General features: G+C 54.0%; 59 protein-coding genes and 1 tRNA gene (1 of these 60 running past the window's edge). 35 read left to right on the forward strand and 25 right to left on the reverse strand.

Annotated elements, in window-relative coordinates; genetic code table 11:
* Both ACLJNW_RS07495 and ACLJNW_RS07500 read left to right on the forward strand, forming a co-directional pair.
* Positions 1-231, forward strand: a 231-nt coding sequence (locus tag ACLJNW_RS07495) for a sodium ion-translocating decarboxylase subunit beta (protein ID WP_139654397.1), incomplete at its 5' end; no start/stop codon positions are given.
* A 19-nt stretch (positions 232-250) separates the two neighbouring features.
* Positions 251-982 (forward strand): triphosphoribosyl-dephospho-CoA synthase, encoded by a 732-nt coding sequence (locus ACLJNW_RS07500; protein ID WP_024154679.1) that lies wholly within the window; start codon positions 251-253, stop codon positions 980-982.
* A 33-nt stretch (positions 983-1,015) separates the two neighbouring features.
* Here ACLJNW_RS07500 and degS read toward each other — a convergent pair whose 3' ends face one another.
* The 3 genes from degS to zapG form a co-directional block, all read right to left on the reverse strand.
* Positions 1,016-2,086, reverse strand: a complete 1,071-nt coding sequence (degS, locus tag ACLJNW_RS07505) for an outer membrane-stress sensor serine endopeptidase DegS (protein ID WP_023204565.1) — start codon at positions 2,084-2,086, stop codon at positions 1,016-1,018.
* Positions 2,087-2,178: 92 nt separating this feature from the next.
* Positions 2,179-3,546: a serine endoprotease DegQ gene (degQ, locus tag ACLJNW_RS07510; protein ID WP_000716690.1), complete on the reverse strand. Its 1,368-nt coding sequence runs from the start codon at positions 3,544-3,546 to the stop codon at positions 2,179-2,181.
* 156 nt (positions 3,547-3,702) lie between these two features.
* Complete coding sequence (zapG, locus tag ACLJNW_RS07515) at positions 3,703-4,101, reverse strand: Z-ring associated protein ZapG (protein ID WP_001519074.1); 399 nt, start codon at positions 4,099-4,101, stop codon at positions 3,703-3,705.
* A gap of 192 nt (positions 4,102-4,293) precedes the next feature.
* Here zapG and zapE point away from each other — a divergent pair, with 192 nt between their 5' ends.
* The 11 genes from zapE (at position 4,294) to nanQ (ending at position 13,619) form a co-directional block, all read left to right on the forward strand.
* Complete coding sequence (zapE, locus tag ACLJNW_RS07520; RefSeq protein WP_023204564.1) at positions 4,294-5,418, forward strand: cell division protein ZapE; 1,125 nt, start codon at positions 4,294-4,296, stop codon at positions 5,416-5,418.
* 301 nt (positions 5,419-5,719) lie between these two features.
* Positions 5,720-6,148, forward strand: coding sequence for a 50S ribosomal protein L13 (gene rplM, locus ACLJNW_RS07525; protein WP_000847559.1), 429 nt, complete (start codon positions 5,720-5,722; stop codon positions 6,146-6,148).
* Positions 6,149-6,163: 15 nt separating this feature from the next.
* Positions 6,164-6,556, forward strand: a complete 393-nt coding sequence (rpsI, locus tag ACLJNW_RS07530) for a 30S ribosomal protein S9 (RefSeq protein WP_000829815.1) — start codon at positions 6,164-6,166, stop codon at positions 6,554-6,556.
* 312 nt (positions 6,557-6,868) lie between these two features.
* On the forward strand, positions 6,869-7,507 hold the full coding sequence (gene sspA, locus ACLJNW_RS07535) for a stringent starvation protein SspA (RefSeq protein ID WP_000257298.1): 639 nt from the start codon (positions 6,869-6,871) through the stop codon (positions 7,505-7,507).
* A 5-nt stretch (positions 7,508-7,512) separates the two neighbouring features.
* Positions 7,513-8,013 carry a ClpXP protease specificity-enhancing factor gene (sspB, locus tag ACLJNW_RS07540; RefSeq protein WP_000366112.1) on the forward strand — a complete coding sequence of 167 codons (501 nt, stop codon included), beginning with the start codon at positions 7,513-7,515 and terminating at the stop codon, positions 8,011-8,013.
* 108 nt (positions 8,014-8,121) lie between these two features.
* Positions 8,122-8,913, forward strand: coding sequence for a transcriptional regulator NanR (nanR, locus tag ACLJNW_RS07545; protein ID WP_024154680.1), 792 nt, complete (start codon positions 8,122-8,124; stop codon positions 8,911-8,913).
* Between the two features lie 134 nt (positions 8,914-9,047).
* Positions 9,048-9,941 carry an N-acetylneuraminate lyase gene (gene nanA, locus ACLJNW_RS07550; protein WP_001029667.1) on the forward strand — a complete coding sequence of 298 codons (894 nt, stop codon included), beginning with the start codon at positions 9,048-9,050 and terminating at the stop codon, positions 9,939-9,941.
* A gap of 115 nt (positions 9,942-10,056) precedes the next feature.
* Positions 10,057-11,547, forward strand: a complete 1,491-nt coding sequence (nanT, locus tag ACLJNW_RS07555) for a sialic acid transporter NanT (protein ID WP_000108071.1) — start codon at positions 10,057-10,059, stop codon at positions 11,545-11,547.
* 46 nt (positions 11,548-11,593) lie between these two features.
* Positions 11,594-12,283: an N-acetylmannosamine-6-phosphate 2-epimerase gene (locus tag ACLJNW_RS07560; RefSeq protein WP_000054444.1), complete on the forward strand. Its 690-nt coding sequence runs from the start codon at positions 11,594-11,596 to the stop codon at positions 12,281-12,283.
* Entirely contained in the window at positions 12,280-13,155 is an 876-nt protein-coding gene (gene nanK / locus ACLJNW_RS07565) for an N-acetylmannosamine kinase (protein ID WP_024154681.1), read from the forward strand. The genes ACLJNW_RS07560 and nanK overlap by 4 nt, the downstream gene beginning before the upstream one ends.
* Entirely contained in the window at positions 13,152-13,619 is a 468-nt protein-coding gene (gene nanQ / locus ACLJNW_RS07570; RefSeq protein WP_000979900.1) for an N-acetylneuraminate anomerase, read from the forward strand. The genes nanK and nanQ overlap by 4 nt, the downstream gene beginning before the upstream one ends.
* Positions 13,620-13,701: 82 nt before the next feature.
* On the opposite strand, the gene ACLJNW_RS07575 is transcribed toward nanQ, so the two are convergent.
* The 5 genes from ACLJNW_RS07575 to gltB all read right to left on the reverse strand — a co-directional run bounded on the left by ACLJNW_RS07575 (position 13,702) and on the right by gltB (position 23,538).
* The gene (locus ACLJNW_RS07575; protein ID WP_023204562.1) at positions 13,702-14,982 is read right to left on the reverse strand and encodes a cytosine deaminase; all 1,281 of its coding nucleotides are present in this window, start codon (positions 14,980-14,982) and stop codon (positions 13,702-13,704) included.
* A complete protein-coding gene (codB, locus tag ACLJNW_RS07580) occupies positions 14,969-16,222 on the reverse strand; it encodes a cytosine permease (protein ID WP_023204561.1) in 1,254 nt (417 codons plus the stop codon). Before codB ends, ACLJNW_RS07575 begins: the two co-directional genes overlap by 14 nt.
* A gap of 116 nt (positions 16,223-16,338) precedes the next feature.
* A complete protein-coding gene (locus ACLJNW_RS07585) occupies positions 16,339-17,442 on the reverse strand; it encodes a YhcG family protein (protein WP_024154682.1) in 1,104 nt (367 codons plus the stop codon).
* Between the two features lie 207 nt (positions 17,443-17,649).
* Complete coding sequence (gene gltD, locus ACLJNW_RS07590; RefSeq protein WP_023204559.1) at positions 17,650-19,068, reverse strand: glutamate synthase subunit GltD; 1,419 nt, start codon at positions 19,066-19,068, stop codon at positions 17,650-17,652.
* 9 nt (positions 19,069-19,077) lie between these two features.
* A complete protein-coding gene (gene gltB / locus ACLJNW_RS07595) occupies positions 19,078-23,538 on the reverse strand; it encodes a glutamate synthase large subunit (RefSeq protein WP_023204558.1) in 4,461 nt (1,486 codons plus the stop codon).
* Between the two features lie 671 nt (positions 23,539-24,209).
* Here gltB and ACLJNW_RS07600 point away from each other — a divergent pair.
* The 4 genes from ACLJNW_RS07600 to mtgA all read left to right on the forward strand — a co-directional run bounded on the left by ACLJNW_RS07600 (position 24,210) and on the right by mtgA (position 29,174).
* Positions 24,210-25,139 carry a TIGR01212 family radical SAM protein gene (locus tag ACLJNW_RS07600; protein ID WP_001176887.1) on the forward strand — a complete coding sequence of 310 codons (930 nt, stop codon included), beginning with the start codon at positions 24,210-24,212 and terminating at the stop codon, positions 25,137-25,139.
* A 93-nt stretch (positions 25,140-25,232) separates the two neighbouring features.
* Positions 25,233-27,569: an aerobic respiration two-component sensor histidine kinase ArcB gene (arcB, locus tag ACLJNW_RS07605; protein ID WP_000809813.1), complete on the forward strand. Its 2,337-nt coding sequence runs from the start codon at positions 25,233-25,235 to the stop codon at positions 27,567-27,569.
* A 226-nt stretch (positions 27,570-27,795) separates the two neighbouring features.
* A complete protein-coding gene (gene elbB / locus ACLJNW_RS07610; RefSeq protein ID WP_001626852.1) occupies positions 27,796-28,449 on the forward strand; it encodes an isoprenoid biosynthesis glyoxalase ElbB in 654 nt (217 codons plus the stop codon).
* Entirely contained in the window at positions 28,446-29,174 is a 729-nt protein-coding gene (mtgA, locus tag ACLJNW_RS07615; protein WP_000044653.1) for a monofunctional biosynthetic peptidoglycan transglycosylase, read from the forward strand. The genes elbB and mtgA overlap by 4 nt, the downstream gene beginning before the upstream one ends.
* 74 nt (positions 29,175-29,248) lie before the next feature.
* Here the strand turns inward: mtgA and yrbL are convergent, their stop codons facing one another.
* The 12 genes from yrbL to ACLJNW_RS07675 all read right to left on the reverse strand — a co-directional run bounded on the left by yrbL (position 29,249) and on the right by ACLJNW_RS07675 (position 38,090).
* On the reverse strand, positions 29,249-29,881 hold the full coding sequence (gene yrbL / locus ACLJNW_RS07620) for a PhoP regulatory network protein YrbL (RefSeq protein WP_000602196.1): 633 nt from the start codon (positions 29,879-29,881) through the stop codon (positions 29,249-29,251).
* Positions 29,882-30,129: 248 nt separating this feature from the next.
* Positions 30,130-30,402, reverse strand: a complete 273-nt coding sequence (gene npr, locus ACLJNW_RS07625; RefSeq protein ID WP_000216797.1) for a PTS phosphocarrier protein NPr — start codon at positions 30,400-30,402, stop codon at positions 30,130-30,132.
* Positions 30,399-31,253, reverse strand: coding sequence for an RNase adapter RapZ (gene rapZ / locus ACLJNW_RS07630; RefSeq protein ID WP_000243749.1), 855 nt, complete (start codon positions 31,251-31,253; stop codon positions 30,399-30,401). Before rapZ ends, npr begins: the two co-directional genes overlap by 4 nt.
* A gap of 45 nt (positions 31,254-31,298) precedes the next feature.
* Positions 31,299-31,790 (reverse strand): PTS IIA-like nitrogen regulatory protein PtsN, encoded by a 492-nt coding sequence (gene ptsN, locus ACLJNW_RS07635; protein WP_000609332.1) that lies wholly within the window; start codon positions 31,788-31,790, stop codon positions 31,299-31,301.
* A 117-nt stretch (positions 31,791-31,907) separates the two neighbouring features.
* Positions 31,908-32,195, reverse strand: a complete 288-nt coding sequence (gene hpf, locus ACLJNW_RS07640) for a ribosome hibernation promoting factor (RefSeq protein ID WP_001176589.1) — start codon at positions 32,193-32,195, stop codon at positions 31,908-31,910.
* 22 nt (positions 32,196-32,217) lie between these two features.
* On the reverse strand, positions 32,218-33,651 hold the full coding sequence (gene rpoN, locus ACLJNW_RS07645) for an RNA polymerase factor sigma-54 (RefSeq protein ID WP_024154683.1): 1,434 nt from the start codon (positions 33,649-33,651) through the stop codon (positions 32,218-32,220).
* A gap of 47 nt (positions 33,652-33,698) precedes the next feature.
* A complete protein-coding gene (lptB, locus tag ACLJNW_RS07650; RefSeq protein WP_000224104.1) occupies positions 33,699-34,424 on the reverse strand; it encodes an LPS export ABC transporter ATP-binding protein in 726 nt (241 codons plus the stop codon).
* Between the two features lie 6 nt (positions 34,425-34,430).
* The gene (gene lptA / locus ACLJNW_RS07655; protein WP_000669770.1) at positions 34,431-34,985 is read right to left on the reverse strand and encodes a lipopolysaccharide ABC transporter substrate-binding protein LptA; all 555 of its coding nucleotides are present in this window, start codon (positions 34,983-34,985) and stop codon (positions 34,431-34,433) included.
* A complete protein-coding gene (lptC, locus tag ACLJNW_RS07660) occupies positions 34,954-35,529 on the reverse strand; it encodes an LPS export ABC transporter periplasmic protein LptC (RefSeq protein WP_000047845.1) in 576 nt (191 codons plus the stop codon). The genes lptA and lptC overlap by 32 nt, the downstream gene beginning before the upstream one ends.
* Positions 35,526-36,092, reverse strand: a complete 567-nt coding sequence (kdsC, locus tag ACLJNW_RS07665) for a 3-deoxy-manno-octulosonate-8-phosphatase KdsC (RefSeq protein WP_000030029.1) — start codon at positions 36,090-36,092, stop codon at positions 35,526-35,528. The genes lptC and kdsC overlap by 4 nt, the downstream gene beginning before the upstream one ends.
* Before the next feature lie 20 nt (positions 36,093-36,112).
* Complete coding sequence (gene kdsD, locus ACLJNW_RS07670; RefSeq protein WP_000018617.1) at positions 36,113-37,099, reverse strand: arabinose-5-phosphate isomerase KdsD; 987 nt, start codon at positions 37,097-37,099, stop codon at positions 36,113-36,115.
* Between the two features lie 13 nt (positions 37,100-37,112).
* Entirely contained in the window at positions 37,113-38,090 is a 978-nt protein-coding gene (locus tag ACLJNW_RS07675) for a calcium/sodium antiporter (RefSeq protein WP_000922742.1), read from the reverse strand.
* Between the two features lie 212 nt (positions 38,091-38,302).
* Here ACLJNW_RS07675 and mlaF point away from each other — a divergent pair, with 212 nt between their 5' ends.
* The 7 genes from mlaF (at position 38,303) to murA (ending at position 43,166) form a co-directional block, all read left to right on the forward strand.
* A complete protein-coding gene (gene mlaF, locus ACLJNW_RS07680) occupies positions 38,303-39,115 on the forward strand; it encodes a phospholipid ABC transporter ATP-binding protein MlaF (protein WP_000531566.1) in 813 nt (270 codons plus the stop codon).
* 7 nt (positions 39,116-39,122) lie between these two features.
* Complete coding sequence (mlaE, locus tag ACLJNW_RS07685) at positions 39,123-39,905, forward strand: lipid asymmetry maintenance ABC transporter permease subunit MlaE (RefSeq protein WP_023204555.1); 783 nt, start codon at positions 39,123-39,125, stop codon at positions 39,903-39,905.
* Between the two features lie 4 nt (positions 39,906-39,909).
* A complete protein-coding gene (gene mlaD / locus ACLJNW_RS07690) occupies positions 39,910-40,461 on the forward strand; it encodes an outer membrane lipid asymmetry maintenance protein MlaD (protein ID WP_001193589.1) in 552 nt (183 codons plus the stop codon).
* Positions 40,462-40,479: 18 nt separating this feature from the next.
* Entirely contained in the window at positions 40,480-41,115 is a 636-nt protein-coding gene (mlaC, locus tag ACLJNW_RS07695) for a phospholipid-binding protein MlaC (protein ID WP_000476467.1), read from the forward strand.
* Positions 41,115-41,411, forward strand: a complete 297-nt coding sequence (gene mlaB, locus ACLJNW_RS07700; protein WP_000188843.1) for a lipid asymmetry maintenance protein MlaB — start codon at positions 41,115-41,117, stop codon at positions 41,409-41,411. Before mlaC ends, mlaB begins: the two co-directional genes overlap by 1 nt.
* A 187-nt stretch (positions 41,412-41,598) precedes the next feature.
* Entirely contained in the window at positions 41,599-41,853 is a 255-nt protein-coding gene (gene ibaG / locus ACLJNW_RS07705) for a BolA family iron metabolism protein IbaG (protein ID WP_001518349.1), read from the forward strand.
* A 53-nt stretch (positions 41,854-41,906) separates the two neighbouring features.
* Complete coding sequence (murA, locus tag ACLJNW_RS07710; protein ID WP_000357288.1) at positions 41,907-43,166, forward strand: UDP-N-acetylglucosamine 1-carboxyvinyltransferase; 1,260 nt, start codon at positions 41,907-41,909, stop codon at positions 43,164-43,166.
* 57 nt (positions 43,167-43,223) lie between these two features.
* On the opposite strand, the gene sfsB is transcribed toward murA, so the two are convergent.
* Together sfsB and ispB are read right to left on the reverse strand one after the other, a co-directional pair.
* Entirely contained in the window at positions 43,224-43,511 is a 288-nt protein-coding gene (gene sfsB / locus ACLJNW_RS07715; RefSeq protein ID WP_000444168.1) for a DNA-binding transcriptional regulator SfsB, read from the reverse strand.
* Between the two features lie 231 nt (positions 43,512-43,742).
* A complete protein-coding gene (gene ispB, locus ACLJNW_RS07720; RefSeq protein WP_001047354.1) occupies positions 43,743-44,714 on the reverse strand; it encodes an octaprenyl diphosphate synthase in 972 nt (323 codons plus the stop codon).
* 257 nt (positions 44,715-44,971) lie between these two features.
* Here ispB and rplU point away from each other — a divergent pair, with 257 nt between their 5' ends.
* The 4 genes from rplU (at position 44,972) to cgtA (ending at position 47,843) form a co-directional block, all read left to right on the forward strand.
* Positions 44,972-45,283, forward strand: coding sequence for a 50S ribosomal protein L21 (rplU, locus tag ACLJNW_RS07725; protein ID WP_000271396.1), 312 nt, complete (start codon positions 44,972-44,974; stop codon positions 45,281-45,283).
* 19 nt (positions 45,284-45,302) lie between these two features.
* The gene (rpmA, locus tag ACLJNW_RS07730) at positions 45,303-45,560 is read left to right on the forward strand and encodes a 50S ribosomal protein L27 (RefSeq protein WP_000940593.1); all 258 of its coding nucleotides are present in this window, start codon (positions 45,303-45,305) and stop codon (positions 45,558-45,560) included.
* 129 nt (positions 45,561-45,689) lie between these two features.
* On the forward strand, positions 45,690-46,655 hold the full coding sequence (locus tag ACLJNW_RS07735) for a DMT family transporter (RefSeq protein ID WP_000813052.1): 966 nt from the start codon (positions 45,690-45,692) through the stop codon (positions 46,653-46,655).
* 15 nt (positions 46,656-46,670) lie between these two features.
* Entirely contained in the window at positions 46,671-47,843 is a 1,173-nt protein-coding gene (cgtA, locus tag ACLJNW_RS07740) for an Obg family GTPase CgtA (protein WP_000673556.1), read from the forward strand.
* Positions 47,844-47,973: 130 nt separating this feature from the next.
* On the opposite strand, the gene dacB is transcribed toward cgtA, so the two are convergent.
* Positions 47,974-49,407: a serine-type D-Ala-D-Ala carboxypeptidase gene (gene dacB, locus ACLJNW_RS07745; protein WP_001212674.1), complete on the reverse strand. Its 1,434-nt coding sequence runs from the start codon at positions 49,405-49,407 to the stop codon at positions 47,974-47,976.
* A 247-nt stretch (positions 49,408-49,654) separates the two neighbouring features.
* Here dacB and greA point away from each other — a divergent pair, with 247 nt between their 5' ends.
* Positions 49,655-50,131 (forward strand): transcription elongation factor GreA, encoded by a 477-nt coding sequence (gene greA / locus ACLJNW_RS07750; RefSeq protein WP_001148008.1) that lies wholly within the window; start codon positions 49,655-49,657, stop codon positions 50,129-50,131.
* Positions 50,132-50,286: 155 nt separating this feature from the next.
* Here greA and yhbY read toward each other — a convergent pair whose 3' ends face one another.
* Positions 50,287-50,580: a ribosome assembly RNA-binding protein YhbY gene (gene yhbY / locus ACLJNW_RS07755; RefSeq protein ID WP_001592995.1), complete on the reverse strand. Its 294-nt coding sequence runs from the start codon at positions 50,578-50,580 to the stop codon at positions 50,287-50,289.
* A gap of 126 nt (positions 50,581-50,706) precedes the next feature.
* On the opposite strand from yhbY, the gene rlmE reads away from it, so the two are divergent.
* The 6 genes from rlmE (at position 50,707) to ACLJNW_RS07785 (ending at position 56,301) form a co-directional block, all read left to right on the forward strand.
* Positions 50,707-51,333 carry a 23S rRNA (uridine(2552)-2'-O)-methyltransferase RlmE gene (gene rlmE / locus ACLJNW_RS07760; RefSeq protein WP_000145974.1) on the forward strand — a complete coding sequence of 209 codons (627 nt, stop codon included), beginning with the start codon at positions 50,707-50,709 and terminating at the stop codon, positions 51,331-51,333.
* Positions 51,334-51,436: 103 nt separating this feature from the next.
* Complete coding sequence (gene ftsH / locus ACLJNW_RS07765; protein WP_001107481.1) at positions 51,437-53,371, forward strand: ATP-dependent zinc metalloprotease FtsH; 1,935 nt, start codon at positions 51,437-51,439, stop codon at positions 53,369-53,371.
* Between the two features lie 104 nt (positions 53,372-53,475).
* On the forward strand, positions 53,476-54,324 hold the full coding sequence (gene folP, locus ACLJNW_RS07770) for a dihydropteroate synthase (RefSeq protein WP_000764711.1): 849 nt from the start codon (positions 53,476-53,478) through the stop codon (positions 54,322-54,324).
* Complete coding sequence (gene glmM / locus ACLJNW_RS07775) at positions 54,317-55,654, forward strand: phosphoglucosamine mutase (protein ID WP_000071169.1); 1,338 nt, start codon at positions 54,317-54,319, stop codon at positions 55,652-55,654. The genes folP and glmM overlap by 8 nt, the downstream gene beginning before the upstream one ends.
* Before the next feature lie 214 nt (positions 55,655-55,868).
* Positions 55,869-56,201, forward strand: a complete 333-nt coding sequence (gene secG / locus ACLJNW_RS07780) for a preprotein translocase subunit SecG (protein ID WP_000272680.1) — start codon at positions 55,869-55,871, stop codon at positions 56,199-56,201.
* A 13-nt stretch (positions 56,202-56,214) separates the two neighbouring features.
* Positions 56,215-56,301: transfer RNA gene (locus tag ACLJNW_RS07785), tRNA-Leu, on the forward strand.
* Between the two features lie 197 nt (positions 56,302-56,498).
* On the opposite strand, the gene argG is transcribed toward ACLJNW_RS07785, so the two are convergent.
* A protein-coding gene (gene argG / locus ACLJNW_RS07790) for an argininosuccinate synthase (RefSeq protein ID WP_000207645.1) crosses the window boundary here: on the reverse strand, positions 56,499-56,543 show its 3' end. 1,299 nt of this gene lie beyond the right edge of the window; 45 of the gene's 1,344 nt are visible here — the last part of the coding sequence; its start codon lies beyond the right edge, outside the window — the gene reads right to left on this strand; it ends in the stop codon at positions 56,499-56,501.

A 56,543-nucleotide genomic window follows, 5' to 3' on the forward strand; every position in this document is an offset into this window, starting at 1 on the left:
GTGCTGATGGCGAAGCTGCTGAACCTGTGCAGTAAGAACAAAATCAACCCGCTTATCGGTTCGGCGGGGGTGTCGGCGGTGCCGATGGCGGCCCGCGTATCGAACAAAGTGGGCCTGGAGTCGGACGCACAGAACTTCCTGCTGATGCACGCGATGGGCCCGAACGTGGCGGGGGTTATCGGTTCGGCCATTGCCGCGGGCGTGATGCTCAAGTACGTGCTGGCAATGTAATCCAATCTAATCGGGAGCAGTGATTCTGTTCCCGCAAAATGAGGACACAGTAATGAGTGAAATGGTTGCGTTTCGGCAAGGTACATCCATGCCATCCAGAGAAACCATCTTGCGCTATGTTGTTGAGACGGTGAATCAGATAACTGAGCTTGAGCCAGCGCTGCATTTGCTGCCGTGGTCCGGCGTCAACTCAGCAATACATGAGCAACGTTTTGCACAGTGTTACGACGAGGGGCTTTGTGCCGCACAGACGTCGGCACCGAATGTTCCGCAGGGGATTCTGCCATCAACCGATTGGGCTCAGGGTATCGGGTTACTCTGTTTTGCCGCAGGGTATATGAGCGCAGGCGAGCGGCCATTAACACACAATCAGTTATGCGATTTCGTCAAACAGGCGGCTGTTGGTTTATCGCCGATTGAGGGGGAGGCGGCGAGCGGTTTCTCGACGGTACGTAGTATTGCATTACCCGTATTCAGGCGATTGCAACGCGATGGTCACGCGTCTCGGGTCCTGCTGTTACAAACGTTGCTGCATCTGGTCGCCTGGAAAAGCGCATCGCAGTATGCGCGTCAACAGGCGCAACGACTGCTCTGGATGGGCGGCATTTTGGGGGAAGGGGGGGAGCATAGCCTGCTTGTACTGGATAAGGCGCTGCGTGAAGAAGCCGTCGGGGAGAAAAGTCTCCCCGCTCTGCTGATCTTCACGAGTTTCCTGGCACATTTTCCGGCAGGGCCAGTCTTTATTGACTAGTCGTCGAACGACGCGGGCAAAAGCCGCGTCGTTTTAGTCCGACGCCGGGTATTCCTGCACCGTCACCTGGAACGTGAGTTGCTTATCATCCCGCATTACCACGACCGGAATGACGGAGCCCGGGCGGATTTCCGCCACCTGATCCATCGTCTCCAGCGCGGACACGGCGGGTTTATTATTGACCGAAATAATCAAATCATTAACCTGAATACCGGCAAGCGCGGCGGGGCCGTTTGGCGTCACTTCATTAACGACAATGCCCTGAATCGGGTCCATGCCGCTACCCTGCTGCGCGTGCAGCGGCGCGATTTCTCGTCCGCCAATACCGATATAGCCGCGAATCACGCGACCGTCGCGGATAAGCTTATCCATAATTTTCGTGGCTAGCTGGAAGGGAATCGCAAAACCAAGGCCTTCCGGCGTTTCGCCATCGTTACTCTTATCAAAAGAGAGGGTGTTGATCCCCATCAGTTCGCCTAACGAGTTGACCAGCGCGCCGCCGGAATTACCGTGGTTAATCGAGGCGTCGGTCTGGAGAAAATTCTGTCGCCCCGTCGGGTTCAGGCCGATACGACCCGTTGCGCTGATGATCCCCTGGGTGATGGTCTGTCCCAGATTATATGGGTTGCCGATAGCCAGTACGACGTCGCCAATATGCGGTGTACGCTTTGTATTAATCGGGATGGTAGGCAGCCCGCCAGTGGCGTTGATCTTCAGCACCGCCAGATCGGTAAGCGAATCGGAGCCAACCAGTAGCGCTTCAAAGACGCGGCCATCCTGTAGCGCGACGATAATCTGATCGGCATCGTTAATCACGTGTTTGTTGGTAATAATATAACCGCGTTGATCCATGATCACGCCGGAACCCAGCGTGCGGATCTCCAGTTGATTATGCGCGGTACTGTTCATACTGCGGTTATAGACGTTGACGACGGCAGGCGCGGCGCGGCGAACCGCAAAATTATAACTGGCTGGCGTCTCATCGGTACTGTCGAATTGCGGGACGGCGATAGGATTAATTTTGCGCAAAGAAGGCATGACGGCCAACAGAATAGCGCCGACAATTAAACCTATTGCGACCGAACGTAAGAGCTTCACAAACATGATGGAGGCGTCGTTAAAAAAGGGAACGGCAGCAGCATACCATGAGTTAACCGGACATCACATCGCAGGCTGATGCCCGGTTTAAGACAGGATTAGCGCAGCAATAGATAAATGTTCTCGTTGCCGCGTACTACCTGAAGAGCAATGATGGACGGTTTTGCCGCCATCACTTTGCGCATTTCGGCGATAGAACTGATGCGATCGCGATTAACGCCGATGATAACATCATCTTTTTGCAAACCGGCCTGCGCGGCAGGACTGCTTTTTTCGACGCTATCAACCTTAACGCCTTTCGTCCCGTCTTTCAGTTGGCCGTCGCTCAACGTCGCGCCTTGCAACGCCGGGGCGATCATTTCGGCGCTGGCGGAAGAAGAGGTATTGGAATCCAGCGTGACTTCCACCTCCAGCGGCTTACCATCGCGCAGCAGGCCCAGCTTCACTTTCGTGCCCGGTTCGGTGGTGGCGATACGTGAACGCAGTTCGGCAAAGCTATTCAGCGGCTTACCGTTAAGACTGATAATCACGTCTCCGGATTTCACCCCGGCCTTCGCCGAACCTGAATTGGGTAAAACCTCGCTGACAAAAGCGCCACGCTGAACGTTCAGTTTGAATGCCTTAGCGATATCAGCGGTCATTTCAGTGCCTTTAATTCCCAGCAATCCGCGTTTGATTTCGCCGAACTGAATCAACTGCTGCGCCAGCGTCTGCGCCATATTGGAAGGAATAGCAAAGCCAATGCCGATGCTCCCGCCCCCTGGCGCGAGGATCGCGGTATTAATCCCGATAAGCTCGCCGTTCAGGTTAAGCAGCGCGCCGCCGGAGTTGCCGCGGTTAATAGAGGCATCGGTTTGAATAAAGTTCTCAAGCCCTTCCAGATTAAGCCCGCTGCGTCCCAGCGCTGAAATAATCCCGGAGGTGGCGGTTTGCCCAAGGCCAAACGGATTACCGACCGCCACGGCGAAATCGCCGACGCGGAGTTTGTCGGAATCGGCGATGGCAATTTGCGTTAACTTGCTGGGATTCTGAATTTGTAACAGAGCGATATCGCTCTGGTCGTCGCCGCCGATCAGCTTCGCGTCGAATTCGCGTCCGTCATTCAGTTGAATGCTGATCTTCTGTGCCTGATTAATCACATGATTATTGGTTAATACATAGCCTTTCGCGGCATCGATAATCACCCCCGAACCGAGTCCTTCAAACGGCTGGGACGGCTGGTCTGGCAGATCCTCGCCAAAGAATTTTTTAAACTCCTCCGGCACTTTTTGGCTCTGGGCGGCGGTTCCCTCGACTTTTACGCTGACGACAGCAGGCAGCACTTTCTCCAGCATAGGGGCAAGGCTTGGCAGCGTCGCCTGGCCTGGCACCTGGCCTGGTATCGATGCAAGGGCTGGAAACGGCGCCGAAAGAGTTAACCCGACACTTAACGCTAATGCACTTAACAGCTGGGTGTGTTTTTTCATGGATGCTGCTCTCGTACCTTGAATGAACGGATAGACAATTCAAAACAGATTGATGTTATTGAATTTTCAGCCTGGTAACAATGATAATAGCTGGGACAGGAAAGATAGAGAGAGGGCGCAAGCGATGCGCCCGATAAATTTCTTAACGGCGTGCGATTAATCGCGCTTTGCGCCGCTACGTAACAGGCCAGACGCGCCTTCAGAATAATCACGTGGCATTTGTACTGGCGCCTGATCGTTGCTCGCCTCAGACTCCGCCAGACGGTTACGGAACGGATTCGACTCCGCAGACATTTCCGGCAGCAGGCTGCTGGAGCTTTTCGCCATATGCTGGTACAGCTGGCGGTAATCATGCGCCATGGTATCCAGCAGTTCCGCGCTGCGAGCAAAGTGGCTAACCAGCTCTTCACGGTACTCTTCCAGCTCAGCTTTGTTTTTTTCCAGTTCGTACTGCAATGCCTGCTGTTGACGTAACTTACGATTACCAAAACGCATGGCCACGGCACCAATGATGATACCGACGACTAATCCAATTAGCGCATATTCCCAGGTCATGAACATCTCCCGTTGTCTTATGTTTCCGTAGGGTGTTGGCTCCAGGCTCCATGCCCGCGCCTGATTATGCCACTATAACCGCTAATTCCGTAGAAGTGGAATCCCGACAGCATATCGCGTAGTGTAGAACGGCCTTTTTTTCGTCAGCCGTGAACGACGGCACATCGATTTTCAAGGAATAACAATAACATTATGCAAAGCCTTTCCCCTACATCGCGTTATCTCCAGGCACTCAACGAAGGCACCCATCAGCCTGACGACGTACAGAAAGAGGCGGTCGACCGTCTGGAAACCCTTTATCAGGCGCTCACCGCGAAAAAATCGTCGGCTACGCCACCCGGCGGACTGATAGCGCGACTGGGGAAATTATTAGGCAAAAACGAACCGGACGCGCAAATACCGGTTCGCGGGCTGTATATGTGGGGGGGCGTGGGTCGCGGCAAAACCTGGCTCATGGATCTCTTCTACCACAGCCTGCCGGGTGAGCGAAAATTACGCCTGCATTTTCATCGGTTTATGCTGCGCGTGCATGAAGAACTTACCGCGCTACAGGGACAGATCGATCCGTTAGACATTATTGCCGATCGGTTTAAAACCGAGACGGACGTACTGTGTTTCGATGAGTTTTTCGTCACCGATATTACCGACGCCATGCTGCTGGGCGGTTTAATGAAAGCGCTGTTTGCACGCGGCATTACGCTGGTCGCGACCTCCAATATTCCGCCGGATGAACTCTACCGCAACGGTTTGCAACGCGCCCGCTTCCTGCCGGCTATCGATGCCATTAAACAGCACTGCGACATTATGAATGTGGACGCCGGCGTCGATTACCGGCTGCGGACGCTGACGCAGGCCCATTTATGGCTAACGCCGCTTAATAATGAAACCCGGCGGCAAATGGATAAACTGTGGCTGGCGTTAGCGGGGGCCGCACGAGAACACGCTCCGACGCTGGAAATCAATCATCGCCCTTTATCCACCCTGGGCGTTGAAAACCAAACGTTAGCGGTCTCTTTCGCTACGCTGTGCGTCGAGGCCCGCAGCCAGCATGATTACATTGCGCTCTCAAGGTTATTTCACTCGGTTCTGCTGTTTGACGTGCCGGTCATGACGCCGCTGATGGAGAACGAAGCGCGCCGCTTTATTGCGCTGGTGGATGAGTTTTACGAGCGCCACGTTAAGCTGGTGGTCAGCGCCGCCGCACCGTTATATGAAATTTATCAGGGGGAACGGCTCAAGTTTGAATTTCAGCGCTGTCTGTCACGCCTGCAAGAGATGCAGAGTGCGGAGTACCTCAAGCGGGAGCATATGCCGTAAGCCGGACAAGCGCAGCGCCCCGGCATTATGCGGTATTATATCTGTGCAACTTCCCCGACCGAGGGTGAACCAGGCCTGAACAAAACCCGCGGCAAATCGCAAAAAGGGGTCGATCTTTGACCTAGACTTCTCTATAATCCTGCGACCCCACGTTACAAGAGAGTTTTTTCCCAAACTTTCTCTGTGCCGGCCAAACATATCCGAGGGGGTAGGTTTACCGGACTTTGTCGTGTGAACCTCAACTATTTAAAACGTTTGGGTGTTCACCAACGTGTAACTTATTTATTTGGGTAAGCTTTTAATGAAAACTTTTACAGCTAAACCAGAAACCGTAAAACGCGACTGGTATGTTGTTGACGCGACCGGTAAAACTCTGGGCCGTCTGGCTACTGAACTGGCTCGTCGCCTGCGCGGTAAGCACAAAGCGGAATACACTCCGCACGTAGATACTGGTGATTACATCATCGTTCTGAACGCTGACAAAGTTGCTGTAACCGGCAACAAGCGTACTGACAAAGTGTACTATCACCACACCGGCCACATCGGTGGTATCAAACAAGCGACCTTTGAAGAGATGATTGCCCGCCGTCCTGAGCGTGTGATTGAAATCGCGGTTAAAGGCATGCTGCCAAAAGGCCCGCTGGGTCGTGCTATGTTCCGTAAACTGAAAGTTTACGCGGGCAACGAGCACAACCACGCGGCACAGCAACCGCAAGTTCTTGACATCTAATCGGGATTATAGGCAATGGCTGAAAATCAATACTACGGCACTGGTCGCCGCAAAAGTTCCGCAGCTCGCGTTTTCATCAAACCGGGCAACGGTAAAATCGTTATCAACCAACGTTCTCTGGAACAGTACTTCGGTCGTGAAACTGCCCGCATGGTAGTTCGTCAGCCGCTGGAACTGGTCGACATGGTTGAGAAACTGGATCTGTACATCACTGTTAAAGGTGGTGGTATCTCTGGTCAGGCTGGTGCGATCCGTCACGGTATCACCCGCGCTCTGATGGAGTACGACGAGTCCCTGCGTGGCGAACTGCGTAAAGCTGGCTTCGTTACTCGTGACGCTCGTCAGGTTGAACGTAAGAAAGTCGGCCTGCGTAAAGCACGTCGTCGTCCGCAGTTCTCCAAACGTTAATGGGGTTCTGCTTCGGCAGACAACTGTTAGCGAAAAAACCCGCTTCGGCGGGTTTTTTTATGGGCAATGCATTTCTGTCACGATGAAATGCGGATTGTTGTCTCTTTTTCCCCATTTCCAGAATCGACTCACCACAAAGGTCACAAAATCTGGTAAACTATCATCCAATTTTCTGCCCAAATAGCGGGGAATGTTCATTTTTTGTCTCGTTTCTGAGCAATGATGGCTTTTTTCGCCCTGGGTGACATAACATCTGGCTGGTCACATTGTGGCTGGTAGCAGTAAAAATTCTGAATATACCTGGAGGTTTTCATGGCTGTCGCTGCCAACAAACGTTCGGTAATGACGCTGTTTTCTGGTCCTACTGACATCTATAGCCATCAGGTCCGCATTGTGTTGGCTGAAAAGGGTGTTAGTTTTGAGATCGAACATGTGGAAAAGGACAATCCACCTCAGGATCTGATTGACCTCAACCCGAATCAAAGCGTTCCGACACTGGTGGATCGTGAGCTGACCCTGTGGGAATCTCGCATCATTATGGAATATCTGGATGAGCGTTTCCCTCATCCGCCGCTGATGCCGGTTTATCCGGTCGCGCGCGGTGAAAGCCGTCTGTACATGCACCGTATTGAAAAAGACTGGTATACGCTGATGAACGTCATCGTAAACGGGTCTGCTTCCGAGGCCGACTCTGCGCGTAAACAACTGCGTGAAGAGCTGCTGGCGATTGCGCCGGTATTTGGTCAGAAACCGTATTTCCTGAGCGACGAATTCAGCCTGGTTGATTGCTACCTGGCGCCTCTCCTGTGGCGTTTACCGCAGTTGGGTATTGAATTCAGCGGCGCAGGGGCGAAAGAGCTGAAAGGCTATATGACCCGCGTCTTTGAACGTGATTCTTTCCTGGCTTCTTTAACCGAAGCTGAACGTGAAATGCGCCTCGGTCGGGGTTAACCTGTATGGATTTGTCACAGTTGACGCCGCGTCGTCCTTATCTGTTGCGTGCTTTCTACGAGTGGTTGCTGGATAACCAGTTGACCCCGCATCTGGTGGTGGATGTGATGCTGCCTGGCGTGCATGTCCCTATGGAATATGCGCGCGATGGGCAAATCGTCCTCAATATTGCGCCGCGGGCGGTAGGTAATCTGGAGCTGTCTAATGATGAAGTGCGTTTTAATGCGCGCTTCGGCGGCGTTCCCCGTCAGGTTTCTGTGCCTTTGGCTGCGGTGCTGGCGATTTACGCCCGTGAAAACGGCGCAGGCACCATGTTTGAGCCTGAAGCCGCCTATGATGAAGACGTTGTCAGCTTAAATGATGATGACAATACCGCAGGCGCGGAAAGCGAGACCGTGATGTCCGTCATTGATGGCGATAAGCCCGACCACGATGACGACAGTAGCCCTGATGACGAGCCGCCTCCGCCGCGTGGCGGACGTCCGGCGCTGCGCGTAGTAAAATAATCAACAGGCCCTGAAGGGCCTGTTTTGTTTGGTCTCCTCGCGGGTTCACCCTGCTTTTGAAGCTGTGTTACGATAAGCTTGCTATTATTTGCCACCGACCACTCATGAATGGACGTTATGAACGCATTTGATTCGCAAGCAGAAGATTCACCGACATCCCTCGGGCGTAGTTTGCGCCGCCGCCCGCTGGCGCGTAAAAAACTGTCTGAAATGGTTGAGGAAGAGCTGGAGCAGATGATCCGCCGTCATGAGTTTGGCGAGGGAGAACAGCTACCGTCTGAACGTGAATTAATGGCCTTCTTCAATGTAGGTCGTCCCTCCGTGCGTGAAGCGTTAGCTGCGCTGAAGCGTAAAGGTCTGGTGCAAATCAATAACGGCGAACGCGCCCGCGTCTCGCGCCCCTCCGCTGATACCATCATCAGTGAACTGTCGGGTATGGCGAAAGATTTTCTTACTCATCCTGGCGGCATCGCTCACTTTGAACAGCTACGGCTTTTCTTTGAATCCAGCCTGGTACGCTATGCGGCGGAACATGCTACCGACGAGCAGATCGTGTTGTTAACGAAAGCGCTGGAAATTAATAGCCAGTCGCTGGATGACAACGCGCTGTTTATTCGTTCAGATGTCGAGTTTCACCGGGTGCTGGCTGAAATTCCCGGCAATCCGATCTTTATGGCTATTCATGTTGCTCTGCTGGACTGGCTAATCGCCGCTCGCCCAAGCGTTCCCGATCGTGAGCTGCATGAACATAATAACTTGAGTTATCAACAGCATATTGTGATTGTTGATGCCATTCGCCAGCGAGATCCCGATAAAGCGGATCGCGCTCTGCAAACCCACCTCAATAGCGTTTCCGCTACCTGGCACGCGCTCGGTAAAAAAAGTCAAAAAATGCGGTAGCGATCGCACCTCCGATCCCGGTTTAGTGAAGCAGATCGCACTATAAGCGTTCTGTATTATTTGCTGCTTATTTGATCTGGTATAACAGGTATAAAGGTAGGTAGTTAATATATTCATCATCCGTAGAGGTAGGTATGGCAAAAGCATTGCAAGGCGTAATGGCGGCGTTGTTGACCCCATTTGATCATCAGCAGCAACTGGATAGCGAAAGCCTGCGCCGTCTGGTGCGTTTTAACATCGGGCAGGGTATCGACGGGCTGTACGTTGGCGGTTCCACCGGGGAAGCATTCGTACAGAGCCTTGCTGAAAGAGAGCAGGTGCTGGAGATTGTCGCCGAAGAGGCGAAGGGAAAAATCACGTTGATCGCCCATGTCGGGACAGTAAGCACCGCAGAAAGCCAGCAGCTTGCCAGCGCCGCAAAGCGTTACGGTTTTGATGCGGTCTCTGCGGTGACGCCTTTTTATTACCCTTTCAGTTTTGAAGAGCACTGTGACCACTATCGGGCAATCATTGATTCCGCAGATGGATTGCCGATGGTGGTATACAACATTCCGGCGTTAAGCGGCGTAAAACTTACCCTCGATCAGATCAATACGCTGGTGACATTACCGGGCGTGAGCGCGCTGAAGCAAACCTCCGGCGATCTCTTCCAGATGGAGCAGATCCGCCGCGCGCATCCGGATCTGGTGCTGTACAACGGTTATGACGAAATCTTCGCTTCCGGTCTGCTGGCGGGCGCGGACGGCGGTATCGGCAGCACATACAACATTATGGGTTGGCGTTATCAGGGGATTGTTCAGGCATTACGTGAGGGCGATGTGGCGAAAGCGCAGCGCCTGCAAACCGAGTGCAATAAGGTTATTGATTTACTGATTAAAACCGGCGTATTCCGTGGCCTGAAAACGGTCCTGCATTATATGGACGTGGTATCGGTGCCGCTATGTCGTAAACCGTTTGCGCCTGTTGATGAAAAATATCTGCCGGCGCTCAAGGCGCTGGCTCAACAACTGATGGAAGAAAAGGCGTAACAGCATAATGCCGGGGGCGCTACGCTTGCCCGGCCTACAACAGTGCGAACAGTAGGCCGGATAAGGCGGAGCCGCCATTCGGCATAACGACAACAAAAATCGTCGGGAGAGTAAAATGAGTACTTCTACCCAGAACATCCCGTGGTATCGCCATCTCAACCGGGCGCAGTGGCGGGCATTTTCCGCTGCCTGGCTGGGATATCTGCTTGATGGTTTTGATTTTGTGTTAATTGCTCTTGTACTGACTGAGGTACAAAGCGAATTTGGGCTGACGACGGTACAGGCGGCAAGCCTGATTTCTGCGGCTTTTATCTCTCGCTGGTTCGGCGGGTTATTACTGGGCGCGATGGGCGATCGCTATGGGCGTCGTCTGGCGATGGTCAGCAGCATCATTCTGTTTTCGGTGGGAACCCTGGCATGCGGGTTTGCGCCCGGTTACACCACCATGTTCATCGCCCGACTGGTGATTGGTATGGGCATGGCGGGCGAATATGGTTCCAGCGCGACCTATGTGATTGAAAGCTGGCCAAAACATTTACGCAATAAGGCCAGTGGTTTTCTGATTTCCGGCTTCTCCGTCGGCGCGGTCGTTGCCGCGCAGGTGTACAGCCTGGTGGTGCCTGTCTGGGGCTGGCGCGCGCTGTTTTTCATTGGCATTTTGCCAATTATCTTCGCTCTCTGGCTGCGGAAAAACATTCCGGAAGCGGAAGACTGGAAAGAGAAACACGCGGGTAAAGCGCCGGTACGCACGATGGTCGACATTCTTTATCGGGGCGAGCATCGCATCATCAACATTTTAATGACTTTCGCCGCCGCCGCTGCGCTGTGGTTCTGTTTTGCCGGTAACCTACAAAATGCTGCGATTGTGGCGGGGCTGGGACTACTGTGCGCGGTTATCTTTATCAGCTTTATGGTGCAGAGCAGCGGTAAACGCTGGCCCACTGGCGTCATGCTGATGCTGGTGGTACTGTTTGCTTTCCTCTATTCCTGGCCGATTCAGGCGCTATTACCCACTTATCTGAAAACCGAACTGGCCTACGATCCGCATACGGTGGCGAATGTCCTGTTCTTTAGCGGATTTGGCGCGGCGGTTGGTTGCTGCGTAGGCGGTTTTCTTGGCGACTGGCTGGGAACGCGTAAAGCATATGTCTGTAGCCTGCTGGCCTCGCAAATCCTCATTATTCCGGTCTTTGCGATTGGCGGCACAAACGTCTGGGTTCTGGGTCTGCTACTGTTTTTCCAACAGATGTTGGGGCAGGGGATTGCCGGGATTCTGCCGAAACTGATCGGCGGTTACTTCGATACCGATCAGCGCGCGGCGGGGCTGGGCTTTACTTATAACGTCGGCGCGCTCGGCGGCGCGCTGGCGCCGATCCTGGGAGCGCTGATCGCTCAACGTCTGGATCTGGGCACTGCGCTGGCATCGCTCTCTTTCAGCCTGACGTTTGTCGTGATCCTGCTTATTGGGCTTGATATGCCGTCTCGCGTACAGCGTTGGCTACGTCCGGAAGCGTTACGCACCCACGATGCTATCGACGACAAACCGTTCAGCGGAGCCGTACCGCTTGGCAGTGGTAAAGGTGCCTTTGTAAAAACGAAAAGTTAATCCGCTTGCCCGGTTTTAAACCGGGCAATATTTGTAAGGGAGTAGTATGTCGTTACTTGAACAACTGGATAAAAATATTGCCGCTTCTGGCGGCCTGATTGTCTCCTGCCAGCCCGTTCCGGGCAGTCCGCTGGATAAGCCGGAGATTGTAGCGGCAATGGCGTTGGCGGCGGAACAGGCGGGCGCGGTTGCGGTGCGTATTGAAGGCATAGACAACCTGCGCGTGGCCCGCTCGCTCGTTTCGGTACCCATTATCGGCATTATCAAACGCGATCTGGACGACTCTCCAGTGCGCATTACCCCTTTTCTCGACGATGTAGATGCGCTGGCACAGGCCGGCGCAGCTATTATCGCCGTTGATGGAACCGCTCGGCAACGGCCGGTAGCCGTTGAGGCGTTGTTGGCGCGCATTCATCACCACCATCTACTGGCGATGGCCGACTGCTCATCCGTGGACGATGGTCTCGCCTGCCAACGGTTGGGCGCGGACATTATCGGCACGACAATGTCCGGCTACACCACCCCCGATACGCCGGAGGAACCCGATCTGCCCTTAGTCAAAGCGTTGCATGACGCCGGATGCCGGGTAATAGCCGAAGGGCGCTATAACTCGCCAGCACTGGCGGCGGAGGCGATCCGCTATGGCGCATGGGCGGTGACGGTGGGGTCCGCCATTACACGTCTGGAACATATCTGTGGATGGTATAACGACGCATTAAAAAAGGCGGCGTCATGACTACGTTAGCAATCGATATTGGCGGTACTAAACTTGCCGCCGCGCTCATCGACAACAACTTGCGCATTAGCCAGCGTCGCGAGCTACCGACCCCCGCGAGCAAAACGCTGGATGCGTTACGTGAAGCATTAAAGGCGCTGGTTGAACCACTACGGGCAGAGGCGCGTCAGGTAGCGATAGCTTCTACCGGGATCATTCAGGAAGGGATGCTGCTGGCGCTAAACCCCCATAATCTGGGCGGCTTGCTACACTTTCCGTTAGTACAAACACTGGAAGCGATCGCTGGCCTGCCGACGCTGGCGGTGAACGACGCGCAGGCGGCGGCCTGGGCGGAGTATCACGCGCTCCCTGATGATATCCGCGATATGGTATTTATCACCGTTTCAACCGGCGTTGGCGGCGGCGTTGTCTGCGACGGCAAGCTCCTTACCGGAAAAGGCGGTCTGGCCGGGCACCTGGGACACACCCTGGCGGACCCACACGGGCCCGTATGCGGCTGTGGACGCGTTGGCTGCGTAGAGGCCATCGCCTCCGGACGAGGGATGGCCGCGGCGGCGCGGGACGATCTGGCGGGATGCGACGCCAAAACCCTATTTATTCGCGCTGGCGAAGGTCATCAGCAGGCGCGACATCTGGTAAGCCAATCCGCGCAGGTAATAGCGCGAATGATCGCCGATGTGAAAGCGATTACCGACTGCCAGTGTGTGGTCATTGGCGGCAGCGTAGGGTTAGCTGAGGGATACCTGGAGCAGGTTCGCGCGTTTTTGATGCAAGAGCCTGCGCCTTATCACGTGGCGCTGAGCGCCGCTCGATATCGGCATGACGCAGGATTATTAGGCGCTGCGTTGTTAGCTCAAGGAGACACATTATGATGATGGGGGAAGTACAGTCGTTGCCTTCTTGCGGGTTGCATCCGCGACTGCTGGATGCCTTGACTCTCGCGCTGGCGGCAAGGCCGCAGGAGAAAGCGCCGGGGCGCTATGAATTGCAGGGCGACAATATCTTTATGAATGTAATGCAGTTAACGACGCAAATGCCGGCCGAGAAGAAAGCGGAATTGCATGAACAATACATTGATATTCAGCTACTACTAACCGGCGTCGAGCGTATTGCGTTTGGGATGTCCGGTGCCGCTCGCCAGTGCGAGGAGATGCATGTTGAAGAGGATTACCAGCTTTGTAGTCAAATTGCCGACGAGCAGACTATTACGCTGCAAGCGGGGATGTTTGCTGTGTTTATGCCGGGAGAACCGCATAAACCGGGATGTGCAGTGGGTGAGCCAGATGACATCAAAAAAGTGGTAGTGAAAGTACGCGCCAGTCTGCTGGCGGCCTGAATCTCTTGCCGGAGCAGTCTTCCGAACGCAGCCCCTTACGGGGCTGCGTGGTGAATGTGCCGGAGAGCGCGGGTATGACGGGTTAACGCTTAAACGTCACGGCTTCCGGCTGGGTCAGGTGCAGCGTCGTCTGGCTCGGCACCGTCTCGGCAATCACCCGCCCGTGGCGAATCGAGTAACGGGCAGGCGTCTGGCGACGTACCGCATCGAATCCATTCTCAGCGGGTAAGATAACCAGATTCGCGGCATTGCCGACGCTCAGACCGTAGTCCTGTAAATGCAGGGTTTTTGCGCTGTGGGTAGTGATCAGATTTAACCCGTCGTTGATTTGCCCATACCCCATCAACTGGCAAACGTGTAACCCCATATGCAGCACCTGCAGCATATTGGCGGTGCCTAATGGATACCACGGGTCGAAGACGTCATCATGGCCAAAGCAGACGTTGATCCCCGCTTCCAGCATCTCTTTCACCCGCGTGACGCCACGACGTTTCGGGTAAGTGTCAAACCGTCCTTGCAGATGAATATTCACCAGCGGGTTGGCGACGAAGTTAATCCCCGACATTTTCAACAGGCGGAACAAGCGTGACGCATACGCGCCGTTGTACGAGTGCATAGCCGTGGTATGGCTGGCGGTCACGCGCGCCCCCATGCCATCACGATGCGCCAGCGCCGCGACCGTTTCGACAAAGCGAGACTGCTCGTCATCAATTTCGTCGCAGTGCACATCGATCAAGCGATCGTATTTCTGCGCCAGGGCGAAGGTTTTGTGCAGCGATTCAACGCCATATTCCCGCGTGAACTCAAAGTGCGGAATGGCGCCAATAACGTCAGCGCCCAAACGCACGGCTTCCTCTAACAGCGCTTCACCGTTAGGATAAGACAGAATACCTTCTTGCGGAAAGGCGACAATTTGCAGGTCTACCCACGGCGCAACCTCTTGCTTCACTTCCAGCATGGCTTTCAGCGCGGTGAGCGTAGGATCTGAAACGTCAACGTGAGTACGAACGTACTGGATGCCGTTAGCCATCTGCCATTTCAGGGTCTGCATCGCGCGCGCTTTCACATCTTCATGCGTGAGCATTGCTTTACGTTCTGCCCAGCGCTCAATCCCTTCAAACAGTGTGCCGGACTGGTTCCAGCTCGGTTCACCCGCCGTTTGCGTGGTATCCAGGTGGATATGTGGCTCAACAAACGGTGGAATAGCCAGACCGCCTTCGGCATCAAGCACTTCGCCCTGCGGTAACGATGCGGCTTCCTGAGGCTCAATCCGGCTAAAGCGCCCGTTTTCAATCGTAATCTGCCATAATCCTTCGTGTCCCTGCAGACGCGCCTGACGAATGGTGATGTTATTGTTCTGCATGGCTGACCTCTGGTGATTTAGCAAGGCTGCGGTTGAAAAGTGGATTCAGCAGGATATAGCTGAAGACGCCGCCGAGTACGGCGTTGACGGGCACAATACCAGGAACATAATGTCCGGCGGCGATGCCCAGCGCGACGGAAAGAATAGCAATCCAGTTAACGGGAATAAAGCGCACGGTGTTGAAGTCGGCATAGCGGCGACGGTTCAACAGATAGTCGGCAATAATCACTCCGCCAATCGGTGGGATGGCAGATGACAGGAACGTCAGCCAGCCGACAAAATTATTGTAAAGCCACAGCGCGCACACGGTACCGATAATCCCGTTCACCACCGACAGCGTACGGCTGGAAAGACCGGTAATATTGGCGAAGCCCAGACCCGATGCGTACAGCGCGTTATCGTTGGTGGTCCAGATATTCAGGCCAAGCACCACAATCGCGGGCAGCAGCAGCCCCTGCGCTATCATCACGTCAGAGATATCCGCCTGACCGACGGCGGCTGCGCCTGCCGCGCCAAAGATAAACATCAGCGAGTTGCCGAGGAAAAAAGCGACCATCGCAATCAGTACGGCGCTTTTGGCATGACGCCCGAAGCGGACGAAGTCGGCGGTCAATGTACCGGCGCTGACAAACGATCCCACCACCAGCGCCAGCGCGCTGGAAAAATCCAGCGGCGTCTGCGGCACTATCGTTTTTAAATGCTCCAGCCCACCCACGCCGCTGATCGCCAGCCAGACGGAGTAGCTGCCCAGAATAACGATCGCGGGTACGGCAATGATAGACAAAATGGTCAACGCCGAGATGCCGAAAAAAATGGTCAGGGTCATCAGTAGACCCGAAACGGCAATCAGAATATTGGCATCAATGCCCGTCGCTTTACTGACCGGAATAGCGAACATCGCTACGCCAACGCCAAACCAGCCTACCTGTGTGCCGCCTAGCAGCAGCGAGGGAAGCCATGATCCTTTAACGCCAAAGGAGTAACGTGCAAGGAGGTGGGTGGAGAGTCCGGTTTTTGCGCCGATGTAGCCAAGAAATGCAGTGTAGATACCGAGGAGGAGATTACCGAAGAGAACTGCGAGGAAGAAATCATTATAAGAAAGACCGGTGCCGAGTGTCCCTCCGGTCCACATACTGGCGGAAAAAAACGTTAAACCCAACATGACAAACGTCAGTGGAATCACGCCCTTCCGCGCCGCCAGAGGGACGGGGCCCTGGCTATAATTGTTGTCCTGCGACACAACGCCTCCATGAATTTTGCCCAAAAAATCCGCCGCATAATATACAGTTCTCAGAATAAAGCAAACGTTTTCGTGTGATATTTTTTTTGATAATCATTCATGGCATTAATGGTTTGTTAGTTTTTCTCCGTTGTCAGTGAACCACCGCGTGTGAGTTGAGTTTCCAGCATGGTTTGCGAACGAATAAGTTCGTCTGTGAGTAATTTTTCGTCGGGCAACTGCACTTTGTACTCGCTCGCCATGATGGTGTTTGGCAGGCCAGCCAGCGCGTAATGCGCTTCCCCCGCGCCTTTCCCTGCGCACAAAACCAGGCCGACTGGCGGGTTTTCTCCGGGCATTGTCCAGTGCTCTTTGGCATAGTTCAGGTACATATTCATCTGCCCGGCATCCGCATAACCGAATTTGCCTACCTTCAGGTCAACGAGCAACAGGCAGCGCAAGCGACGATGGAAGAACAGCAGGTCGACGCGGAACCAGCTATCGTCTATACGTAGTCGGCGTTGGCGGCCAACAAAAGCAAAATCGTCACCGAGCTCCAGCATAAAGTCCATTAGGTGGCTGAGCAGCGCGTCTTCGAGATCTGATTCGGAATACTCGTCCTTCAGGTTAAGAAATTCCAGAATGAACGGGTCGCGTATGGCTTGCTCCGGCAAAACGTTTGGCTCGGCGGGTGCAGGCTGCTGCAACATGGCGGATTTGTCGTGGGACAGTAGCGTTCGTTCGTAAAATTGAGTGGCAATTTGCCTGTCGAGCTGCCTAACTGACCAGCCGTTACGTAGCGTCTCTTTCTCGTAAAAAGTGCGGGCATCGGGATTTTTTACCGACAAGAGGCGGACATACGCCGACCAGGGAAGAGGGAATGTTTTGGCGAGCGGTATGAGATTTGAAGATTCCGCAGACAGTGTCTGCGGAATTTCAATATGTTGAAAACAAAGATAAAATGTACGAATTTGCCATAGGTTTCTGGTGGAAAAACCGCGCTTATAGCGCTGACTTAAATCTACCGATAATCGTTCGATAAGCTGAGTACCATAGGCCGCTCGCGCTTCTCCTCCCTGTTCAAATTCGACAATGCGTCGGCCAATTTCCCAGTAGGTGGCAGTCATAATGGCATTGATGCTGCGCACGGTCTCGGTACGTGCCGTATCGACCAGACGAATAATACCGTCATGAATTTGCTGATATTCATCAGACTGTGGCACTAAAGTTGGATTCGTCATGTCATCCCTTACGTGATAGTTTTATTGTGAAATTAGAACGCTATCAATACGCTTCAGGCGTAAACGGATCAATCTATGAACGGATTTTACATGGCATTACATCTCGATTTACGAGCGGGTTTCCAGAATCGGCAGGAGAGATATTGAGGAGAGGAATATCGGCTCCCCAGCCATCAGCACAAGGCATCAACCGGGGAGCCGGAAGGGTTACACTTCGAGGTAGTTCATAATCCCGTCAGCCGCCTTACGGCCTTCGGCAATCGCCGTCACCACCAGATCGGAACCGCGCACGATGTCGCCACCGGCGAAGATTTTCGGGTTGCTGGTCTGGAAAGCATTATCGCTGCGTTCCGGCGCGATAATTCGTCCCTGCGAGTCCAGTTCCACGCTGTGTTTCGCCAGCCATTCCATGCTGTGTGGACGAAAACCAAACGCCATCACCACCGCATCAGCCGGAACCACATGCTCGGAACCGGCGACGATCTCCGCCCGCCGACGGCCTTGGGCATCCGGTTCGCCCATTTCAGTGCGCACCATTTTTACGCCGCTCACTTTGCCGTTGGCATTGACTTCAATGCCCAGCGGTTGAACGTTAAACTGAAATTCGACACCTTCCTCGCGCGCGTTTTTCACTTCGCGTCTGGAACCCGGCATGTTCTCTTCATCACGACGATAAGCACAGGTTACGTGCGTTGCGCCCTGGCGTATGGAAGTGCGTACGCAGTCCATTGCGGTATCGCCGCCGCCCAGCACCACTACGCGCTTTCCTTCCATACTGACATATGGTTCGTCGCTGGTTTCGCCAAACCCCATGATCTGCTTCGTATTGGCGATCAGGAACGGCAGAGCGTCGAAAACCCCGTCCGCATTTTCATTTTCCAGCCCGCCGCGCATTGACTGATAGGTGCCGACGCCAAGGAACACCGCGTCGTACTCTTTCAACAGCTCGTCAAGTTCGACGTCGCGACCCACTTCGGTATTAAGTTTGAACTCAATACCCATGCCGGTGAAGATCTCGCGACGACGGGTCATCACCTCTTTTTCCAGTTTGAAAGCTGGAATACCGAAGGTCAGCAGGCCGCCGATTTCCGGATGGCGATCAAAGACCACCGCCTTCACGCCGTTGCGGGTCAGCACGTCGGCGCACGCCAGCCCTGCCGGACCTGCGCCGATTATCGCTACCCGTTTGTCCGTCTGGCGTACGCCGGTCATATCCGGGCGCCAGCCCATCTCAAACGCTTTATCGTTGATATAGCGCTCAATGTTACCGATGGTCACTGCGCCGAACTCATCGTGCAGCGTACAGGAGCCTTCGCACAGGCGATCCTGCGGGCAGACGCGGCCACACACTTCCGGCAGGGTGTTGGTCTGGTGCGATAGCTCAGCCGCCTCAAAAATACGCCCTTCGTTAGCCAGTTTCAGCCAGTTCGGGATGTAGTTATGTACCGGACATTTCCACTCGCAGTAGGGGTTACCGCAGGACAAACAGCGATCCGCCTGGGCTTTCGCCTGACCTTCAGAAAACGGTTCGTAGATTTCAACAAACTCGATCTTACGGATCTTCAGCGGTTTCTTCGGCGGATCAACGCGCTGCAGGTCGATAAATTGATAAACATTCTGGCTCATTTCAATTCCTTACTGCGCCTGCACGCGCAATTCTGCCGCACTACGACTACGGTGGCCCAACAGGGCTTTGACATCGCTGGACTTGGGCTTAACTAACGCGAATTGGGTTGAGAAGCTTGACCACCTGGACAGGATCTCTTCGCCGCGTTGCGAACCAGTATGTTGCACGTGCTCGGTGATCAGGCCGCGCAGATGCTCTTCGTGGATAGCCAGCGAATCAACGTCCAGTACTTCTACCAGTTCCGGGTTCACGCGTTTACGGAATTCGCCATCTTCGTCCAGCACATAGGCGAAGCCGCCGGTCATCCCCGCGCCGAAGTTAACGCCGGTTTTACCCAGCACGCAGACGATGCCGCCGGTCATGTATTCACAGCCGTTGTCGCCGATGCCCTCTACTACGGTAATCGCCCCGGAGTTACGCACGCCGAAACGTTCGCCCGCGCGCCCCGCCGCGTACAGACGGCCACCGGTCGCTCCATACAGGCAGGTGTTGCCGATGATGCTGGCTTTATGACTGAGGAAGGCGGAACCTACCGGCGGTCTGATGGCGATCAAACCGCCTGCCATACCTTTACCGACATAGTCGTTGGCATCGCCAGTCAGATATAACTCTACGCCGCCCGCGTTCCACACGCCAAAGCTCTGGCCTGCGGTACCGCTGAAGTGTGCTTTAATCGGATCGGAAGCCAGCCCCTGATCGCCGTGGGTCTGTGCGATGTAGCCGGAAAGCGACGCGCCGACGGAACGATCGGTGTTGCGGATGTCGAACCAGAAGGTTTTGCTCTGGCGCGCATCGACAAACGGTTTCGCCTGCTGCAACAGTTGCGCATTCAGCACGCCGTTATCAAACGGCGGGTTATTCTCGGTGCAGTACAGCGCTTTACCCGGATGAGGTTCAGCGGTTTCCAGTAGACGAGACAGCGCCAGCTTCTGCTGTTTAGCGGTGAAACCCTCCAGCTCTTTCAGCAGGTCGGTGCGGCCAATCAAATCCACCAGGCGGGTCACGCCAAGCGAAGCCATCAGCTCGCGCACTTCGCGGGCGATAAATTCAAAGTAGTTGGTCACTTTGAACGGCAGGCCGTGATAGTGGTTCTTACGCAGTTTTTCATCCTGCGTCGCCACGCCGGTTGCGCAGTTGTTCAGATGGCAAATGCGCAGGTATTTACAGCCCAGCGCCACCATCGGACCGGTGCCGAAGCCGAAACTTTCTGCACCGAGAATCGCCGCTTTGATGATATCGACGCCGGTTTTCAGACCGCCGTCCACCTGCAGACGAATCTTGTGACGCAGACCGTTGGCGACCAGCGCCTGCTGGGTTTCAACAAGTCCTAGTTCCCACGGGCAGCCAGCGTATTTCACCGAAGAGAGCGGGCTTGCGCCGGTACCGCCGTCGTAACCGGCGATAGTAATCAGATCCGCATAGGCTTTCGCCACGCCGGTCGCGATGGTGCCGACGCCCGGTTCGGACACCAGCTTCACGGAGATCATCGCCTTCGGGTTGACCTGTTTGAGGTCGAAAATGAGCTGCGCTAAGTCCTCGATAGAGTAAATATCGTGGTGCGGCGGCGGGGAGATCAGCGTCACGCCCGGCACTGAATAGCGCAGTTTAGCGATATACGGAGTGACTTTATCCCCCGGCAACTGACCGCCTTCGCCCGGTTTCGCGCCCTGCGCGACTTTAATCTGAATCACATCGGCATTGACCAGGTAGGCCGGCGTCACGCCAAAGCGACCGGAGGCCACCTGTTTGATACGCGACACTTTATTGGTGCCGTAGCGCGCCGGGTCTTCACCGCCTTCGCCGGAGTTGGAGTTACCGCCGAGGCTGTTCATCGCTTCGGCCAGCGCTTCGTGCGCTTCCGGACTTAATGCGCCGATAGACATGGCTGCGGTATCAAAGCGTTTAAACAGCTCACTGGCGGGCTCAACCTCGTCGATAGTCACCGCCTCGCCGTCTGGATGTATCGCCAGCAGATCGCGCAGCGTTGCCGCCGGACGCTCATTGACCAGTTTGGCGTATTCCTGATAATCGCTGTACTCGCCGCTCTGTACCGCCTGTTGCAGGGTACGCACGACATCCGGGTTATAGGCGTGATATTCGCCGCCGTGGACGTACTTCAGCAGGCCACCCGGGCTAATGGGTTTGCGCGCCAGCCAGGCGCGTTTGGAGAGATTCAGCAGATCCTGCTGGAAGTCATCAAAGCTCGCGCCGCCGATACGGCTGACCACGCCCTGGAAGCACAGGTTTACCACATCATCGTGCAGTCCGACCGCTTCAAACAGTTTGGAGCAGCGGTAAGAGGCAATGGTCGAAATGCCCATTTTGGACATAATCTTGTACAGCCCCTTGTTGATGCCGTTACGGTAGTTCTGCATCACGGTACGGTAGTTTTTGGCGATGGCCTGGGTATCAATCAGACGCCCCAGCGTTTCGTAGGCCAGGTACGGATAGATGGCCGTTGCGCCAAAGCCGAGCAGTACCGCAAAGTGATGCGGATCGCGGGCGCTTCCGGTTTCTACGATGATGTTGGCGTCGCAGCGCAGGCTTTGTTCTACCAGACGAGTCTGTACCGCGCCCACCGCCATCGGCGCGGGGACCGGCAGGCGATTCTTACCGATATTGCGATCCGAGAGGACCAGCAGCACGGTGCCGTTACGCACCATCTGTTCCGCTTTATCGCACAGCGCTTTAACCGTCGCGTCCAGTGTGGTTTCGGTGACATCAAAGGTAATATCAAGCCAGTCGGCGCGGTAGTGATGCTCGCTCATGGTGGTGAGCTGTTTGAAATCGGAGTACAGCAGAATTGGCGATTTAAAACTCAGGCGATGGGCCTGACCTTCCGCTTCGCAGAAGACGTTCATTTCGCGACCGATGCTGGTGGCGAGCGACATGACGTGCGCTTCACGCAGCGGGTCGATAGGCGGGTTAGTGACCTGCGCGAACTGCTGGCGGAAGTAGTCGTAAATAATACGCGGCTGGCTGGAGAGCACGGCAAAGGGGGTATCGTCGCCCATTGAACCGACGGCTTCCTGGCCGTTTTCGCCCAACACGCGGATAACCGAGTCCAGCTCTTCGGCGCTGTAGTTAAACTGTTTTTGATAGCTGGCGAGCAGGTCATCGTCCAGTTCGCGGCTACCGACTTCTTCATCAGGCAGCTCTTCAAACGGCACCAGGCGGCGGACGTTTTTCTCCATCCACTCTTTATATGGATGGCGGCTTTTCAGGTCGTCATCGGTTTCCGCGGAATGCAGAATACGTCCGCCGCGGGTGTCGATCACCATCAGCTCGCCTGGGCCGACGCGGCCTTTCTCGACCACTTCATCCGGCTGATAGTCCCAGATACCGACTTCGGAGGCGCAGGTGATCAGCTTATCTTTGGTAATGACGTAGCGCGCCGGGCGCAGGCCGTTACGGTCAAGGTTACAGGCGGCGAAGCGCCCGTCGGACATCACGATGCCTGCCGGACCGTCCCACGGCTCCATATGCATGGAGTTAAAGTCAAAGAAGGCGCGCAGATCCTGGTCCATATCCGGGTTGTTCTGCCAGGCGGGCGGCACCAACAGGCGCATGGCGCGGATGATGTCCATCCCGCCTGCCAGCAGCAGTTCCAGCATGTTGTCCAGCGAGCTGGAATCCGAACCGGTTTCGTTAACAAACGGCGCAGCGGACTGTAAATCCGGGATCAGCGGCGTCTGGAATTTATAGGTACGGGCGCGCGCCCACTGGCGGTTGCCGGTGATGGTGTTAATCTCGCCGTTATGCGCCAGGTAGCGGAACGGCTGCGCCAGCGGCCAACGCGGCACGGTGTTAGTGGAAAAGCGCTGGTGGAACAGACAGATGGCCGATTCCAGACGCAGATCCGCAAGATCCAGGTAGAAGCGCGGCAGATCCGCCGGCATACACAGACCTTTATAAATGTTGACCAGGTTCGACAGGCTGCATACGTAGAAATCTTTGTCGTCCTGCAGGCGTTTTTCAATGCGTCGGCGGGCGATAAACAGACGGCGCTCCATATCACGCGGACGCCAGCCTGCCGGAGCGTTGACAAAAATCTGCTCAATACGCGGCAGAGAGGAGAGGGCGATTTCACCGAGCACGCCTTCATTGGTTGGCACATCGCGCCAGCCGACAATCGACAGGGTTTCCTGCTGTAATTCTTCTTCGACAATATGGCGTGACGCGGCGGCCAGTTCAGGATCTTTATTCAAAAATATCATCCCGACGGCGTAGTTTTTGGCTAAGCGCCAGCCGCGCTCTTCGGCCACGATGCGAAAGAAACGGTCAGGTTTTTGTAACAGCAAGCCGCAACCGTCGCCGGTTTTACCGTCGGCAAGGATCGCGCCACGGTGCTGCATCCGGGCCAGCGCGTGTATGGCGGTACGCACTACCTTGTGGCTAGGTTCGCCTTCTATGTGGGCGATCAGGCCGAAACCACAGTTATCCTTCTCAAGGGATTTATCGTACAACATATCAGTGAACCTCCCCAGGCTCTACGGGACGCTCTCCCAACCGACGGCGCGCGGGCACAGCAAGAGCATGGCGACGGGGCTGGCGCATCATACGCTTACCTCGCATTCGCCCTCTTTGTGTCCTTTGCGCATTGGTAAATACGGTTAAGAGGGAATCTCAATTACTGCATAAATATGATGAGCAGACGGCTCATCCAGAAAGCTTCCAGCGGATCCCCAACTTATCGGGAATCCACACCCAGGTCAAATGGCAAACTGATTTATGCAAAAGTGTGCTGTAGCACAGATAACTTTTTGAATCTGTTGAAATTAAAAGGTTTTTTATAGAAGGGCTGCTAATACGGAGCGGCAGAAAGCCTGTGATCTGTCTCACTATAAGAGCCGCTCGCCAGACGTTATCTGACCTTGCTTTTTCAAAAATCTTGGCATTTTATGCTGTTTTAAGAGTGAGCAGTATTGAATGCTACTGTTTTTATCGATGACCCAGCAAACGCTGAAAAAAGAGGGGAATATCAGGAAAAATCATCAGCGGGATTATGAATGAAATATCGTTTATTTTGCTTGATTATGCAATGGGTAAAAGCCTTCCGGGACGATTGATCCAGGTCATCGCCAAAGGAGACTAAAAATGGCAGGCTTTGGCCTCTTTTTAAGAGGCGGTCTATCAGATTATGCAGTTACAGAAATTAGTCAATATGTTTGGTGGGGATCTTTTACGTCGGTATGGGCAAAAGGTTCATAAGCTGACGCTTCATGGCGGTTTTAGCTGCCCTAATCGCGACGGCACCATCGGGCGTGGCGGTTGCACCTTCTGTAATGTCGCCTCTTTTGCCGATGAGGCGCAGCAGCATCATTCGATTGCCGAGCAGCTTGCGCATCAGGCGCATCTGGTGAACCGCGCTAAACGCTATCTGGCCTATTTCCAGGCCTACACCAGCACCTTTGCAGAAGTGCAGGTGCTGCGTTCCATGTATCAACAGGCGGTCAGCCAGGCCAGTATCGTCGGGTTATGCGTCGGTACGCGTCCGGATTGCGTCCCGCAGGCAGTAGTAGATTTACTGTGTGAATATAAAGATCAAGGCTACGAGGTGTGGCTGGAACTGGGATTGCAAACCGCACACGATAAAACCCTGCGCCGAATTAACCGCGGGCATGACTTCGCCTGCTATCAGCGTACCACCCGGATTGCCCGGGAGCGCGGGCTGAAAGTGTGTGCGCATCTGATTGTGGGGCTGCCGGGCGAAGGGCAGGCAGAATGCCTGCAAACCATGGAGCGTGTGGTGGAGACGGGCGTTGATGGTATTAAACTGCATCCGCTGCATATTGTGAAAGGCAGTACGATGGCCAAAGCCTGGGAAGCGGGGCGGCTGAACGGCATCGAACTGGACGACTACACGCTAACGGCAGGTGAGATGATTCGTCATACGCCGCCGGAGGTAATTTATCACCGAATTTCAGCCAGCGCTCGCCGTCCGACGCTGCTTGCCCCGCTGTGGTGCGAGAATCGCTGGACGGGGATGGTTGAGCTGGACAAATACCTGAATGAGCATGGCGTACAGGGCTCTGCGCTGGCCCGTCCCTGGATACCACCTGTAGCGTAGCGTGATGAGGGGCGCTACGCATATTTCGCACAATATTCAACGCGGTTCCCATAATTGGGTATTATGTGCGAAGTTGTGGTGAAGGAATCCTCTATGAAGCAAATTCGTATGCTGGCGCAATACTATGTCGACCTGATGATGAAATTGGGTCTGGTGCGCTTTTCCATGCTCCTGGCGTTGGCATTGGTGGTGCTGGCGATTGTCGTGCAGATGGCGGTGACCATGGTGCTGCATGGTCAGGTTGAAAGTATCGACGTTATTCGTTCCATCTTTTTTGGCCTGTTAATTACGCCCTGGGCGGTCTATTTCTTATCCGTTGTTGTTGAACAACTGGAAGAGTCAAGGCAGCGACTGTCGCGTCTGGTGCAAAAGCTGGAGGAGATGCGCGAGCGCGATCTCAAGCTTAACGTACAGTTGAAGGACAATATTGCCCAGCTTAATCAGGAAATTGCCGATCGCGAAAAAGCGGAAGCGGAGCTGCAAGAGACATTTGAACAGCTAAAAGTAGAAATTAAAGAGCGTGAAGAAGCGCAAATCCAGCTAGAACAGCAATCCTCTTTTCTGCGCTCCTTTCTGGACGCCTCGCCGGATTTGGTTTTTTATCGTAATGAGGATAAAGAGTTTTCCGGCTGTAACCGCGCAATGGAATTGCTAACCGGCAAGAGCGAAAAACAGCTGGTGCATTTGAAGCCGGAAGATGTGTACTCTCCCGAAGCGGCGGAGAAAGTCATTGAAACCGATGAAAAAGTATTCCGCCATAACGTCTCCCTGACCTACGAACAGTGGCTGGATTACCCGGACGGACGAAAGGCCTGCTTTGAAATTCGTAAAGTTCCTTATTACGACCGTGTCGGTAAACGTCATGGCCTGATGGGATTTGGTCGTGATATTACCGAACGTAAGCGCTATCAGGATGCGCTGGAACGCGCCAGCCGCGACAAGACCACATTTATCTCTACCATCAGTCATGAGCTGCGCACCCCGCTTAACGGCATCGTCGGTTTAAGCCGCATCCTGCTGGATACCGATCTCACCGCCGAACAGGAAAAATACCTTAAGACAATCCATGTCTCCGCCGTGACGTTAGGCAATATTTTCAATGATATCATTGATATGGATAAGATGGAGCGGCGTAAGGTTCAGCTTGATAACCAACCCATTGATTTCACCAGCTTTATGGCCGATCTGGAAAACCTTTCCGGTTTGCAGGCGCAGCAAAAAGGGCTACGTTTTGTGCTTGAGCCGACGCTGCCGTTGCCGCACAAAGTCATTACCGACGGAACGCGTCTGCGCCAGATTTTATGGAATTTGATCAGCAATGCGGTGAAGTTTACTCAGCAGGGCCAGGTGACGGTGCGGGCGCGCTATGATGAAGGCGACATGCTGCACTTTGAAGTGGAAGATTCCGGGATCGGCATTCCGCAGGATGAGCAGGATAAAATTTTCGCCATGTATTATCAGGTGAAAGACAGTAACGGCGGCAAACCGGCAACGGGTACCGGTATCGGGCTGGCGGTCTCCCGTCGGCTGGCGAAAAATATGGGCGGCGATATTACCGTTTCCAGTCTGCCGGGCAAAGGATCGACCTTTACGCTAACGGTTCATGCGCCAGCGGTGGCGGAAGAGGTGGAGGACGCCTTTGATGAAGACGACATGCCGCTGCCCGCGCTGCATGTTCTGCTGGTCGAAGATATTGAACTGAACGTGATCGTGGCGCGTTCGGTACTGGAAAAACTGGGGAACAGCGTGGATGTCGCGATGACCGGCAAGGCGGCGCTGGAGATGTTCGCGCCGGGAGAATACGACCTGGTCTTACTGGATATTCAGCTACCGGATATGACGGGTCTGGATATTGCCAGAGAACTGACCCGTCGCCACACGCGGGAAGATTTACCGCCGCTGGTAGCGCTTACGGCTAACGTTCTGAAAGATAAAAAAGAGTATCTGGACGCTGGTATGGACGATGTGCTGAGTAAGCCGCTGTCGGTGCCGGCCTTAACCGCGATGATTAAAAAATTCTGGGATGCCACCGATAAAGAGGAGAGTACCGTGACGCCTGAAGAGAGCGATAAAGCGCAAGCGCTGCTGGATATCCCGATGCTGGAACAATACATCGAGTTGGTTGGGCCTAAATTGATCACCGATGGCCTCGCGGTGTTTGAAAAAATGATGCCTGGCTATTTAAGCGTGCTGGAGTCCAATCTGACGGCGCGTGACAAAAAAGGCGTCGTTGAGGAAGGGCATAAGATTAAAGGCGCCGCCGGTTCGGTAGGGCTGCGTCATCTGCAACAGCTTGGTCAGCAAATCCAGTCGCCGGATCTTCCCGCCTGGGAAGATAATGTCGCGGAATGGATTGAAGAGATGAAGCAGGAGTGGCAGCACGATGTCGCGGTGCTGAAAGCCTGGGTGGCAAACGCGGAAAAAAAATGACCCCGGTTTGACCGGGGTGCGCGAATACTGCGCCAACACCAGGGAAATCGTGGCTGCGCCGTGCTTATTATGATGATGTCAAAGGCGCAGTCCTGTTTTCAGGCCGCACGCAGTTAAGATAGCAAATCCTAAATGATTTGTTACATGAATCATTTAAATGTGTGAAGCGTAGCATTTTAATCAAAATTATTAATGGGCTTGAGTCGGTTGCAGGAGGATGTTCACCATGAAAAAAATTGGCGTAGTGCTCAGCGGATGCGGCGTCTATGACGGCGCCGAAATTCATGAGGCCGTTCTGACGCTGTTGGCCATTGCCCGCAGCGGCGCGCAGGCTGTCTGCTTTGCGCCGGATAAACCACAAGCGGATGTGATTAATCACCTGACCGGCGAAACGATGGCGGAAACGCGTAACGTCCTGATTGAGGCGGCGCGTATTACGCGGGGCGATATTCGTCCCCTGTCCCAGGCTCAGCCAGAGGAGCTGGATGCGCTCATTGTGCCTGGCGGTTTCGGCGCGGCGAAGAACCTGAGTAATTTCGCCAGCCAGGGGAGCGAATGCCGGGTGGATAGCGATGTCGTCGCGCTGGCGAAGGCTATGCACCAGACCGGCAAGCCGCTGGGATTCATCTGTATCGCGCCCGCAATGTTGCCGAAAATCTTTGACTTCCCGCTACGTCTGACAATAGGGACGGATATTGATACCGCTGAAGTACTTGAAGAGATGGGCGCCGAACACGTACCTTGCCCGGTTGATGATATCGTTGTGGACGAGGATAACAAGGTCGTGACCACCCCTGCCTATATGCTGGCGCAGGATATCGCTCAGGCGGCAAGCGGCATTGATAAATTAGTGTCGCGCGTGCTGGTTCTGGCGGAATGAGCAAACGACGCATCGCGCCGTTAACGTTTTTGCGCCGTCTACTTTTACGTATCCTTGCTGCGCTCGCCGTCTTTTGGGGCGGCGGCATTGCGCTGTTTAGCGTGGTTCCGGTGCCTTTTTCGGCGGTGATGGCGGAACGGCAGATTAGCGCCTGGCTCGGCGGAGAGTTCGGTTATGTGGCGCATTCTGACTGGGTCAGTATGGCGGATATCTCGCCGTGGATGGGGCTGGCGGTAATTGCGGCGGAAGACCAGAAGTTCCCTGAGCACTGGGGCTTTGATGTTCCGGCGATTGAAAAAGCGCTGGCGCATAATGAGCGGAATGAGAGCCGTATTCGCGGCGCCTCTACGCTTTCGCAGCAAACGGCGAAAAATCTCTTTTTATGGGATGGACGCAGTTGGGTGCGCAAAGGTCTGGAGGCCGGGCTAACGCTGGGCATTGAAACTGTCTGGAGCAAAAAGCGCATTCTCACGGTTTATCTGAATATCGCGGAGTTTGGCGATGGTATTTTCGGCGTGGAGGCTGCGGCACAACGGTATTTTCATAAACCTGCCAGTCGCTTGAGTGTGTCTGAAGCCGCGTTGCTGGCGGCGGTATTGCCAAATCCGTTACGCTATAAGGCGAATGCGCCGTCTGGCTATGTGCGTAGCCGGCAGGCGTGGATTATGCGCCAGATGCGACAACTGGGCGGGGAATCTTTTATGACGCGCAACCAGCTTAATTAATTTTGCCGATTGGCGGCGCGAACGCCTTATCCGGCCTGCGATCTGTGTCGTCCAGGCCTGATAAGCACAGGCCATTAAGCTTCGTGAGAAGTAAGCGCCAGCCGTTTCTTGTCTTTTGGCTGCGCGTCCCTCTCCAGGGCAACGGCCAGCGCAGGCTGGGCGATAAACCGCTGCCACACTCTCTCCAGTTTGCGTTCACAGCACCATGTTGACCAGGTCGCCAGCGGGATAAAGGTACTTTCCCCCAGATTGTCGCAAACCACCGGAACCACTTCTGACTCGCTGATACGCTGGCACAGGATATTTTGCGGCTTCAGCGACATCGTCACAATATGGTTATCCAGCAGGTAACGTTTCAGTTTTTTCAGTAGCCGCCGCAGGACAGCGACATCCTCTTCATAACGACATTGCGCGGCGAACTCGGTCAGGGTAATAGAGGGCGCGCCGTTGAAATCGGTAATCATGTCGTAGACATAGCCGGTGCCGCAATCGGTTTCTACCGTGCCGTAATAACGGGGGATAGCGCTCCAGTCCGTCAGGTAGCGGGACAGATGTGCATAGTAGCTCAGTTCACGCCGAATCTCTTTATCACCGCCGTGGTCACGGTTGTAAATAACTTTTATGCAACGCCGGGCATTATCCGGATGCGTATAGCATTTACGATGTCGACCAGCGCCCAGCGGAGTCTGTTTCGATAAGAGGATCATGGCAAGTCCTGGAAAAATTTATTCACATAAATTTAGTATGGACAAAGAACTTAAACAAAACCTAAACGAAATTTTTTAAGGTTTTCTTAATGTTTTTATGCATAGGTAAAGCGCACGAAATGTACAAATCTTACGAAAGGGCGGGGCTGCGGGACAAGAGGCAGGCAGGCGTAACACGCCCGGTTTTGGGGTGACTGTCATCAAATACCGGGACGGCGTTGGGGGAAATAGGGTATAGAGGGGGAGGTTTAGTCTTCGTCAAAGCCGGAATTGAACAGCGCGATAACCGCCGCCAGCGCTTCAACTTCTTGCGGGCCGGTGGCTTCAATTTCGATCTGACGCCCCTTGGCGGAGTCGAGCATTAACAGCGCGATGACGCTGTTCGCTTCCGCTTCAGTGCCTTCGTCATTGCGTAATAGCACCTCGGCGTCAAACCCCTGCATCAGTTCGAAAAGCTTCATGGCAGGCCGGGCATGCATGCCCAGCTTATTGGTGACTTCAACAGTTTGCTTTACGGTCATGTTTTGCGTTTTTCCAGCGTGCGATGGCGAGACTGGACATTTTTACCGCGCGAGCGGAAGTAGTCTGCCAGCTGTTCTGCAATATACACCGAACGGTGTTTCCCGCCGGTACAACCGATAGCGACGGTAAGGTAGCTGCGGTTGTTGGTCTCCAGCATCGGTAACCATAGCTCAAGATAGCTGCGAGTCTGATAGATAAAATTGTGAACTTCTGTGTGTCGGTCAAGAAACGCGGCTACCGGCTTATCAAGCCCGGTCATGGGGCGCAGTTTTGGGTCCCAGTGCGGGTTGGGCAGAAAGCGGACATCGAACACATAGTCCGCATCAATCGGGATACCATGTTTAAAGCCGAAGGACTCAAATACCATCGTCAGTTCACGCTCGCGTTTGCCCAACAGCCGGGTACGCAGCATCTCCGCCAGCTCATGGACGGACATTTCTGAAGTGTCGACGATCAGATCCGCACGTGAGCGTAACGGCTCCAGCAAGTCACTCTCTTTATCGATCGCACTCTCTAAAGAAAGATTTTTGCTGGAAAGCGGATGCAAACGGCGCGTGTCGCTGTAGCGGCGAATCAAGGTATTGCGGTCGGCATCAAGAAACAGCAATTGCGGCGAGAAAGCGCCAGGCAGATTATTCATCGCCTGTTCAAAAATCTCAGGTGATTCAGGCATATTGCGCACATCAATGCTGACGGCGGCGGAAATCTGGCGATCGGCCAGCGTTCGCGCCAGATCGGGCAACAGCACGACGGGGAGGTTATCCACGCAGTAAAATCCCATATCTTCCAGCGCGCGCAGAGCGACAGATTTACCTGATCCGGAACGCCCGCTGACGATCATCAGTACCATGTACCGTTTCTCCTCACAACGACAGAAATAAATGCCATTGAGTTGTTATGCCTCATTCTGCTCACCTTCGGTGTCAGTAATGATTTGATACAGCTCTTCATCATTCAGCGCCGCGCGCAGGCGGCGGCAGATCGTTTTATCCGCCAGACGTTTCGCCACCAGCGACAGCGTGTGCAGATGCGTTTTAGTTTGATCGGCGGGCACCAGCAGGGCGAAGAGGAGATCGACCGGCTGGTTATCGATGGCGTCGAACGCGATCGGCGTTTCGAGCTGAACGAACACACCGACGGCGCGTAAGGTATCTTCTTCCAGTTTCCCGTGCGGGATGGCGATACCATTACCAATACCGGTACTGCCCATTTTTTCGCGTGTCAGAATGGCTTCAAACACGACCTGAGGAGGTAAACTGAGCTGTTTTGCCGCCAGTTCGCTGATGATTTCCAGCGCGCGTTTCTTACTCTGACAATGAACGCCGCTACGCGTACACTCCTGGTTAAGTACACTGCTCAGTTGTAGAGTCGTATCGTTATTTATCATAATTTCACCTGAGAACCTGTCCTGTCAGGTTGATGGCCAGGTTCGGAGCGCTAACTGTACAAATGGCCCGTTGTGTCACACAACAGGCCGTCCTGCACTGGCTAACTGCCCGGACAATTAGTGTTGTTTCAGTTTATCTTTATGCCTGGTTAACTGCCTTGCCAGTTTATCAATCAAGCCGTCAATGGCGGCATACATATCCTGGCCTTCCGCGCTGGCGTGAATTTCGCCGCCATTAACGTGTAGCGTCGCATCCGAGATGTGCGTGACCTTCTCCACTTTCAACACCACGTATACCTGATTAATCCGCTCAAAATACTGTTCAAGTTTGGCGAATTTTGTCGTCACAAATTCACGCAGGGCTTCAGTAATTTCGACATTATGTCCGGTGATATTGAGCTGCATAGTGTCTTCCTTATCGGTTGGGTCAAACCAGCTGTTTGCGTTGGTTTGACGGCGGAATGGATAAAGACTCTCGGTACTTCGCAACAGTGCGGCGCGCCACCATGATACCTTGTTCTGACAGCAGAGAGGTTAACTTGCTGTCGCTCAGTGGTTTCGCGGGGTTTTCCGCCGCAATTAACTTCTTCACCAGCGCGCGAATCGCGGTGGAAGAGGCTTCGCCTCCGCCTTCGGTATTGACGTGGCTGGAAAAGAAATATTTGAGTTCAAAAATACCGCGCGGGCTGTGCAAATACTTCTGCGTGGTCACGCGGGATATAGTGGATTCGTGCATCTCGACGGCCTGGGCGATATCCGCCAGTACCATCGGTTTCATATATTCTTCGCCCTGTTCAAAAAAGGCTTGCTGTTGCTCGACGATGCAGCGACTGACGCGCAGCAGCGTGTCGTTACGGCTTTCAAGGCTTTTTATCAGCCATTTCGCATCCTGTAAATTACTGCGGATGAACTGGCTGTCGGCATCGTTGCGCGCGCTATTGCACATGGCGGCATAGTGCTGGTTAATCTGTAAACGGGGAATACTGTCGCTATTAAGCTCCACCGTCCAGCGACCGTTATGCTTGCGTACCAGCACATCCGGGATAACGTACTCCGGCTCGCCGGTCTGGATCGATTGACCGGGTCTGGGATCGAGCGACTGAATCAAGTTTACCGCCTCTTTCAGCACCTCTTCTTTCAGTCGGGTAACGCGCATCAACGTGCGGAAATCGTGGTTGGCCAGCAGATCAAGGTGATCGCAGATAATAAGCCGCGCCTCTTCCAGCCACGGCGTGGATTTGTCGAATTGTGAAAGCTGGATCAGCAGACAGTCGCGAAGATCTTTTGCCGCGACGCCCACCGGATCAAAACGCTGAATGCGCTTCAGAACGGCTTCGACCTCATCGAGATCCACCTCTACATCGCCCATGCTTTCGCGAATTTCGTCCAGGGATACGGTGAGATAGCCGGTATCATCTACCGCATCGACAATGGATGTCGCAATAGCGCGATCGGTGTCCGAGAATGGCGTTAGCTCAACCTGCCACATCAGATAATCCTGCAACGACTGCGTCGTTTCGCCCTGATAGACGGGCAGCTCATCGTCGATATAATCGCCGCTGGAGCCGGACGGCGTCCCGGCGGTGTAAATTTCATCCCAACTGGCGTCAAGCGGCAGCTCTTCCGGCATCTCTTTTTGTTCGAGCGCGTCGGCGGTATCGAGAGGATCGTTATCCTGAGGTTGCTGAGTGTCGATTTCGTCATGAAGATCGGTTTGCTCAAGCAGCGGGTTATTTTCCAGCGCTTGCTGGAGTTCCTGCTGAAGTTCCAGCGTAGACAACTGCAACAGACGGATGGCCTGTTGTAGCTGAGGCGTCATCGCCAGTTGTTGGCTAAGCCTGAGTTGCAAACCTTGCTTCATATTCAGAGTCGTTTTCTCCCGCTAGAGCAGCATAGCCCTCTACCCTATCAGAGTCTGAAGTCTTCCCCAAGATATACACGCTTAACGTGTTCGTCTTGCAGGATTTCTGTCGGCGTACCGTGGGCAATAAGGTGGCCCTGGCTCACGATATAGGCACGTTCACAGACTGCCAGCGTCTCACGGACGTTATGGTCGGTGATCAGCACGCCGAGCCCGCTATCGCGCAGATGCTCGATAATGCGTTTGATGTCGATAACGGAAATCGGGTCAACGCCGGCAAAGGGTTCATCCAGCAGGATAAATTTGGGATTAGCGGCCAACGCGCGGGCAATTTCTACACGACGGCGTTCACCACCGGACAACGCCTGTCCCATGCTGTCGCGCAGATGCTCAATATGAAACTCTTCCATCAGCTCGTTGGCGCGGTCTTCTCGCTGTTCTGCGGTCAAATCGTCACGAATTTGCAGTACCGCCATCAGGTTATCAAATACGCTGAGACGGCGGAAAATAGAGGCTTCCTGCGGCAAATAGCCGATACCGCGGCGCGCGCGCGCGTGCAGCGGCAGCAGACTGATATCTTCATCATCGATGATGATATTGCCCGCGTCACGCGGCACGATACCGACGACCATATAAAAGGTGGTGGTTTTACCCGCGCCGTTTGGACCGAGCAGCCCGACAATCTCCCCGGAGTTAACGGTCAGACTGACATCTTCCACTACGCGACGGCCTTTATAGGCCTTCGCCAGATTCTTTGCAGTTAATGTTGCCATAACGAATTAGTTACTCTTCTTTTGCGCCGGAGTCTGGCCTTTGTTTTTGTCTTGCAACTGCGATGGCACCAGAACGGTGGTGACGCGTTTGCCTTTCTCGCTGAAGGCCTGCATTTTCTGCTCTTTCACCAGGTAGGTGATTTTGTCGCCGGTAATGTTGCTGTCAAGCTGCTCCAGATAAGCGTTGCCGGTCAGCACCACAAAATCTTTCGCCAGCTCGTAGTGCATATGGGAAGCGTGGCCTTTCACCGGCTTACCGTTGTCCTGCATCTGGTAGAAGGTGGCCGGATTGCCGTAACCGTCGATCACCTCTTTCCCCTGTTCGCCGCCAGGGCGGGTAACCACGACTTTATCGGCGTTGATCTTAATCGTGCCCTGGGTCATCACCACGTTGCCCGTAAAGGTCACGACGTTGCCTTGCATATCCAGCGACTGTTGATCCGAGTCAATATGAATAGGCTGTTCGGTATCGCCCGTGACGGCGAAGGCCGGAATGCTGGCGGCCAGCAGCGAGCCGGCAAGCATAAGATTAAGGCTGAGTTTGTTTGTTTTGAATTTCATAAGAGGTTCTAACCTTTTCAATCAGCTCGGCGTTCTTGCTGCGTAAGTTACCGCGCATTTTCAGTCCGCTGGAGTTAAATGTTGTGCCGTATAACGTCACCAGATCGTTCGAGGTAACATCCTGCGTCACCAGATTAATCTGCGCGTTATCGGTGGTAATTCTGCGTAATTGAGCGTCAGGCACCAGGGCGTTGACTTCAACATGGCCATACAGATAGAGCATCCGATCGTTAGTCAATTTGGCTTTATCGGCCTTGATCGACCATGTCGGCACTTTATCCTTATCAAAGGTGGTTAATACTGGTTGCGTAAACCATGAGACCGCCTGATCGGAAAAATATTCAACGTGCTGCGCGATCAGACGATAGCTCAACGCGCCTTCCGGACTGTACACGACGGTATCCGTATGCTCGCTTTTATACGTGGGATCGTTGCTGTTGACCATCACGGCAGCAGGATCGTCTTTATCCGCCAGATTGATACCAATCAGTACCAGAATGGCCAGCGACAGTAGAATGATAACCCAACGTCTGGTTTTACTCATATCGATTGCCCTTTGGCCTCATCCAGCTTGCCCTGCGCCAGCAGCAGCAAATCGCACACCTCACGTACCGCGCCGCGCCCGCCGGCAATGTGCGTCACATAGTCAGCGCGGGGGATCAGCAGCGGATGCGCATCCGCAACGGCAACGCTTAACCCCACTTTTTCCATCACTGGCCAGTCAATCAGATCATCGCCGACATAGGCAACGTTTTCCGGCGCAATGGCCAGTTTTTCCAGCAGATCGCTAAAGGCGATCAGCTTATTCGACTGTCCCTGATAAAGATGGACAATCCCCAGCGTGGCGCAGCGATCTTCTACAAGTTTAGCCTTTCGTCCGGTAATAATGGCAACCTCGATATTGGAGGTCAAAGCACAGCGAATACCATAGCCGTCACGAACGTTGAAAGCCTTCAGCTCTTCGCCGTTATTGCCCATATAAATCAGGCCGTCAGACAATACGCCATCCACGTCCAGGATGAGCAGGCGGATATTCTCCGCTTTGGTCATGACATGGGTGCTGACGGGGCCATAACAGGTCGCAAGCGACGCACCTGCTTTACTCATCGTTAATTATCCTTGAGTTTCTACACGACGCCTGCACGCAGGAGATCATGCATATGTAACACACCGAGTAACTGGTCGCCATCAGCAACCAGTACGGAGGTGATATGGCGGGACTGCATTAAATTCAGCGCATCGACAGCGAGAATACCGGGACGCACGCGAATGCCCCCTGGCGTCATCACCTCGGCGATCCCCAACTGGCGCATATCGCCGCCCATATCGAACACGCGACGTAAATCGCCGTCGGTGAAGATACCGTCGATCTTCATGGATTCATCGCAAATGACGGTCATACCGAGATTTTTACGCGTAATTTCTAACAGCGCATCACGCAGGGTGGCATGTTTATTAACATGCGGGATCTCATCGCCAGTATGCATAATATCGCTTACGCGCAGCAGTAGCTTACGTCCCAGCGCGCCGCCAGGATGCGACAGAGCGAAATCCTCGGCGGTAAAGCCGCGCGCTTTTAACAACGCCACGGCGAGCGCGTCGCCCATCACCAGCGTTGCGGTGGTACTACTGGTAGGCGCCAGTCCTAACGGACACGCTTCTTTGGGCACTTTAACACACAGATGCACATCTGCCGCACGCGCCATGCTGCTTTCCGGTCGCCCGGTAATGCAAATTAACGGTACGTGCAGCCGTTTAAGCACCGGTATTAGCGCCGCGATCTCGCTGGATTCGCCGGAGTTGGAGATAGCGATAACCACATCCTGCGGCGTAACCATCCCCAAATCGCCGTGCGCGGCTTCGCCCGGATGTACAAAAAAGGAAGAGGTGCCGGTACTGGCGAACGTGGCGGCCATTTTCCGTCCGATATGACCGGATTTTCCCATCCCCATGACCACCACTTTTCCGGTGCAGTTGAACATTTTTTCACAGGCCAGCGTGAAATGCTGGTTGATATATTGATCAAGCTCCGCCAGGCCTTCACGTTCAATTTCCAGGACCTCTTTGCCTGCCTGCTGAAAGTCAAACCCCGGTTGCAACGCTAAATGCGACATAATCCGTTTCCAGTTATCCAACAAGAAGTGGCGATAGCCAATAGAGCATCGCCAGCCATACGATAAACCCGCCGGTCAGCAGTATACCTGCGCCCCGACCAATCTGGCGCGGATGCCGCCAGCAAAGTAAAGCGAAAACCACGCTAACCAGCAACATCACGCTATAATCTCGCCCAAACGCCAGCGGATTGATCTCCCCCGGCGCGATCAGCGCAGGCAGTCCCAGCACGATAGCGAGATTAAAAATATTGGCGCCAATGAGATTACCAACGGCAATATCATTTTCGCCTTTTCGCACGCCGGCAATCGCCGTCGCCAGCTCTGGCAGACTGGTGCCGACGGCGATGACTGTCAGACCGAGCGTTAATTCACTCATGGCGAAATAGTTCGCCAGCACCGTAGCGTTATCGATTACCATGCGCGTCGCCATCGGCATGATGACCAGCGCAATGCCCAGCCATAAGAACGCGACGGGGAGCCCGCCTTCGCGCGGCAGCTCCGCCAGTTGTTCGCGGGTGAGGCTGTCATTCCCCTGGCGTTCGGCCAGACGCGCGATTTTAACAATGAATAACAGCCATAGCACAGCCAGAAGCAGGAGAAAGATACCATCACTGCGACTTAACTGTCCGTCATGCAGTACGGAACCGGCTACCACGCTAACAAATAACATTAATGGCAATTCGCGACGTAGAACATCGGAATGCACGGTAAATGGACGAACTAGCGCCGCCAGCCCTAAGATCAGCAAAATATTGGTGATGTTAGAACCGAGCGCCGCGCCGACGGCCAAATCGAGCTGACCGTGTAGCGATGCGGCGACCGACACAATAATTTCCGGCAGCGAGGTGCCGATACTCACGACCGTCATCCCGATGATCAGCGGGGGAATACCGAATGTACGGCATAAAATAGAGGCCGCAAACACCAGACGATCGGCGCCGTAGGCCACCAGAAGCAAACCAATTATGAGTAGCGCCATCGCTAAAAGCATCTAAAGTCCTTTCTTCAGGTATACTCGCCGGTCCCCTGGAAGGGATATCTGGAAGCCGTAACGAAGTCCTAATTTTGACTTTATGCGGCTAAAAAGTAAAACGAATGCCAGCTTTCGCTAACCCTGTCAGTTAATATTCTGTAATTATGTCGAACCCATGGTTAAATTCAGCGCCATGGTTACCTCAACAAGGCAATACGAAGGATGAATCAATGGGTCAGTCTGCGGCCAATTTAGTCGATATGCGCGACGTCAGCTTTTCCCGTGGCGAACGCTGCATTTTCGATAATATTTCCCTGACGGTGCCGCGCGGGAAGATCACGGCGATCATGGGGCCGTCGGGCATCGGTAAAACCACGCTGTTGCGCCTGATTGGCGGACAGATCCCGCCGGATAAGGGCGAGATCTTATTTGATGGCGAGAATGTGCCGGCCATGTCCCGTTCGCGGCTCTACACCGTCCGCAAACGTATGAGTATGCTGTTTCAGTCGGGAGCGCTGTTTACCGACATGAACGTGTTTGACAATGTGGCCTATCCGCTACGGGAGCACACCAATTTACCCGCGCCGCTGCTAAAAAGCGTCGTGATGATGAAACTGGAAGCTGTCGGGCTGCGCGGCGCGGCAAAACTGATGCCTTCCGAGCTCTCCGGTGGAATGGCGCGCCGCGCCGCGTTGGCGCGCGCCATCGCTCTGGAACCGGATCTCATCATGTTCGATGAGCCGTTTGTCGGCCAGGACCCGATTACCATGGGCGTTCTGGTGAAGCTGATTTCAGAATTGAACAGCGCGCTGGGCGTGACCTGCGTGGTGGTCTCGCATGATGTGCCAGAGGTGCTCAGTATTGCGGATCACGCCTGGATCATGGCGGACAAAAAAATCGTCGCTCACGGTAGCGCTCAGGCGTTGCAGGAGAATACGGACCCGCGCGTACGTCAGTTCCTTGACGGTATTGCCGACGGGCCGGTTCCGTTCCGCTATCCGGCGGGCGACTATCACCTTGATTTACTCGAAACAGGGAGTTAAGCCACTCATGCTGTTAAATGCGCTGGCAGCACTCGGATACAGCGGGATCAAAACCGTCAGGACGTTCGGGCGCGCCGGGTTAATGTTATTCAATGCGATTATCGGTAAGCCGGAGTTTCGCAAACATGCGCCGCTGCTGGTGCGCCAGCTTTATAATGTGGGCGTCTTGTCGATGCTTATCATTATTGTCTCCGGCGTATTCATCGGTATGGTGCTGGGGCTGCAAGGCTATCTGGTTCTGACCACTTACAGCGCGGAGACCAGTCTTGGCATGTTAGTGGCGCTTTCGCTGCTGCGCGAGCTGGGGCCGGTGGTCGCGGCGTTGCTGTTTGCCGGGCGGGCCGGGTCGGCGTTGACGGCGGAAATCGGCCTGATGCGGGCGACGGAGCAGCTCTCCAGTATGGAGATGATGGCGGTCGATCCATTGCGCCGGGTGATTTCGCCGCGCTTTTGGGCGGGCGTGATTTCATTGCCGCTACTGACCATTATCTTTGTGGCGGTCGGTATCTGGGGCGGCTCGCTGGTCGGCGTAAGCTGGAAGGGAATCGACGCCGGGTTCTTCTGGTCCGCGATGCAGAATGCCGTCGACTGGCGTATGGACCTGGTGAACTGTCTGATAAAGAGCGTGGTGTTCGCCATTACGGTAACATGGATTGCGTTATTCAACGGTTATGACGCAATACCGACTTCTGCCGGGATTAGCCGGGCAACGACGCGTACCGTGGTTCACGCATCGTTGGCCGTTCTGGGGCTGGATTTTGTGCTGACCGCACTGATGTTTGGGAATTGAGTTCATGCAAACGAAAAAAAATGAAATTTGGGTAGGCGTTTTTTTGCTGGTAGCGTTGCTGGCGGCGCTGTTTGTTTGCCTGAAGGCGGCAAATGTGACCTCTATGCGCACGGAGCCGACCTATAAGGTTTATGCGACCTTCGATAACATCGGCGGTCTGAAAGTGCGTTCCCCGGTACGCATCGGCGGGGTGGTTGTCGGGCGGGTTGAAGATATCTCGCTTGATCCGAAAACATACCTGCCGCGCGTAACGCTCGACATCGAAGAGCGTTATAACCATATTCCCGATACCAGCTCGTTGAGTATTCGTACTTCCGGACTGCTGGGGGAGCAATATCTGGCATTAAACGTCGGTTTTGAAGATCCTGAGCTGGGAACGTCTATCCTCAAAGATGGGAGTACGATTCAGGACACCAAGTCTGCAATGGTGCTGGAAGATATGATTGGTCAGTTCCTCTATAACAGCAAAGGCGACGACAATAAGAATTCTGGCGATGCGCCAGCCGCAACGGAAGACCATACTGAAGCCACAACGCCCGCGGGCGCAACGAAATAATCTCAGGAGAATTGAGGCATGTTTAAACGACTGATGATGGTGGCCCTGCTGATCATTGCGCCATTAAGCGCAGCAACGGCAGCGGATCAGAGCAATCCTTATAAACTGATGAACGAGGCGGCGCAGAAAACGTTTGATCGCCTGAAAAACGAACAGCCGAAAATTCGTGCCAATCCGGACTACCTGCGCGACGTTGTTGATCAGGAACTTCTGCCGTACGTGCAGGTAAAATATGCCGGTGCGCTGGTGCTAGGCCGCTACTACAAAGAGGCGACCCCGGCGCAGCGTGAAGCCTATTTTGCCGCGTTTCGCGAATACCTGAAACAGGCCTACGGTCAGGCGCTGGCGATGTACCACGGTCAGACTTACCAGATAGCGCCTGAGCAACCGCTGGGCGATGCGACCATTGTGCCTATCCGCGTAACGATTATCGATCCCAATGGTCGTCCGCCGGTACGCCTGGATTTCCAGTGGCGCAAAAACACTCAGACCGGCAACTGGCAGGCGTATGACATGATTGCGGAAGGCGTCAGCATGATCACCACCAAGCAAAATGAGTGGAGCGACCTGCTGCGTACTAAAGGCATCGACGGCCTGACCGCACAACTGAAATCTATCTCTCAACAGAAAATTACTTTGGACGAGAAACAGTAATGACGCCGCAACTCACCTGGACGCGTGAGGCGGACACTCTGGTGCTGGCGGGAGAGCTGGATCAGGACGTGTTGGCGCCGCTATGGGACGCGCGCGTAGAAGCGATGAATGGCGTTACCCGTATCGACCTGAGCCAGATCTCCAGGGTAGATACGGGGGGACTGGCGCTGCTGGCGCACCTTGTGAACCAGGCAAAAAAGCAGGGCAATGCCGTGTCGCTGTCTGGCGTTAACGACAAGGTTTACGCGCTGGCGCAATTATATAACTTGCCCGAAGACGTACTTCCCCGTATGTAATGAATGCCGGATGGTTTATCCGGCCTACACTTCGCATGATCCCCGTAGGCCGGATAAGTTGCGTTAGCAGCACCATCCGGCACTTTTACCGCGCTGATTTATCAGCGTAATCTTTTGCTTATTTAAGACGGCGCGACTTTGCTCTAAGATGTTGGGCTGTTTTCACTATTTGACGAATAAAGAACCCATGGAAAATCATGAAATTCAGAGTGTGCTGATGAATGCCCTCTCCCTCCAGGAAGTCCACGTCTCCGGCGATGGCAGTCACTTTCAGGTTATTGCCGTGGGCGAGATGTTTGACGGCATGAGCCGGGTCAAGAAACAGCAAACGGTCTATGGGCCGCTAATGGAGTACATTGCGGACAACCGTATCCATGCCGTATCGATCAAAGCATATACCCCGGCGGAATGGGCGCGCGATCGTAAACTTAACGGATTTTAAGCTACGGGTAACCTGCCGGTAGCGGAGATGAATGCTTAACTGAGAATACAATAATGGATAAATTTCGTGTACAGGGGCCAACGACGCTCCAGGGCGAAGTCACAATTTCCGGCGCCAAAAACGCCGCGCTGCCGATCCTGTTCGCCGCTCTGCTGGCAGAAGAACCGGTAGAGATCCAAAACGTTCCAAAACTGAAAGACGTGGATACGTCGATGAAGCTCCTGAGCCAATTAGGCGCGAAAGTGGAACGCAATGGATCGGTACACATTGACGCCAGCCAGGTGAACGTGTTCTGCGCGCCTTATGATCTGGTTAAGACCATGCGCGCCTCGATATGGGCGCTGGGGCCGCTGGTTGCCCGTTTTGGTCAGGGACAAGTCTCTCTGCCGGGGGGCTGTACTATCGGCGCGCGTCCGGTTGATCTGCATATTACCGGTCTGGAACAACTGGGTGCGACCATCAAGCTGGAAGAGGGCTACGTAAAGGCCTCCGTAGAAGGGCGTCTTAAAGGGGCGCATATCGTGATGGATAAGGTCAGCGTCGGCGCGACCGTCACCATTATGTGCGCCGCTACGCTGGCGGAAGGGACGACCATCATTGAAAACGCCGCGCGCGAGCCGGAAATTGTCGACACCGCTAACTTCCTGGTTACGCTGGGGGCGAAGATCGCCGGGCAGGGCACCGATCGTATTACGATCGAGGGCGTAGAGCGTCTGGGCGGCGGCGTTTATCGTGTGCTGCCGGATCGTATCGAAACGGGGACTTTCCTGGTGGCGGCAGCGATCTCTCGCGGCAAAATCCTCTGCCGTAACGCGCAACCGGACACTCTGGACGCAGTACTGGCGAAACTGCGCGATGCTGGCGCGGATATCGAAGTGGGCGAGGACTGGATTAGTCTGGACATGCACGGCAAACGACCGAAGGCGGTCAATGTCCGTACCGCGCCGCACCCGGCATTCCCGACCGATATGCAGGCGCAGTTCACGTTGCTGAACCTGGTGGCGGAAGGGACGGGCTTTATCACTGAAACCGTCTTTGAAAACCGTTTTATGCACGTGCCTGAACTCAGTCGCATGGGCGCGCGTGCGGAAATTGAAAGCAATACCGTCATATGCCATGGCGTAGAAACGCTCTCTGGCGCCCAGGTCATGGCGACAGATCTGCGGGCATCTGCGAGCCTGGTGCTGGCGGGCTGTATTGCGGAAGGCACGACGATTGTGGATCGTATTTATCACATCGATCGCGGTTATGAGCGCATCGAAGACAAACTGCGCGCGCTAGGCGCGAATATTGAACGCGTGAAAGGCGAATAACCTTCTGTGCGCTGAATAACCCCCGCGAACGCGATGCGGGGGTTGTTTTACAGGCACTTACTCTACATTCTGTTTGTTTTTATTACGCGCTCTCATAAGCCGCGTTCTGTCGATAAACTCATGCGTGCGCGGATCGTGATAACGCGATGGCCAAATAACCCAGGGTTCCGTTCCCAATGCTTTTGCGATAATCAACTCTCCTTTCGGCCACGGGCGCGTTAATGCATTGGCCAGCGTGGATGAACTCAATCCATTCCGACGTGACTCAGCGGCCATTGAAGTCCCTTTTTTACGTAGTCCGGCAATGATATCGGCCGGATGCCAGTCAATAAGCTTGCTTTCCATACATCCATCACTCCTTAGGTTAATCACTTACGGTTTTAACAACCCGACGACGTTCGATACTATAACGCTTCGTGAAGGAATGTTCTAAAAAGTTCATGTAAGTGGCGGCAATATTCAGAATATGCCAGGGGAAGTCCTGGATGAGTATGTGAAAGACAGGCGATAGGGTATCTGGAGTTTATTAGAACTTAATGGGATATCCCGCGCAGTGCGCGGGATAAGAGAATGGCATTAACGATCGCGCTGCACCGCGATGTGTGCGAGACCGATTAGCGCCTCACGCCATGGAGTATCCGGCAATATCTGCAACGCGGATATCGCTTTGTCGGCTTCTTCTTCCGCTCGCTGACGCGTCCATTCCAGCGAACCGCAGGTGGTCATCGCTTCCAGAACCGGTTCCAGAAGATGACGGCCATTGCCTTGTTCAATAGCGGTACGGATCATCGCTGACTGTTCTGGCGTACCGTGGCGCATGGCGTGAAGCAACGGTAAGGTAGGTTTGCCCTCATTGAGGTCATCACCCACATTTTTACCGAGATGCTCGCCGTCGGCACTGTAATCCAGCAGATCGTCAATGAGCTGGAAAGCCGTACCAAGGTAGCGGCCATAGTCCTGCAACCCTTTCTCTTGCTCAGGCGTACAACCGGCAAGAATACCGGAGCACTGGGCGGCGGCTTCGAACAGACGGGCCGTTTTACTGTAAATCACCCGCATGTAATTTTCTTCGGTAATGTCCGGGTCATTCACGTTCATCAATTGCAGCACTTCGCCTTCTGCAATCACGTTGACCGCTTCCGACATCACTTCCAGCACTTTTAACGAGCCGAGGCTGGTCATCATCTGGAAGGCGCGGGTATAGATAAAGTCGCCGACCAACACGCTGGCGGCATTACCGAAAGCGGCATTTGCCGTCGCTTTGCCGCGACGCATATCGGATTCATCCACCACATCATCATGTAGCAGCGTCGCCGTGTGGATAAACTCGATCAGAGCGGCGATAGTCACGTGCGCGTTACCCTGATAACCCACCGCACGCGCGGCAAGAACGGCAATCATCGGACGAATGCGTTTTCCGCCGCCGCTAATAATGTAATATCCTAGCTGATTAATCAGTTGAACGTCGGAATTAAGCTGTTCAAGGATTGTCGCATTGACACCCGCCATATCTTGCGCGGTTAACTCGTTGATTTTTTCTAAATTCATCGCAAAAGCCGGGCTTATCGCCCCGATTATCCCATGTCTGAATGAGGTAACGTAGGGTTTATGGTTAGAAATATACCCTGATTGTACTGAAAAAACGCCGCAGATAAACGTTACCGTATGCGTTGTGTTTTTTTTCTTCATGTATTGATGGTAGCACTTGTCAAAGCCGTGCAATTTGCGTAATATTCGCGCCCTATTGTGAATATTTATAGCGCGCTCTGAATCATTGAAAGGTGTGCGCGGAAGCGGAGTTTTTTATGTACGCGGTTTTCCAAAGTGGTGGTAAACAACACCGAGTAAGCGAAGGTCAGACCGTTCGCCTGGAAAAGCTGGACATCGCAACTGGCGAAACTATCGAGTTCGCTGAAGTTCTGATGATCGCAAACGGTGAAGAAGTCAAAATCGGCGTTCCTTTCGTTGATGGCGGCGTAATCAAAGCTGAAGTTGTTGCCCACGGTCGTGGCGAGAAAGTTAAAATCGTTAAGTTTCGTCGCCGTAAACACTACCGTAAGCAGCAGGGCCATCGTCAGTGGTTCACTGATGTGAAAATTACCGGCATCAGCGCTTAAGATTAGGGGAGCAGATTAAATGGCACATAAAAAGGCTGGCGGCTCGACTCGTAACGGTCGCGATTCTGAAGCTAAACGTCTGGGCGTAAAACGCTTTGGCGGTGAAGCAGTTCTGGCAGGCAGCATCATCGTTCGTCAACGTGGTACTAAATTCCACGCTGGTACCAACGTTGGTTGCGGTCGTGACCACACTCTGTTTGCTAAAGCAGACGGTAAAGTGAAATTCGAAGTTAAAGGCCCGAAAAACCGTAAATACATCAGCATCGTTGCTGAGTAAGTTTTTTGTGGTCCGGTAACGGATGAAAGCCCCGCACCTGTTGCGGGGCTTTTTACATTCGATGGCCGACTAAAATATACCCGTGTGGCTGTGCGAATGCCGTTAACGGGTCTTTGCAGGGAACACGGCATGAAGCAGCAGGCAGGCATTGGCATTCTTTTAGCGCTCACTACCGCGATGTGCTGGGGAGCGTTGCCAATAGCAATGAAGCAAGTGCTGGAGGTGATGGAGCCTTCAACCATTGTCTTCTACCGCTTCTTAATGGCCAGTATTGGCCTCGGGGCGATACTGGCAGTAAAAAGAAAGCTGCCGCCGCTGCGTATTTTTCGTAAGCCGCGCTGGTTGGTGTTATTGGCGATAGCGACCTGCGGACTGTTCGGTAATTTCATTTTGTTCAGTTCTTCCCTGCAATATTTAAGCCCAACCGCGTCGCAGGTTATCGGCCAGCTCTCGCCGGTTGGCATGATGGTCGCCAGCGTCTTTATTCTGAAAGAAAAGATGCGCGGTACGCAGGTGATTGGCGCGCTGATGTTATTGAGCGGGCTGGTAATGTTTTTTAACACCAGTCTGATCGAGATTTTTACCCGACTGACCGACTACACCTGGGGCGTTATTTTTGGCGTAGGCGCGGCGATGGTGTGGGTGAGCTATGGCGTGGCGCAAAAAGTATTATTGCGACGTCTGGCCTCGCAGCAGATCCTGTTTTTACTGTACACTTTATGTACGATAGCGCTCTTGCCGCTGGCAAAACCGATGGTGATAGCGCAACTGAGCGACTGGCAGCTCGCCTGTTTGATTTTCTGCGGGCTAAATACGCTGGTAGGATATGGCGCCCTGGCGGAAGCGATGGCGCGTTGGCAGGCGGCGCAGGTGAGCGCGATAATCACGCTTACACCGCTATTTACCCTGCTGTTTTCAGATCTTTTATCTATGGCCTGGCCCGATTTCTTCGCCAGACCGATGTTAAACCTTTTAGGTTATCTCGGTGCGTTTGTCGTGGTTGCGGGCGCGATGTATTCCGCCATTGGTCATCGTATTTGGGGCGGTTTACGCAAGCATGAAACGGTGGTTTCGCAACCCCGCTCAGGCGAATGATTTACGGAGAATAAAATGAAGTTTGTTGATGAAGCATCGATTCTGGTCGTTGCAGGCGATGGCGGTAATGGCTGTGTGAGCTTCCGCCGCGAAAAATATATCCCGAAAGGCGGCCCGGACGGCGGTGATGGCGGCGACGGCGGCGACGTCTGGATGGAAGCCGATGAAAACCTGAATACGCTGATCGATTACCGCTTTGAAAAATCGTTCCGCGCTGAACGTGGTCAGAATGGCGCGAGCCGCGACTGTACCGGTAAACGCGGTAAAGACGTGACCATCAAAGTGCCGGTCGGTACGCGCGTTATCGACCAGGGAACCGGTGAAACGATGGGCGACATGACCAAACACGGTCAGCGTCTGTTGGTCGCGAAGGGCGGCTGGCATGGGTTAGGCAATACCCGTTTTAAATCCTCGGTTAACCGTACGCCGCGCCAGAAAACCAATGGTACGCCGGGCGATAAGCGCGACCTGCTGCTGGAACTGATGCTGCTGGCGGATGTCGGGATGCTGGGGATGCCAAACGCCGGTAAATCAACGTTCATTCGCGCGGTATCGGCAGCAAAACCGAAAGTCGCGGACTATCCGTTTACCACGCTGGTGCCGAGCCTGGGCGTGGTACGTATGGACAGCGAAAAGAGTTTTGTGGTGGCCGACATTCCGGGGTTGATCGAAGGCGCGGCGGAAGGCGCGGGCCTGGGGATTCGCTTCCTGAAGCACCTCGAACGTTGCCGCGTACTGCTGCACCTCATTGATATCGATCCGATCGATGGTTCCGATCCGGTGGAAAACGCCCGTATCATTATTGGCGAACTGGAAAAATACAGCCAGGATCTGGCGGCTAAACCGCGCTGGTTAGTGTTCAACAAGATCGATCTGATGGATAAAACCGAAGCGGAAGAGAAAGCGAAAGCAATCGCCGAAGCGTTGGGCTGGGAAGGGAAATACTATCTGATTTCCGCTGCCAGTCAGCTAGGGGTGAAAGATCTCTGCTGGGATGTGATGACCTTTATCATCGAGAATCCGATTGCGCAGGCTGAAGAAGCAAAACAGCCGGAAAAAGTCGAGTTCATGTGGGACGATTATCATCGCCAGCAGTTGGCTGAAGTGGAAGAAGACGCAGACGATGACTGGGATGACGACTGGGATGAAGACGACGAAGAAGGCGTCGAGTTCATCTACAAACGTTAATCTCGTAGCCGGATGGCGCTTACGCTTATCCGGCCTATAAAAGCCAACGGGCCGCATTTGCGGCCCGTTTTATTATGTTCGTTGTAGGCCGGATAAGACGCGTTAGCGCCGCCATCCGGCAATAATGCACTCAGTTATTCTGATAAATATCCTTGTACAATCGACTCTCGAAGCGTACCAGCGGAATACGTCGATTACGCTGATCGGCAGGTGGAACCGCGTAGCCGGACAAATACTGTACAAATGCCATCCGTTGCCCGCTTGCGGTGGTAATAAAGCCCGCCAGATTATACACGCCCTGCAGTGACCCGGTTTTCGCTGAAACCTTACCGTCTACGCCCGCCTGATGCAGCCCGGCGCGGTATTGTAATGAACCATCATAGCCCGCCAGCGGCAGCATAGAGATAAAGTTCAGCTCGTTATCGTGTTGGGCGATATATTGCAGCACCTGCATCATCGTGGCGGGAGCGATCAGATTATGGCGAGAAAGACCGGAACCGTCGGCAATAATGGTATTGGCGATATCAATTCCCGCCTGTTGGCGCAGGATCTGGCGAACGGCATCCGATCCCGCCCGCCAGGTGCCAGGCACGTTAAACCTGACATGACCAATCATCCGAAAAACAGTATCGGCGATCATGTTGTCTGACTTTTTCAGCATAATCTTAAGCAGATCGTGCAGTGGCGCCGACTGTTTACTGGCGACGATCGTTCCGGGCTCGTTAACCTGCGTCTGGCGCAGTAGCGTGCCGCGGTAAGTTATCCCGGCCTCTTTCAGTTCCTGCTTGAGGATCGCGCCCGCGTAGCTGGCGCCGTCCTGAATAGCAAAGGCCAGCGGCAGCGGGTCGGCGCGCTGTGGTAAACAGCCGGTAAGCGTATAACGGTTCAAATCGCCAGGCACAACATCCAGCTCGCAATACTGCGCGTCTGCCGAACCGCGCGGCAGAGTCCGTACCTGGCTGAACATCGTTACCGGATAATAAGAGGCCACGCGAATAAAGGCTAAATCGTTTGGTTTTTGCGCGCTATAAAGCGACACAGAAAAACAGTTGCGGTCAACAATGGCGGCGGCGGGAGGCGCGCTGAAACACTGCGTCAGGTCGTTCCACGGCCAGCCTGGCGCTTTATCGTGGCTGGCGAAAATCGACGTGTCGATAAGCACATTGCCGTCGATTTGCGTGACGCCGGACTTTTTCAGCGTCGCGACCATATTGCGAATATCCTGACGTTTTAGCGTTGGATCGCCACCGAAGCGCGCAATTAAGTCACCTTTCAGGATGCCGTTATCGACGTTGCCTTTAGTCTCCAGCGTGGTCGTAAAACGGAAATCCGGGCCGAGTTGAATCAGCGCCGCCAGCGCGGTAATCACCTTTTGGGTACTGGCGGGAAGCGCCATCTGCTGACTATGATAATCAATAGCCGGCGCGGGCGCGCCAATCTTTTGCACCATCAGCGCGAGGTTGGCGCCGGCCGGAAGCTGTTTGATGTATTCGTCAATATTCGCGGCCTGAACGCTGAACGCTATACTGGTGGTCAATCCGATGATAAATCTGGAAAATCGCATAATCTCGCGCTAACACCCTGGAAACAAGCCGTCATACTACGGCGCAACGCCCTAAAAAGTAAACGATGACCCATAGGGAACTCCAGGGTAAAATGGTTATCAAAGAGGAAATTGTAGCTGACCTGGGACTGCGCGCCCGGGTTGGTGTTTTTTTGCTTCTGACCCTGGTATGGCATATGCCGGGGCTGGCTTAGCAGCCGGGGTAGAGTTCATTGCCCCCTACAGGAATGTTCAAGAGGTATAACAAATGCAAGCTATTCCGATGACCTTACGCGGAGCCGAAAAACTGCGCGAAGAGCTGGATTTTCTGAAATCTGTGCGCCGTCCTGAAATCATCGCCGCTATCGCCGAAGCGCGCGAACATGGCGATTTAAAAGAAAACGCGGAGTATCATGCTGCACGCGAACAGCAGGGTTTCTGCGAAGGGCGCATTAAAGATATCGAAGCAAAACTGTCGAATGCGCAGGTGATTGACGTCACCAAAATGCCGAACAATGGTCGCGTGATTTTCGGCGCTACCGTCACGGTGCTGAACCTGGACACCGACGAAGAGCAGACCTATCGTATTGTTGGCGATGATGAGGCGGATTTTAAGCAAAATCTCATTTCGGTAAACTCGCCAATCGCTCGCGGCCTGATCGGCAAAGAGCAGGATGACGTCGTGGTGATCAAAACGCCTGGCGGCGATGTGGAATACGAAGTGCTTAAAGTGGAATACCTTTAAGCAGTACTCAATACGCAAATTGTTGGTGTATTGTAAAGAAAGGAAAAAGGCCGCATAGCGGCCTTTTATCAACGGAGAGAGCGTGGCATTTTGCTCTCCTGCTCGTGGAAAACCCCTCGTTTTACACAGATTTTGTGTTCGACTTTAGGATATCCTTAACGCGGCAGCGAGATTTTACGCTCTTTAGTTGGGCGATACAGCACCAGCGTTTTACCGATGACCTGTACGTTACAGGCGCCGGTTTCGCGCACGATAGCGTCCACGATCAAGGTTTTTGTTTCGCGATCTTCCGAGGCGATTTTCACCTTGATAAGTTCATGGTGCTCTAACGCTTGTTCAATCTCGGCCAGTACCCCTTCGGTCAAACCATTATTGCCAAGCATAACAACAGGCTTGAGCGGATGTGCCAGACCTTTTAGGTGCTGTTTTTGTTTAGTACTCAGATTCATCGTATATTTTTGCTTACGTTGGGATTGAAAACGGGTCATTCTACCGCCATCTCCCTTATATCGCCAAATAGGCGTGTAGAAATTTACGCCATTGGCTACGATGAACTGCCCCGACGGGAAAGTTAAATGACAGGTAAAAAGCGTTCTGCCAGCTCAAGCCGCTGGCTTCAGGAACACTTTAGCGATAAATATGTTCAACAGGCGCAGAAAAAGGGGCTACGCTCCCGTGCCTGGTTTAAACTTGATGAAATACAGCAAAGTGACAAACTTTTTAAGCCGGGAATGACGGTAGTCGATCTCGGCGCTGCGCCAGGAGGCTGGTCACAGTATGTGGTCACGCAGATTGGCGGCAAAGGCCGCATCATCGCTTGTGATCTTTTACCTATGGATCCTATCGTTGGTGTGGACTTTCTTCAGGGCGATTTTCGTGATGAACTTGTCATGAAAGCGTTACTGGAACGCGTGGGTGACAGTAAAGTACAAGTTGTCATGTCGGATATGGCACCAAACATGAGCGGAACACCGGCGGTGGATATCCCCCGCGCCATGTATCTGGTGGAGCTGGCGTTAGAGATGTGCCGCGATGTGCTGGCGCCAGGCGGAAGTTTTGTAGTGAAGGTGTTCCAGGGCGAAGGTTTCGATGAGTATCTAAGGGAAATTCGCTCCCTGTTTACGAAGGTTAAAGTTCGTAAGCCGGACTCTTCGCGTGCGCGTTCGCGTGAAGTGTACATTGTAGCGACCGGGCGAAAGTGATAACCGGCAGATTTCAGACGTAAGGTTTGAAAGAAACTGGATATAGAGTATCCTGACGCTGTTTTTAACACAGTTGTAATAAGAGGTTAATCCCTTGAGTGACATGGCGAAAAACCTAATACTCTGGCTGGTCATTGCCGTTGTGCTGATGTCAGTATTCCAGAGCTTTGGGCCCAGCGAGTCTAATGGCCGTAAGGTGGATTACTCTACCTTCCTGCAAGAGGTCAATCAGGACCAGGTTCGCGAAGCGCGTATCAACGGACGTGAGATCAACGTTACCAAGAAAGATAGTAACCGTTACACGACTTACATTCCGATTAATGATCCGAAGCTGCTTGATAACCTGCTGACTAAAAACGTCAAGGTTGTTGGCGAACCACCTGAAGAGCCAAGCCTGCTGGCTTCTATCTTCATTTCCTGGTTCCCGATGCTGTTGCTGATCGGCGTCTGGATCTTCTTCATGCGTCAGATGCAGGGCGGCGGTGGCAAAGGCGCCATGTCGTTCGGTAAGAGCAAGGCGCGTATGCTGACGGAAGATCAGATCAAAACCACGTTTGCTGACGTTGCGGGTTGTGACGAAGCGAAAGAAGAAGTGGCGGAACTGGTCGAATACCTGCGTGAACCGAGCCGTTTCCAGAAGCTGGGCGGTAAAATTCCGAAAGGTGTCCTGATGGTCGGCCCGCCGGGTACCGGTAAAACCCTGCTGGCAAAAGCCATTGCGGGTGAAGCGAAGGTGCCATTCTTTACGATTTCCGGTTCTGACTTTGTGGAAATGTTCGTCGGTGTCGGCGCGTCTCGTGTGCGTGACATGTTCGAACAGGCCAAGAAAGCGGCGCCGTGCATTATCTTCATCGATGAAATCGACGCCGTAGGTCGCCAGCGTGGCGCAGGTCTGGGCGGCGGTCACGATGAACGTGAGCAGACGTTGAACCAGATGCTGGTTGAGATGGACGGCTTCGAAGGTAACGAAGGTATCATCGTTATCGCCGCAACTAACCGTCCGGACGTTCTGGACCCGGCGCTGCTGCGTCCAGGCCGTTTTGACCGTCAGGTGGTGGTAGGCCTGCCGGATGTGCGCGGTCGTGAGCAGATTCTGAAGGTGCATATGCGTCGCGTACCGTTAGCGACGGATATTGATGCGGCGATCATTGCGCGCGGTACGCCGGGCTTCTCCGGTGCGGACCTGGCGAACCTGGTCAACGAAGCGGCGCTGTTTGCCGCACGCGGCAACAAACGCGTTGTGTCGATGGTTGAGTTCGAGAAAGCGAAAGACAAAATCATGATGGGCGCCGAACGTCGCTCCATGGTGATGACGGAAGCGCAGAAAGAGTCGACCGCGTACCACGAAGCGGGCCACGCGATTATCGGTCGCCTGGTGCCGGAACACGATCCGGTGCACAAAGTGACGATTATCCCGCGCGGTCGTGCGCTGGGCGTGACCTTCTTCCTGCCTGAAGGCGACGCGATCAGCGCCAGCCGTCAGAAGCTGGAAAGCCAAATCAGCACGCTGTACGGCGGTCGTCTGGCGGAAGAGATTATCTACGGCGTTGAGCATGTTTCTACCGGCGCGTCGAACGACATTAAAGTCGCGACTAACCTGGCGCGTAACATGGTCACCCAGTGGGGCTTCTCGGAGAAACTCGGTCCGTTGCTGTATGCGGAAGAAGAGGGCGAAGTATTCCTCGGCCGTAGCGTCGCAAAAGCGAAACATATGTCTGATGAAACTGCGCGTATCATCGACCAGGAAGTGAAAGCGCTGATTGAACGTAACTACAATCGCGCTCGTCAGATCCTGACTGACAATATGGATATTCTGCACGCGATGAAAGATGCGTTGATGAAATATGAAACCATCGATGCGCCGCAGATTGATGACCTGATGGCGCGTCGTGAAGTGCGTCCGCCTGCGGGCTGGGAAGATCCAAACGGCACCAATAACTCTGACAGCAATGGTACGCCTCAGGCGCCGCGTCCGGTTGATGAACCACGCACGCCGAACCCGGGCAACACGATGTCAGAGCAGCTGGGCGACAAATAAGCATTTGTTTTACAACATTATGTTTAGCGCTCACCGAAACCCTGGGGCTTGCCCCGGGGTTTTTCTTTTTTTAACTCACCATAAATAAAACAGGGATTTTGACCATGAAACTCTTCGCTCAGGGCGCCACGCTCGATCTCACTCATCCGCATGTTATGGGGATCCTGAACGTAACGCCGGATTCGTTCTCCGACGGCGGCGCGCATAACACGCTGATTGAGGCGGTGAAACATGCGAATTTAATGGTGAATGCCGGGGCGACAATTATTGATGTGGGGGGGGAATCAACGCGACCAGGCGCGGCAGAAGTGAGCGTGGAAGAAGAGCTGGATCGCGTTATTCCGGTACTGGAAGCAATCGCGCAACGTTTTGAAGTGTGGATTTCTGTGGATACCTCTAAACCCGAGGTGATCCGTGAAGCGGCAAGGGCGGGCGCGCATATTATCAATGATGTCCGTTCGCTCTCCGAGCCCGGCGCGTTGGAAGCGGCAGCGGAAACCGGCTTGCCGGTCAGTCTTATGCACATGCAGGGCAACCCCAAAACTATGCAGGAGGCGCCGAAATATGACGATGTCTTTGCCGAGGTGAATCGCTACTTTATTGAGCAAATAGCACGTTGTGAGAAGGCCGGCATCGCAAAAGAGAAATTGTTGCTCGACCCCGGATTCGGTTTCGGTAAAAATCTCTCTCACAATTATACCTTACTGGCGCGGCTGGGTGAGTTTCATCATTTTAACCTGCCGCTGCTGGTGGGCATGTCACGTAAAACGATGGTTGGTCAGTTACTTAACGTGGGACCATCAGACCGTCTGAACGGCAGCCTTGCGTGCGCGGTAATTGCCGCGATGCAGGGCGCGCAGATCATTCGCGTCCATGACGTCAAAGAAACCGTAGAGGCGATGCGGGTGGTGGAAGCCACTCTGTCTGCAAAGGGAAACAAACGCTATGAGTAATCGTAAATATTTCGGTACCGATGGGATTCGCGGACGTGTAGGCAATGCCCCCATTACACCTGATTTCGTGCTTAAACTGGGTTGGGCTGCCGGAAAAGTGCTGGCGCGTCATGGTTCGCGTAAAATCATTATCGGTAAAGATACGCGTATTTCCGGCTATATGCTGGAGTCCGCGCTGGAGGCGGGCCTTGCCGCTGCGGGACTGTCGGCCTCGTTTACCGGACCTATGCCAACGCCAGCCGTCGCCTATCTGACGCGGACTTTCCGCGCGGAGGCGGGTATCGTTATCTCGGCTTCGCATAACCCGTTCTATGATAACGGCATTAAATTCTTCTCTATCGACGGTACGAAACTGCCTGACGATGTGGAAGAAGCCATCGAAGCCGAAATGGAAAAAGAGATCACCTGCGTAGACTCCGCTGAGCTGGGTAAAGCGAGCCGCATCGTCGATGCCGCCGGACGCTATATTGAGTTCTGTAAAGGCACCTTCCCGAACGAACTGAGCCTCAATGGCCTGAAAGTGGTTGTGGATTGCGCCAACGGCGCTACCTACCATATCGCGCCGAATGTGCTGCGCGAGCTGGGCGCGACCGTTATCGCCATCGGCTGTGAGCCAAACGGCGTCAACATTAACGAAGAAGTGGGCGCGACCGACGTGCGCGCGTTGCAGGCGCGCGTGTTGGCGGAGAAGGCGGACCTCGGCATCGCGCTTGACGGCGACGGCGACCGGGTCATCATGGTTGACCATGAAGGCAATAAAGTCGATGGCGATCAGATCATGTATATCATCGCGCGCGAAGGGCTGCGCCAGGGGCAACTGCGCGGCGGCGCGGTGGGGACGCTGATGAGCAATATGGGGCTGGAGCTGGCGCTCAAGCAGCTTGGCATTCCGTTTGCCCGGGCGAAAGTGGGCGACCGCTACGTGCTGGAAAAATTGCAGGAAAAAGGCTGGCGCATCGGCGCGGAAAACTCTGGTCACGTTATTCTGCTGGATAAAACGACCACTGGCGACGGTATTGTAGCGGGGCTACAAGTTCTGGCGGCGATGGTGCGTAATCATATGAGTCTGCACGATCTGTGCAGCGGTATGAAAATGTTCCCGCAGATTCTGGTTAACGTGCGTTACACCGCCGGTAGCGGCGATCCGCTGGAAAATGAAGCGGTGAAAGCGGTAACGGCGGACGTAGAAGCCACGCTCGGCAATCGTGGGCGGGTACTGCTACGTAAATCCGGTACCGAACCGCTGATTCGCGTGATGGTGGAAGGCGAGGATGAAGCGCAGGTTACGGCATTCGCCCATCGTATCGCGGATGCGGTAAAAGCCGTTTAAGTGACTAAAAAGGCGGCGGTTGCCGCCTTACGGCCCGCAAAAAACAACGCTTTTGCTGTTTTTTTCCGCAGTTGATACAATGCGCTTAAATTGCCCTTGCGAAGGTCATTCGCTTTGGTTAGTATTCACACCCGCTTCAGTGGGAAACAGTAAAAATCCCGCTTTATTGGTAGAAGCATTGGTACGCGGCAACTCCGCAAGGAACAGGTTGATTATGTACGAAGCTCTTTTAGTTGTTTTCCTTATTGTGGCAATTGGCCTTGTAGGTCTGATCATGCTGCAGCAAGGTAAAGGCGCTGATATGGGAGCCTCCTTCGGAGCAGGCGCTTCCGCTACGCTATTTGGTTCAAGTGGTTCTGGTAACTTCATGACCCGAATGACGGCGGTATTGGCGACGCTGTTCTTCATCATCAGTCTGGTGTTGGGTAATATCAATAGCAACAAAACCAATAAAGGAAGCGAGTGGGAAAATCTGAGCGCGCCGGCGAAGACCGAGCAGACTCAACCTGCTGCACCGGCCCAGCCGACCAGCGATATCCCGCGCTAATAGCAGTATCCGTGCCGAGGTGGTGGAATTGGTAGACACGCTACCTTGAGGTGGTAGTGCCCAATAGGGCTTACGGGTTCAAGTCCCGTCCTCGGTACCAATATTCCGAAAGAAAGACGCTGAAAAGCGTCTTTTTTTTCGTCTGTTATTTGTGATTTTCTGTAGGTCGGATAAGGCGTTTACGCCGCCATCCGACATTATTACAACGCCTGATGGCGCTACGTTTATCAGGCCTACAGACACCTTATATTCCGCGCATAAAAAAGGCCGCTTTCGCGGCCTTAAAATGATAAATGTTTACTTCGCTTTGTTTTCCAGATTCTCAACCTGCGGCAGACCGGT

The organism is Salmonella sp. SAL4457 (genome assembly GCF_046548235.1).
GTDB classification, from domain to species: Bacteria; Pseudomonadota; Gammaproteobacteria; order Enterobacterales; family Enterobacteriaceae; genus Salmonella; species Salmonella enterica.

Bases quoted from the DNA above. Each gene is read 5' to 3' on its own strand.
- nanK (WP_024154681.1), top strand. From the start codon at position 12,280: ATGACTACGTTAGCAATCGATATTGGCGGTACTAAACTTGCCGCCGCG.
- sfsB (WP_000444168.1), bottom strand. From the start codon at position 43,511: ATGGAAAGCAAGCTTATTGACTGGCATCCGGCCGATATCATTGCCGGA.
- rapZ (WP_000243749.1), bottom strand. From the start codon at position 31,253: ATGGTACTGATGATCGTCAGCGGGCGTTCCGGATCAGGTAAATCTGTC.
- sspA (WP_000257298.1), top strand. From the start codon at position 6,869: ATGGCTGTCGCTGCCAACAAACGTTCGGTAATGACGCTGTTTTCTGGT.
- rplM (WP_000847559.1), top strand. From the start codon at position 5,720: ATGAAAACTTTTACAGCTAAACCAGAAACCGTAAAACGCGACTGGTAT.
- ibaG (WP_001518349.1), top strand. From the start codon at position 41,599: ATGGAAAATCATGAAATTCAGAGTGTGCTGATGAATGCCCTCTCCCTC.
- mlaF (WP_000531566.1), top strand. From the start codon at position 38,303: ATGGGTCAGTCTGCGGCCAATTTAGTCGATATGCGCGACGTCAGCTTT.
- ACLJNW_RS07600 (WP_001176887.1), top strand. From the start codon at position 24,210: ATGCAGTTACAGAAATTAGTCAATATGTTTGGTGGGGATCTTTTACGT.
- nanQ (WP_000979900.1), top strand. From the start codon at position 13,152: ATGATGATGGGGGAAGTACAGTCGTTGCCTTCTTGCGGGTTGCATCCG.
- mlaD (WP_001193589.1), top strand. From the start codon at position 39,910: ATGCAAACGAAAAAAAATGAAATTTGGGTAGGCGTTTTTTTGCTGGTA.
- lptB (WP_000224104.1), bottom strand. From the start codon at position 34,424: ATGGCAACATTAACTGCAAAGAATCTGGCGAAGGCCTATAAAGGCCGT.
- ACLJNW_RS07585 (WP_024154682.1), bottom strand. From the start codon at position 17,442: ATGACGAATCCAACTTTAGTGCCACAGTCTGATGAATATCAGCAAATT.
- kdsC (WP_000030029.1), bottom strand. From the start codon at position 36,092: ATGAGTAAAGCAGGTGCGTCGCTTGCGACCTGTTATGGCCCCGTCAGC.
- lptC (WP_000047845.1), bottom strand. From the start codon at position 35,529: ATGAGTAAAACCAGACGTTGGGTTATCATTCTACTGTCGCTGGCCATT.
- mlaE (WP_023204555.1), top strand. From the start codon at position 39,123: ATGCTGTTAAATGCGCTGGCAGCACTCGGATACAGCGGGATCAAAACC.
- ACLJNW_RS07575 (WP_023204562.1), bottom strand. From the start codon at position 14,982: ATGCAGAACAATAACATCACCATTCGTCAGGCGCGTCTGCAGGGACAC.
- rpoN (WP_024154683.1), bottom strand. From the start codon at position 33,651: ATGAAGCAAGGTTTGCAACTCAGGCTTAGCCAACAACTGGCGATGACG.
- secG (WP_000272680.1), top strand. From the start codon at position 55,869: ATGTACGAAGCTCTTTTAGTTGTTTTCCTTATTGTGGCAATTGGCCTT.
- ACLJNW_RS07675 (WP_000922742.1), bottom strand. From the start codon at position 38,090: ATGCTTTTAGCGATGGCGCTACTCATAATTGGTTTGCTTCTGGTGGCC.
- nanT (WP_000108071.1), top strand. From the start codon at position 10,057: ATGAGTACTTCTACCCAGAACATCCCGTGGTATCGCCATCTCAACCGG.
- ACLJNW_RS07735 (WP_000813052.1), top strand. From the start codon at position 45,690: ATGAAGCAGCAGGCAGGCATTGGCATTCTTTTAGCGCTCACTACCGCG.
- mlaB (WP_000188843.1), top strand. From the start codon at position 41,115: ATGACGCCGCAACTCACCTGGACGCGTGAGGCGGACACTCTGGTGCTG.
- folP (WP_000764711.1), top strand. From the start codon at position 53,476: ATGAAACTCTTCGCTCAGGGCGCCACGCTCGATCTCACTCATCCGCAT.
- ACLJNW_RS07560 (WP_000054444.1), top strand. From the start codon at position 11,594: ATGTCGTTACTTGAACAACTGGATAAAAATATTGCCGCTTCTGGCGGC.
- murA (WP_000357288.1), top strand. From the start codon at position 41,907: ATGGATAAATTTCGTGTACAGGGGCCAACGACGCTCCAGGGCGAAGTC.
- ptsN (WP_000609332.1), bottom strand. From the start codon at position 31,790: ATGATAAATAACGATACGACTCTACAACTGAGCAGTGTACTTAACCAG.
- rpmA (WP_000940593.1), top strand. From the start codon at position 45,303: ATGGCACATAAAAAGGCTGGCGGCTCGACTCGTAACGGTCGCGATTCT.
- lptA (WP_000669770.1), bottom strand. From the start codon at position 34,985: ATGAAATTCAAAACAAACAAACTCAGCCTTAATCTTATGCTTGCCGGC.
- gltD (WP_023204559.1), bottom strand. From the start codon at position 19,068: ATGAGCCAGAATGTTTATCAATTTATCGACCTGCAGCGCGTTGATCCG.
- arcB (WP_000809813.1), top strand. From the start codon at position 25,233: ATGAAGCAAATTCGTATGCTGGCGCAATACTATGTCGACCTGATGATG.
- ftsH (WP_001107481.1), top strand. From the start codon at position 51,437: ATGGCGAAAAACCTAATACTCTGGCTGGTCATTGCCGTTGTGCTGATG.
- greA (WP_001148008.1), top strand. From the start codon at position 49,655: ATGCAAGCTATTCCGATGACCTTACGCGGAGCCGAAAAACTGCGCGAA.
- yrbL (WP_000602196.1), bottom strand. From the start codon at position 29,881: ATGATCCTCTTATCGAAACAGACTCCGCTGGGCGCTGGTCGACATCGT.
- degS (WP_023204565.1), bottom strand. From the start codon at position 2,086: ATGTTTGTGAAGCTCTTACGTTCGGTCGCAATAGGTTTAATTGTCGGC.
- dacB (WP_001212674.1), bottom strand. From the start codon at position 49,407: ATGCGATTTTCCAGATTTATCATCGGATTGACCACCAGTATAGCGTTC.
- zapE (WP_023204564.1), top strand. From the start codon at position 4,294: ATGCAAAGCCTTTCCCCTACATCGCGTTATCTCCAGGCACTCAACGAA.
- nanA (WP_001029667.1), top strand. From the start codon at position 9,048: ATGGCAAAAGCATTGCAAGGCGTAATGGCGGCGTTGTTGACCCCATTT.
- kdsD (WP_000018617.1), bottom strand. From the start codon at position 37,099: ATGTCGCATTTAGCGTTGCAACCGGGGTTTGACTTTCAGCAGGCAGGC.
- npr (WP_000216797.1), bottom strand. From the start codon at position 30,402: ATGACCGTAAAGCAAACTGTTGAAGTCACCAATAAGCTGGGCATGCAT.
- glmM (WP_000071169.1), top strand. From the start codon at position 54,317: ATGAGTAATCGTAAATATTTCGGTACCGATGGGATTCGCGGACGTGTA.
- mtgA (WP_000044653.1), top strand. From the start codon at position 28,446: ATGAGCAAACGACGCATCGCGCCGTTAACGTTTTTGCGCCGTCTACTT.
- cgtA (WP_000673556.1), top strand. From the start codon at position 46,671: ATGAAGTTTGTTGATGAAGCATCGATTCTGGTCGTTGCAGGCGATGGC.
- hpf (WP_001176589.1), bottom strand. From the start codon at position 32,195: ATGCAGCTCAATATCACCGGACATAATGTCGAAATTACTGAAGCCCTG.
- yhbY (WP_001592995.1), bottom strand. From the start codon at position 50,580: ATGAATCTGAGTACTAAACAAAAACAGCACCTAAAAGGTCTGGCACAT.
- rlmE (WP_000145974.1), top strand. From the start codon at position 50,707: ATGACAGGTAAAAAGCGTTCTGCCAGCTCAAGCCGCTGGCTTCAGGAA.
- sspB (WP_000366112.1), top strand. From the start codon at position 7,513: ATGGATTTGTCACAGTTGACGCCGCGTCGTCCTTATCTGTTGCGTGCT.
- zapG (WP_001519074.1), bottom strand. From the start codon at position 4,101: ATGACCTGGGAATATGCGCTAATTGGATTAGTCGTCGGTATCATCATT.
- degQ (WP_000716690.1), bottom strand. From the start codon at position 3,546: ATGAAAAAACACACCCAGCTGTTAAGTGCATTAGCGTTAAGTGTCGGG.
- elbB (WP_001626852.1), top strand. From the start codon at position 27,796: ATGAAAAAAATTGGCGTAGTGCTCAGCGGATGCGGCGTCTATGACGGC.
- rplU (WP_000271396.1), top strand. From the start codon at position 44,972: ATGTACGCGGTTTTCCAAAGTGGTGGTAAACAACACCGAGTAAGCGAA.
- gltB (WP_023204558.1), bottom strand. From the start codon at position 23,538: ATGTTGTACGATAAATCCCTTGAGAAGGATAACTGTGGTTTCGGCCTG.
- mlaC (WP_000476467.1), top strand. From the start codon at position 40,480: ATGTTTAAACGACTGATGATGGTGGCCCTGCTGATCATTGCGCCATTA.
- nanR (WP_024154680.1), top strand. From the start codon at position 8,122: ATGGACGTTATGAACGCATTTGATTCGCAAGCAGAAGATTCACCGACA.
- rpsI (WP_000829815.1), top strand. From the start codon at position 6,164: ATGGCTGAAAATCAATACTACGGCACTGGTCGCCGCAAAAGTTCCGCA.
- ispB (WP_001047354.1), bottom strand. From the start codon at position 44,714: ATGAATTTAGAAAAAATCAACGAGTTAACCGCGCAAGATATGGCGGGT.